Genomic DNA, 57085 nt, shown 5'->3' on the forward strand with positions numbered 1-57085 from the left:
GTTCACGTTATGTTCTACGCCGTTTCAGGCCACCTGTCACCACATGATGTGGTCCCGGACTCAAAGGGATAAGCCTTACAGAAATAAAATCCCTAGGCGGCGAAAGCCCGGATGATGAATTGGACACTTCGTCCGCACTAGACGAAGACGTAAGGGCTTTCAGCGAAAATATTTCTATCAAAAGTGAAAATGACCCTCAATAGAGCGCACCATTACTCTAATTAAAAACAGCACTACTTTTCTCCTAACATCGCTATTAGTGTATCCGCCGTTCGGTTCGCCACGCCGCGCACCGGATCGTCCTGCAAGTGGGCATAGACCTCCGTCGTGCGGGCCTGACGGTGCCCCAGCACCTTGCCGACCAGGAACAGGCTTTCCCCTTGCGCCACGGCGGCGGAGGCGAAGCTATGGCGCAGGTCGTGCAGCCGCACGTCCGCGAGGTCGGCTTTGACGCGCAGGCTCTCCCACACCTTTTGCAGCCCGACCAAGTGGCCCTCGGATTTCGATGAGGGCAGCACGTGCGGGTTGCCCGCCACGCGCGGCAATGTCCGCAACAGGGCAAGCGGCGCATCGGCCACCGGCACCACCTTCGCCCCGGTCTTGGACTCGGGCAGCCGCAGGCATCCGCGCTCGAAATCCACCCACTCCCAACGGAGGGTGAGGATTTCGCTCTTGCGGCACCCGGTCAGCAGCATGAGGCGAATGGCCGCGATGGCGAAGGGATTGGTGCCCGTCTGTTCGGCTTCCCGGAGGGCCGCCCCGAGCCGGTCCAGTTCCTCCATGCTGAGGAACGGCTCTTTCTTCTGGCCCTTGTACGCCTGCACCCCGCGCACGGGATTGTCCGGCCGCAGGTCGCGTTGAACCGCGAAGGTCAGAGCCGCCCCCAGGATGGCAAGGCAGCGGGCCGCCGTCCCCCGCCCACCTTCCACCACCGCACGGCCGCGCGTGCCGGTCTTGATGTCCGCCGCCGTCTTGCCCTCGGCAATGGCGCGCTGCATCCGCTCCACGTCCGTCCGGGTGAGGGTGTTGAGCCGCTTGGTCCCGATCAGCGGCTTGATATGCCGTTCGATGTTGCTGCGGTCGATCTTGAGCGTGGACGCCTTCTTGTGGTCGCACCCCTCGGCCATCCAGAGGTCGAGAAGCTGGGCCATGGTGAGGTCCTTGCGCGTCCGGGTTTTCTCCTCGGCCACGTCCAGGCCGCCCGCGACCGCGCCCAGCGTTTTCAGCGCCTCCTGACGAGCCTGATCCGGCGTGACCGGCCCGTGCCGACCGAGAGTGACACGCCGTGTGCGCCCGCCACGCCCGCCGACGCGGTATTGCACAAGGTAGGTCTTGGTCCCTTTCGGCGTGACCTTCAGCCCGAACCCGCGCAGTTCATCATCCCAGAAGTACGTGTCCGTTTCCCCGGGCTGGGCCGCGTCCACCGTGCGCTTGCTGAGCTTGACAGTGGGCATGGTTTATGTCTCCCCCCTTCGTTTCCAGTAAGCACATAGTAAGCACGCCGACAGGAAACGCAAGGATGGATGCGGACCCTTGCGGTTTGATGAATCGTTATTTTTCAAGGCATTGGGAACGCTGCGGACCCGTACGGAGCGCTATAAAACACTCATTTTCATCAATGGCATTGTAGAGGTCTGGGGTTCGATTCCCCTCGGCTCCACCAGTCAGAAAAACGGGGTCAGGCCGCCAGGGTCTGGCCCCGTTTTTTCGGTCGAGAGCCCGGCCCGGAGCCGGAGTCGCCGTCCTGCGCCCGCCCGGTCAGGCCGAGGGCAGGCGCAGGGTGAACGTCGTCCCCTGCCCCGCTACGCTCTCCACGGCGATGGTGCCGCCCTGGCGCTCGATCAGTTCCTTGCAGATGACCAGCCCCATGCCGGTCCCGGTCTCGCCGCCCGTGCCCTTCGAGGATTGGCGGCTGCCCAGGCCGAACAGCGTGGGCAGACGATCCGCCCGGATGCCGACGCCGGTGTCGCGAATCTCCAGCACCACGACGTCGCCGTCGGCGCGGGAGGCAAAGGCGATCTCGTCCCCGTCGCGGGTGAACTTGATGGCGTTGCTGACCAGGTTGCGCACCACGGTGTCCAGCATGCGCGGATCGCCATAGGCGCACAGGGTCTCCAGATCGTCGGCGCGCAGCGTCACGCCCTTGGCCTGGGCGGCCAGCCGGTAGCGCCCCAGATTGGTCTCCACCAGCCCCACCAGGTCCACCGCGCCCGGATCGAACTGCACCCTGTCGAGCTGGATGCGGGACCAGTCCAGCAGGTCCTCCAGCAGCTTGAAGGCCTCGGTGGCGGCGCGGTGCAGCAGGGCGCCGTATTCCTGCACCTTGGCGGGCGGCAGTGCTCCGCCCTGCACGGCCAGCAACTCCGAGAAGCCGAGCAACGGATTGAACGGACTTTTCAGGTCATGGGCCACGATGGAAAAGAACTTGTCCTTCTGGGCGTTCAGTTCCTCCAACCGGGCGCGCGCGTCCTCCAGGTTCTCGGCCAGGGTCACCAGTTCCTCGGCCTGCGTCTCCAGGCGCTGTTCCTTGTCCTCCAGATCCGCGATCCGGGCCTCAAGGTCCGCCGTGCGGCGTTCCAGCGCCTCTTCGGCCTGTTTCAGGGCGGTCACGTCGGTATGGGCCCCCAGCATGCGCCGGGGCGTGCCGTCAGGATCGCGCACCATCAGGCCGCGGCAGCGGACCCAGACGGTATGCCCCTCCCGATGACGGTAGCGGATGATCTGGTCGAATGGATGCGCGGGGTCGGCCTTGTGCTTCTCGAAATTGGCCTGTACGACGGCAAGGTCGTCCGGATGGATATTGCTCTGCCACCATGCGGTGGTGTGTGGCATTTCGTCATCGGCATAGCCGAACAACGATTTGAACCGCGGGCTCAACCACTCGTCATCGGGACTGTCCAGGTCCCAGTACCACATGCCGTCCAGCGAGCCGTTCTGCAGGAACTCGAACACGGCCGGATCCTTGCGCACCAGCGCATACAGCTCGTCCTTGAGCCGGTGCGATCCCTCCCGGGGGGGCGCGGACCCGTCATTGCGCGACCCGATATGCATCGGTGTGGTGATCCCGTCTGCTCCAGCGTCGGCCTTGTCGCGCGTGGGGCCCTCTCTCCCCTGGCGCCCCCCGGCGTCGTGGCCGACAGGGTGGGCGCGCTTCAAGAGTACGTCCGAAATGATGGGGGAACAAGAATCCACGCGCGACAAGCTCCCAGGGTTGCATCCTCTTCAACCCGGCGTTCCGTCATGGTGGCCCAGGAGGCCAGCGGCTCAACCATTCTGTTCGGCGCGGCGGGATCGTGTTGCCGGGCCGCCCCCGTCCGCAGCACCGGGCGGCGCGGCCCGGTGACGCCGACGCTCCCGCGCATCGGCGGGCATCCGCACAGGCGATGGGCGTCCCGTCGAGTCGCGGGACCGACTGCGGCCCGATGCGGCATCAGCTCACCTCGCGCAGCTCGACCGGCACGCGATTGACGGGCTGGGGCGGCGTTCCGGTGGGCGAGAACTTGTAGAGTTGCCCCTCCCAACGGCCGAAATCGAAGTTCTGCGGCTGATACCACTGGATCCGGTTCGCCGCGTAGACAGTCGCGTCGGTATGGATGGCCAGCGCCCCCATCAGGTACTGCCCGTCCTCCGCCGTGAACTCGTTGCCGGCCTCGGTGTTGGAGGCCGCGCAGGCATAGACGACGATGTTGGTGACCTTGCCCCTGATGGCCTCCCACGCCGAGACGTTGCCGTGCATCACGCCTTCCCGGCCCAACTGCAGGCCCTGACCGCCCACGTCCCCGGACATCCGAAGCCGCGTGCTCGACCCGGCGAACCCGTGGCACAGCACGAACAGGGAATGCAGCTTGCCATGCTCACCGTGCAGCGTGTTGACGGAATTGAAGAGCTGGCGAAGGGGTGTGGCCCCGTCCGTCGTGATGACGTTCAAGTCGTACCACCACTGAACGAAGGCGTTCGGCAGGGTTCCCGTCAGCCGTCTGTCCCGCGCGATGACATACTCGGCCATGGAGCACTCTCCTCGCATTTTTGATCCTGATCGGCGCTGAACCGGACCCGTCGGCGTCACCGCCTCCGCCGCGCCCCGGCTCCCTGCGCGGGGCGACGGCCGCACCGCGATCACCAGCGCGGTCCTGTCGGACCCGGAGCCTGACGCGGCGGGGCCTGGGCGAAATCACGCGACGACATCGCCAACCCCCGCGTGCCCTTGGCGACAAGGTTCTTTAGAGGATGCTACGTCAGTTGGTCAGACACCACAAGAAAGGGCTGGGTTACAACTTGCCGCCACCCCTCGATTTCATAGGGATGTCTTTTACGGGGGGTCCAGACCCAGCCGGGAAAGCCGTTCCTTTATGCGTTCAGGAATTGTATAGCCCTGGAGTCCTTCCTGAATAATGCGCGTCAGCGGCCCCGAAACGTTGAGATTCAACTGGAACGGATACCCGTCCAGAACCTGGGCATTCGCGCCTTCAAGGCGGAGACCCACCGACATCTCGTCCGCCGTGCTGCCCTCGACGGTCATGGACAGATCGGTGTAGCGGAAGTCCTCCAGCGCCCGCGCGGCCAGATCCACGCCCTGACTCGCGCCCCCGCCGGCGGGCAGCGCGGTGCCGCTGTACTGCACCACACCCGGTGCGATCGCCGCCAGCCGTCCGGTGTCGATCCGCACGTCTCCCGGCGTGATGACCATGGGCACCAGCCCGTCCACCGTCCCGGAGACGGAGAGATCGTCGATGGGCGTCATGGCGGCGAGTTCGCTCAGCTCGATCCCACGCACGGTCAGCGTCAGGGGAATGCGCTCGAACCCGGTCAGCGGGATGGTCGCGCTGTCGGTGGTGATGTCCCCGCCAGCGAAGCGCATCGTGGCCTCTTCCAGCACGAACGCGCCGGCCCCGTCGAGCCGGTAGCGCACCACCAGATCGGAGAAGGCGAGGCCCATGGTCAGGCCCGCCGCGACCAGTTCCTGGCTGGGGCTGCGCGGCGGAGCCAGGCCGGTCAGCCGGACCACGCCGTTCAGGTTCTGCAGCCCTGTGGCGCCGTAGGCGGCCTCCACCTCGGCCAGCCCGAAGGACAGGTCCGGCCGCACCGCGCCGCCGTCGCGCCACGACAGCGTGCCCTCGACCGCCAGCGAGCCGGCCGACGTGGACAGGTCGGTGAGCGAGCCATACAGGTGCCAGGGCTGGACGCCGTCGCGACCCAGGGTGATCGGCCGCCCGGTCAGACGCACCGTCCCGTCCTGCCCGTCGCGCCCGATCCAGCCCGTGGCCGTCACCACCCGGTCCCGCAGCGGAGCGCCCACCCGGGCATCCACGGCGAAGCGGGCGGGGTCGTCCGGGTCCGGCGCCAAGGTCGCCTCCAGCCGCAAGGGCCGCAGCGGATGGCCCGCGACCGGCGTGCCGGCGGATTCCCCCGGCAGGCGGGGCAGCCCCCCGGCCAGCGCAACGGTTGGTCCCGCGGGTCGCAAGGTCAGATCGACAGCCAGATCCGCCAGGGTCCAGGGGCCGGACCGCAGGGACCCGGCCGTGGCGGAGGCGGTCAACGGCGCCGCATCCGTCCAGGGCACGCGCCCAGACGCCGTGACCGACTCCAGGTCGGCGGTCACCGGCCCGGACAGCGAGACCGGCGCCAGCGCCACATCCAGGGTCAGGGCCGGCGCATCGGCCCCGGCAAGGTCCAGGTCGAGGGTCTGCGGCCGCCCCTCCGCCAGGGCCAGGACCACGTCGCTCGTCCCATCCAGCACGCCCGGCACCACCGGCGCCGTCAGGTCCAGCGCCCCGGTCTCCAGCCGCAACGCGACGGTCTCCAGGGAGAGAGTCGCGGTCCCGGCGGACTCCAGGCGGGCGGCGTCGGCCGTGACGGCGTCGTGATCCAGCGCGGTCGCTTCGGCCGTCAGGGCAAAGGGACCCGTCAGGGTGGCGTCGGCCACGGCGAGGCGGCGGCTCGTCAGGGTGGCGGACAGGTCCGCCAGCGTCGCCACAGGCACCAGGGCCGCCAGTCCGGTCCCGCGCAGGGAGACATCCGCCAGCGTGCCCGACAGGCTGTCCAGGGCAGGCGGCCCGTTCAGGGTGAGGTCCACCGTGGCCGCCACGGCGGCCCCCGCGCTGTCGGCCGTCACGCGGCCGCGCACGGTCGGCGCGGCGCCGTTCAACGGGACCGTCACCCGCACCGGCGCGCCGTCCGCTCCCGGGGCCAGCGTCAGGGACAGCGGGCCCTCGGCCAAGGCCCCGACCGCCGACGGCAGCCCGGACAGCAGCGCCGGGTCCAGGGCGGCGGCCCGGGCCTCAAGGCCGTCGGTCTCGACCCGGAGCCCCTCCGCGTTCCAGTCCACGGACAGCATGCCGTGCGCCGCCAGATCGCGGGCCAGCCCCGGGCGGTCCCGGGGCTCCACCTGAAGGGCCACGTCGCCCCGCATGTTCGGTCCGTTCATAGGGCGGCCCCGCACCGAGGCGGCGGCGTACACGCCGGCCCCCGAGGCGGTCAGGTCGGCGGTGACGCCCGGACTCGTGCCGTCGTTCCCCGCCTGCATGGACGCATCGCCCAGCACCCGCACCAGGCCCCAGGGGGTATCGAGAGCAAGGCGGATGTCCCGCGCCTCGACCGTCGAGACCGGCAGCGACGCCGGGTCGCCGCCCGCGTCGTCCGCGTCGTCCGCGTCGTCCGCACCGCCGCCCCCCCTGAGCATGGCGGTGAAGGGTCCGGCATCCAGGCCGGTTTCGGGGTCCCAGGCGGCGCGGGCATGCAGGCCCGTGACCGTGACCTCGTCCAGCGACAGGCCGTTCAGTCTGGCCATCACGTGATCGGCTCGCACCCGGCCACCCGCCAGGGACAGGCCGGAGACAACCACCCGGTCCGGATCCAGCACCTCCACCGAGACGCGGGCCGGCCCGACCCCCGCCCGCGCCAGCACATGGGGCGCCACGGCGTCGGCAAGCCGGATCCGCTGGTCCCACCCCAGCCACACCAGCCCGGCGACCAGCACCGGCAGAAGCAGGACGTCGCGCGCCACCATGCGCCATAGGGGCGGCCGCCGCCGAATCCGCGCGGGAGGACCCGCCTCGGCCGGCTCATCGGTCTGCTCGGTCTCCTGCGCCGTGGCGGTCATCGCCCTCCCCCGGGGGTTCATTCTGGGGCGCAGTCTAGCCCAGTCCGTGCCCCATGGCATCCGGCCCGCCCACTGCGCTACCATGGGCCGCGTCTTCAGGAGTCGCCCCCATGGCCTATCCGCCGCTCACCGATTCGGCCTTCGATGTCGCGTTCTGGATGCTCGACCGGGCGCTGGACGACAACGAGTACCTCAACCCCCGCAAGCTGCATCGCCTGCTGTATCTGGCCCAGGCCTATTTCGCCGTGGCCAACGCGGGGCACAAGCTGATGCCGGCCACGTTCGTCGCCGATCCGGACGGCCCGGTGGAGCCGACCCTGTTCCGCGCCTTCGCCTATAGCCGGCCGCGCGTGGACCTGCAGACCATCCCGGAGCGCGGCACGCAACTGCTCGATTCGATCTGGCGACGGTTCGGGGCCCATTCCACAGACCACCTGACCAAGGCGCTGAAGCGGCACCCCCCCTATGCCGACGCCTTCGCCGAAGGGCCCCGCGCCGAAATCGAGCTGGACGCCATGGTCGCCTTCTACGGCCGCAAGCAAACGGCGACACAGGGCATCGGCGCCCTGACCGACAGCGGCGCGCCGCACATCGAACAGGTCCTGCGCCCGCGCGTCATGCGCTCCCAGTCGGGCAAGCCGGTCAACGTGCATCAATGGCGGCCGCGCTCGCTGAAGGAGAACTGACCCGGTCCGGCAGTCGGATATGCGGTTTTTGCATCGCAGCAACGAATTTTCTTGCATCAAACGCATGGCTGAGGGCATAAGAACCCCACCACGCAAGTGGATCAGGGAGGACCGTCCGGCGGCGACAATGACCCTCAAGGGCCGCGCCGCGAAATATGCCGCCGCAGGGGGAGATCCCGTGCGGCGGCTTTTCGTTTGATGAGGGGCGGACGGGCGCGCCATGCGGCCAGCCTCGACGCGCGCCCCATCCGGCCGAAAGGCTCATGCGAACGGGAGGGTCCCCCCATGCCTGTCGCGCCCTGGTCCGTCGGACACGGCACGCCCGCGCGGGCGGCGTTGCTGACGCTGGGACTCGCCGTTGCCGCCTGTGCCCCCCAGCCGACCTATGGACCCCGCCCCGATGCGGGGCGCGGCGCCGGTCCCGCTGGCGTGATCCAGGACACCACCCGCGCCGCGATGGACAGCGGCTTGACCGCAGGCCCGACGGACAGCCGGCCCGGCCCCGCCGGCCCGGCCGCCGGCGCCTGCGGTCGGCTTCTGGCGACCCGGGACCATGTGGCGCGCTTGCGCGACCTGATCGCCGCCATCGAGGCCGACGGCGTCACGGAGTCGGAGCGGACGGACCTGATGCGGGCCTCCAGTCGTCTACACGGGGCCGAGTCCGATCTGGCCGAGGCCCGCCGGGATGTGGCCGGCGCCCGCTTCCGGCTGGAAGCCCTGACGGGCGGCCGCGTGCGCGCCGGCGATCTGCCGGCGTGCGAATGATCCGTCTCGGCAGTCGCCGGCCGGACCCATACCGCCCGACTGCGCCGGCGCCGCGCCGCGGCGGAGGCGATGAACCGGGCGGGTCCGGTTCATCGCCGATCAGGATCAGAGGCCATTGTTACGACCTGGGATCACCGTTCCGTGGCGGAGAGGACGGCGCCCGCCTCTCGCGATCCTGCAGGCGCTCCGCGCCTTCAGGATGACACCCATTTTTTTGTAGATATCGCCATCCTGATCGCCTTGCGGGTGCGACGGATCTCGTGAGACACCGCAAAACAATCACGTCATCCGAGTTCGGACCCCGGATTCAGATCAGGAACAGGTTGTCGAGCGCCCGGAACAGGTCGTCACCGAACGCCGGGCCCTTCTTGATGATGGGCACGCGCTTGGGCAGCAACGCCAGAAGCTCGTTGTCCGGATCCAGGCTGGTGATGAGCGCCACCGGCACGTTGCGGGTTTCCGGCATGGCGGTCAGGCCGATGGTCAGGTCGATCCCGCTCAGGCCCGGCATCATGGCCGAGATCATGACCATGTCCGGTTTGGTCCGCACGATCAGGCGCATGGCTTCGAACGTTGATCCGATCTGGGCCGTTCGGTAGCCGCACTGCTGCAACTCGCGTTCAACGAAGTGGGTCTGCGCGCCGGGCTCCATGACCAGCATGACTTCGATGTCGCGCACCTCGATCTCGGCCGGGGCGAACCCACGCTTGGCGGGCAGGCGGCGCACCAGCGGGGCCTGTTCCGTATCCACGGGCACCCGCCCCTCGCCGATGTCCAGGGCCAGATCCACGAAGCGCTGCAGATCATCGAGCAGCAGTCCGGTTGCGATGGCGCGCGTCTCGGCCAGATAGTCCTCAAGCCGGTGACCGACCGCCGACAGCGGGCTCAGGCCCAGCGTCTCCGCCTGGGCGTGCAGCGTCAGGCCGAGGCGCTGGCCCCGGCGGATCACATCGGGCAGGGTCGCCGGGTCCTTGCGCGCCTCATCGATGGCCAAGGTCAGTTCCCGCGCGGCATCGGCGAGTTCGTCCAGGAACTCGGTCTGCATTTCGGCGAAGACGCTCGCCGCCCCCGAGTCACCGCGTTTCGATGGCATGCCGACGGTCTCCCCTGTTGGGACCTCATCCTTCGCCGATGAGGATGGAGAAGGATACTGAACACTGGGTGTCCTGAGGCATCGGCCCCGGCCCACCCGACCCCGGCCCTGTCCCTCAGGCCGGCGCGGTCACACCCAGGCTTTCCAGGCCCTCGATCACTTGCGGGTCCGCCTTGATGGCGCCGGCCACGGCCTGGGCGTCGATGTTCTTTTCCACATAGGGCTTGTAGCGCATGTCCTCGCCCAGGATGTGGTTCATGAGCCATCCCTTGAGGAATCCCATCAGCGCGGGGGCATCCACGCTCGCCGGGTCCTGCTGGTAGCGGTCCAGCCACTCGCGGAGCTGTCCCTTCAGGTCCGTATGCCGCCCCGCGTGCTCGGCCGCGCCGGGGAAGTTGGCCGCCCGCAGAAGGGCCTCCTCGCGGCCGAAATGGTAGTCGGTGTAGTCCCACAGGCTGTTCAGCACGCTGCCGACCACCCATCCGCTCTCCGGGGCGCGGAACGCCTGCGGCAACTGGTTGACGAGGTCGGCCATGATGCGGTGATCGCGGTCGATCTCCGGGGCGCCCACCGTCCAGGCATCGGACCAGACCAGGGGCGCGTCCTCGGCATCGTCGGCGGCATCATCGTTGGCATCGTCGGAAGTGGCGTCCGTGGCGGCATCCGGGTCCGGCGCGGGCTCCAACGCAAGCCCCGCCACCTCCGATGCCACGGGCGGTTCGTCCGGGTCCAGGGCGATGATCTCTTCGGCTTCCTCAAGCGCTGCGTCAAGGACCTCCTCAAGCGCCGCCTCGGGAGCCGCCTCTAGGACCGCATCCGGCTGGCCCGGATCGTCGGTCTCGAACAGCAGATCCTCGGTCGCGTCGGCCGCATCGCAGGCCCCTCCCGAGGGGACCGCGTCTTCGGCCGTGTCGTGCGGCGGCGTGGCCGGCGGCTGGGTCGGATTGGCGTTGCCGCCGGTGCCGAAGGTCTCCGACACCAGCGCCTCGGATCGATCCAGCGCGCCCAGAAGGTCGTCGTCGCTCAGATCGAGTGAGCGGGCGCTGTCCTGGATGCTGGCCGTCAGATTGCGGACCGCCGTCAGAAGCAGGTCGTTGGTCTCTTCCAGGCGCTGGATGCGCGCATCCCGCTCGCGCAGGTCCTCCCGCATCGCCTGATAGCGTCCCTCGACGACCTCAAACAGTTCGTTTAGCTTCCGGAGGCGGTTGACGCGATCCGCCTGACGCCCGCTCAGGTCCGCCATGGCGCGTTCCGCATCCGCGATCACGCCTGTGGCGATGGACTTGTGATCCCGCTCGCTCATTCGCCCTCGACCTCCTGTCAGACCTCGCCCCCGCGGCGGATGGTGCACAGTACCATGTCCGAATTTCCCGCCGGAAGCCCTGATCCCGCAAGGGAGTGATGCATGGCGATCCACCCGTTGTGGTCCTGGTCACCGGCGGCGGAAAGCCCCACCCTCGCCCTGATCGCGCCTAGCGCCGCACGCTTGCCGCTGGCGGCGCGGCTGCGGCGCGCCGGCTGGGCCGTCCGGCCTGTCTCACCGGAATCCCTGACCGCGCCGCCCGCCTCGATCGCGCGCGCCATCGCCGACCACTTGGCCGCCGCGGCGCCGGATATCGTGGTCGGCCTGTGCCCGCCGTGGTGGCTGGGCGTCGCCGCGCAGACCCGCGCGGCCGGCCTGGAGGATCCTCCGGCCCGCTGGCTGCTGGCGCCGCCGCCCGAGTCGCGGGCGGAGAGACCGACGGACCATGCCGCGACCCTGGAGCGGGCCGCGCTCGACCGGCTCGCCCGGGCGGCCGCCGACGCGGTGGACGACCCGCCGACCGCGCCCCATGCGGTGGCTCTGTCCGTCGAGACCAACGGCCGTCTGGCGGCGTGGCGCGAGGCGGGACCACCGGCGCAGCATCCAGCCGCCCCCCCGGTCTCGCTGGGAGTCGTCATGGTGCATCGGGACCGCCCGGCCCTGCTCGCCCGCGCGCTCACCAGCCTGGAGGCCCAGACCCGCCCGCCCGATGCCCTCGTGGTGGTGGATGCCGCCAGCACCGACCCCGCGTCGGTTCAGGGGGCGCGGGCGGCCGTGGCGGCGGTGCGGACCGGCCCGGCGCGGCTGCTGGCGCTGGACACCGCAAGCCTGGGCGCGGCGCGCGCGGCAGGCGCCGACGGGCTCGAAACCGACTGGCTGCTGTTCATGGACGACGACAACCTCGTCCCACCCGAGGCCCTGGCCACCTTCGCCCGTGCCGCCGCGACCGGCGCGGCGGACCTGTGGACCTGCTGGGCGCGCCTGTTTCCGGACGAAGAGCCGCCGCCCAAGGGGCCGCCCGTCACCGCGCCCCTGTATGCCCCGCTGGGCCCGGTGCCGGGCCTGATGGACCGCACCAACGACATGGGCGACGCCCACCTTCTGATCCACCGCGCGGCCTTCACGCGGCTGGGCGGATTCGACCCGGACCCCAACACGGGGGCCGAGGACTGGGACCTGCTGGTGCGCGCCTGGACCGCCGGCCTTCGGCATCGGGTGATCCCGCGCGTGCTGCTGTGGAAACGGCAAAGCCCCGGGTCCATGTCGGCGACCATGGACCCGGCGCGGGCCCGCGCGCGCATCGTGGAACGCCTGCGGGCGGTGGGGGTGCCGCTGTGACCCCCGCCCGCGTCTGCCTGGTGACCACCGAGATCCTGGGTCTCACCCGCACCGGCGGCATCGGCACGGTGAACGCCGCCCTGGCGGATCTGCTGGTCGGGATGGGTCACGAGGTCACGGTGTTGTGCCTGAACGGCCGCCGCGCCATGGATGGCCCGTTCGACCGCTGGGTGGCGCACTATAGGGCGCGCGGCGTGGCCCTGGTTCCGCTGCCGCCCCCTGACGGACCCGGCCTGGACGGGCTGTGGGCCGAACCCTCGATGGCGCGGCGCTGGCAGGTGCTGCACTGGCTGGCGGCGCAGCGGTTCGACCTCGTCCACTTCACCGACTGGGGCGGCGAGGCCGCGCTGTGCGGCCGCGCCCGCGCCCAGGGCGTGGCGCTGCGGCGGACCCGTCTGGTGCTGGGCCTGCACGGCGGCGCGGCGTGGGCGATGGCCGGGAACGACGCCCTGCCGGACAGCCTCGCCCGGCTGGTGCAGATCGAGCTGGAATGGGCCGCGCCGGCCCTGATGGACGCGGTGTGGTCGCCCAGCGCCTTCATGCCGCGCTGGCTCGCGGATCAGGGTGCGGCGGCGCCGCAGGCCCGCCTGATGCCGCAGCCCATGCCCGACCCGGGTCCACCGCGCCCACCGGACGCGGAGACCGCGCCCGTGCGCGACCTGGTGCTGTTCGGCCGGCTGGAGGACCGCAAGGGGGTGGCCGTGCTGCTGGACGCCCTGGACCGGATGGCCGCGCGGGCCGCGCGGGATCCCGACGCGCCCCGCCCTGCGCGGGTCACCTGTCTCGGGCGCGCCGCCAGGGTCCTGGGTGAGCCGGCCCGACGGGTCATCGCGCGCCGGGCCGCCCGGTGGCCCTGGCCGGTCTCGGTGCTGGACACCCTGGACCGGGCCGCCGCCCTGGAGTATCTGCGCGGCCCGGGCCGAATGGCGCTGATCCTGGCCCCGGCGGAGAACTGCCCGCTGACCCTGCACGAGTGTCTGGCGTTGCGGGTGCCCGTGCTGGCCAGCGCCACCGGCGGCATCCCGGACCTGATCGCCCCGGAGGACCACGGCCGCGTCCTGGTCCCGTATGAGGCCGCCGCGCTCGCCGATCGGCTGGGCGCGGTGCTGGGGCGCCCGATGGCCCCGGCCCGCGCCGCCCGGGATCCCGCCGCGACGGCGGCGGTTTGGCGGACGTGGCATGAAGCGTTGCTGGCCGCCCCGGCCGAGCGGGCCGAGCCGGCCGTGCCGCCCTCTCCGATCGCGCCCCTGATCGCCCCGGACGACCGCCCGGCATCTGTCTGGAAAGCCACGCTCACCAGCGCCCCAGCGGGCGCGGTCTGCCTGCTGACGGACGCCGACCGGCTCGCCCCCGAGGCGCTCACCCTGCTGGGTGATGTGCTGGCGCGGACGGGTGCCGATCTGCTCGCGCCCGCCTGCGCGGCGGCGGACCGGACGCGCCCGTGCCTCGACTCGGTCCCCGCGAGCGCCCAGGCGGCCCCGCTGGTCGCCGGCCCCGGGCTCGTGCTCGGCCCCAGGGCGCGGGGCGTGGCGGCCCGCGCCTGGAACCCGGACACCGGCCTGTGGGGCCTCGTCGCCGTCTGTATGGCGGCGGACCTGCGCCACGAGGCGGTGCCCGCCGTCCTGCTGAGACGCGACAGCCCCTGGCGCGAGCCCCCGGCGGCGCGGGCCCGGGCGTCCACGCTCTGGGCGGCCGTTCTGCCCGCCCAACGGGTGGCGCTCACGGCCGCCCTGCTGGCGGGACTGCACGGCGAGCAGGATACGCCGGGCCCCCGGGCGGCGGATCCGGTCCGCCGGGCGGCCCGCCGCGACCGCAGGCGGGCGCGGGCCCTCTGGCGATCCTGGCCGTGGCGGATCACCCGCCCCCTGCGCGCCCCGCGCCGACGCTGGGCGGGCCTGCCGCCGGAGCCGGCCGAGCCGCCGCCGCTGATGGCGCCCGGCGCGGCCTCCGACGTCCTGTGGGGCGCGCTGCTGTCCCACTCCTGGGCGCTGGCCGGCTGGACCCGCCGACCGGCCCGTCGCGTGCGGCGGCTGCTGGCCCGGCTGCGCCGCCCGCGCCGCTGACGCGCCGAGCGGTTCCGGTTGACGCGGTGGCGGCGCTGGTGTGCCATCGTCTTTGAACCCAATGTCCGGGAGGACCCACCCTTGCGCGAATCCGCACCCCCGCCGCGCCGGCTGTCCCGCATTCTCGTGGTGGAGGACGAAGCCGCCCTGCGCGGTCTGCTGGAAGTGTCGATCCGGGACATCGGGGCGCGCGAGGTGCTGGCCTGCGGCAGTTGCGCCGAGGCCCTGGACAAGGCGCCGGTTTTCGCGCCGGACCTGGTGGTGGTGGACCTGCAACTTGTGGACGGCGACGGCATGACGCTGATCGCCGCGCTGCGCGCCACGCCCGAACTGGCGCGCACAGGGGCCGTGGTGCTGACGGCGCGGCCCGATCTGGCGACGAACCGGGCGGCCCAGACCCCCGGGGTCATCGGTGTGCTGCCGAAACCGTTCGATCCCATGTCCCTGACCGAGACTCTGGACGCCTTGTGGCGCGACGCGCGGGAGGACCACAATGATGGATGACGGCGATGGATGACGGCGACCCGGCGCTCCCGACGGCCCGCCCCACGGACCCCTTGCGCCAGGCGGTGGCGGCCTTTCCGCCCACGGCCGCCACCTTGATGAGCGACCTCACGGAAGGCCTGGACGCGGCGGCCCGCGCCACCGAGCCCGCTCCCCTGGACGACGCGCTGGGCCGGGTCGCCGCCGCGGCCCACAAGCTGGCCGGATCGGCCGGGTCGATGGGATACGAGAGCCTCGGCCGGATGGCGGCGGCCCTGGAACGGCTGACGGAGGGCGTGCGCGCGGACCCCACTCATCCGACCGACGCCGCCTGGGCGCAGGCCCGGAGTCTTGCGGGCGGCCTGGCCAAGGCGGTGGCGTCCCTGACCCCGGAGCAGTCCAGCCTGCTGGCCCCGCGTCCGGGACCGCCGACGCGCGACGGTCCGGCGCTGTCGGCGCCGTTCGGGGCGCTGCGGGTGGCGGTGATCGGACCTGGATCCGAGACCACCGGAGAGGGGCTCGCAGACCGGCTGGCCCTGTACGGCTGGACGGTGGTTCCTCTGTCCGGCGTCCAGGCCGCGATGGAAGAGGCGGCCGGCGCGCCCGCGCCGGACCTGGCCGTGGTCGATCTCGACGCCGCCCCCGACGCGGTGGACCGGATGGCCGCCCTCACCGGCCCCGACGGCGACTGGCCCGCCCTGCCCTGGCTGGCGACCTGCGCCCGGCCCGGCCCCGGGACATGGCGGGCCGTGGTCACCGCCGGCGGCCTCGGCCTGCTGGCCGCGCCGCTCACGGCCGACGCCCTGATCGCCCGCGTCGCCGCCCTGGAGGCGGCCCATGACGACGACATGTCACGGGTGCTGATCCTCGATCCCGATCCCGTGCTGGCCGATCTTCTGCGTCAGGCATTGGAGGATGTGGGCACGGCGCCCGACGTGGCCACGGAGCCGACCGCCGCGCTGCACGCGGTCGAGCGCGGGCACGACGAGGGCGGCGTGGATGTGTTGGTCATCATCGAGCGGACCGGACGCGAAGCGGGCCTTGATCTGGCCTGCGCGCTGGACGGACGCGGCGCGGACCTGCTTCCGGGCCTCGTGCTGGTGCTGCCGGACGGCGCACCCACGCCGGCGGGCGCGGCCCTGGCCGCCTGCGCGGATGCCGTGACGGCGTGGCCGCTGGACCTGGAGATGATCGCCGCCACCGTGCGCGCCCAGGCCGCGCGGGCGCGCGCCCGGCGCCGGACGGCGCGCACGGAGGGGGATGGACCCGTGCTGGTGCGCACCGCGCTTGACTTGGCCGTGTCCGACCTCATGCGGCGGGCCCGGGATCTTGACCTGCCGCTGGCGCTCGTGTGGATGCGTGCGGAGGGAGAGAGCCCGGCCGAAACCGAGGGGCTGCTCGCCCAGCTCATCCAGGCGGCGCTGCGACCGGGAGACCTGCTCGGTCGCGGACCCGACGGCGGGCTGGTGGCCGTGCCCCGGTTCCTCGACCGGGCGGGGACCGAAGCCCTGCTGCGGCCGGTGGCCGGGCGGCTGGCGGCCCTGGCGCCCGGAACGACGCTGTCGTGGGGTCTGGCGACCCTGGAGGCGGACGGCGACACGGACGCCCCCGCCCGCCTGATGGCGCGGGCGCGGGACGGGGCGAGCCCCGTCGCGTGAGGCGGCGCGGGATCGCCCGCGCGCCCTCATTCCTCGCACCTTGGGCCGAGGGGGGACGGTCTTCAAGCCACCACGCCGGGCCACGCCGGGCGGGAGTTGTACTCCCGCCCGGACCGTTCATCCCTGTCGCAACAATAACGGTCCGGACGGGGCTGCAAGCCCCGTCCGGCACGCTCCCGTCTGTCCGTGCAACGCGTGGAGATGGGTGAACGTGATCGCTGCCGGGGGGGAGGACTCGGACCCGAGCCATCCGAACCGAAGCCACCGATGCGGCAGGCGTCCAACCGGGCCGGAGACCCCGGTCGGATCGCCCGCGCGCCCTACTCCGCCGCCGTGCCCGCCGCGCCCGGCACGACGCCCTCGGGCGTGACCGGCACCGCCAGCTTGTTGAGCATCTCCTTCGGCACGACCTGCCAGAAGTGCCCCACCTCGCGGTCCCAGGTGACCAGCAGGCGCTGGGCGAAGCGCGACTGGGTCTCCTGGACGTGGGCCTCGATCAGGCGCTTCAGCGCCTCTTCGTAATGGTCCACCTGGATGCGCTGCCAGATCACATAGTCCGGGTTGATGCGCAGCGGCAGAACCTCCTGCGGGTCATAGACGAACGCCATGCCGCCCGACATGCCGGCGGCGAAGTTGGCGCCCACCTCGCCCAGGATCACGGCCACGCCGTTGGTCATGTACTCGCAGCCGTTGGAGCCGCAGCCCTCGACCACCACTTCCGCGCCCGAGTTGCGAACCGCGAAGCGGTCGCCGGCCTGCCCGGCGGCGAACAGCTGGCCGCCGGTCGCGCCATACAGCACGGTGTTACCGATGATGGTGTTCTCGTTCGAGTTCAGCGGACTGGACACCGCCGGCCGGACCACGATCATGCCGCCCGACAGGCCCTTGCCCACGTAGTCGTTGGCGTCGCCGAACACTTCCAGCTTGAGACCCTGGACCGCGAACGCGCCCAGCGACTGACCGGCGGAGCCCCGCAGGCGCACCGTGATGTGCCCCGGCTGCAGGCCGGTCATGCCGTACTTGGTGACGATCTTGTGCGACAGCTTGGTGCCCACGGCGCGGTGGGTGTTCCGCACCGTGTAGGTCAGCTGCATCTTCTCGCCGTCCTCCAGGGTGTTGCGGGCGTCCTGGATCATCTGCGCGTCCAGGGTTTCCGGCACCTCGTTGCGGGTCTCGACGGTGCAGTGCACCGGCAGGCCGCCGCTGTCCGGCGTGGACAGGATGGCGTTCAGGTCCAGGTCGTCCAGGTGCGGCGAGCCGCGGCCGACCTGATGCAGCAGGTCGGTCCGGCCGATAGCCTCGTTCAGCGAGCGCAGCCCCAGCGAGGCCAGGATCTCGCGCACTTCCTCGGCCATGAAGGTGAACAGGTTGACCACTTTTTCCGCCGTGCCGGTGAACTTGTCGCGCATCGCCTTGTCCTGGGTGCACACGCCCACGGGACAGGTGTTGGTGTGGCACTGGCGGACCATGATGCAGCCCATGGCGATCAGCGAGGTGGTGCCGACGCCGAACTCCTCCGCGCCCAGCATGGCCGCGATCACCACGTCCCGGCCGGACTTGATGCCGCCATCGGTGCGCAGCAGCACGCGGTGACGCAGCCGGTTCAGGGTCAGCACCTGATGCACTTCGGACAGGCCCATTTCCCAGGGCAGGCCGGCGTACTTGATGGAGGTCTGCGGGCTGGCGCCCGTGCCGCCGTTGTGGCCGGACACCAGGATGACGTCGGCGTTGGCCTTGGCCACGCCGGCGGCGATGGTGCCGATGCCGGTGCGGCTGACCAGCTTCACCGTGACCCGGGCGGACGGGTTGATCTGCTTCAGGTCGTAGATGAGCTGGGCCAGGTCCTCGATCGAATAGATATCGTGGTGCGGCGGCGGGCTGATGAGCGTGACGCCCTCCGTCGAGTGGCGCAGCTTGGCGATCTCGGCCGTCACCTTGAAGCCGGGCAACTGGCCGCCCTCGCCGGGCTTGGCGCCCTGGGCCACCTTGATCTCGATCTCGCGGCACTGGTTGAGGTACTCGGCCGTCACGCCGAAGCGACCCGAGGCCACCTGCTTGATGGCCGAGTTCTCGTTGTCGCCGTTGGCGCGCGGCTTGTAGCGGGCCGGATCCTCGCCGCCCTCGCCGCTGTCCGACTTGGCCCCGATGCGGTTCATGGCGATGTTGAGCGTCCCGTGCGCCTCCGGCGACAGCGCGCCCAGCGACATGGCGGGCGTGACGAAGCGGCGGCGGATGGCGTTGGTGCTCTCCACCTCGTCCACCGCGATCGCGCCGTCCACCTGCTTGAAGTCCAGCAGGTCGCGCAGGTTGATCGGCGGCAGGGCGCGCAGACCCGCCGTGTAGCGCTTGAAGATCTGGTAGCCCTCGGTGGCCACCGCTTCCTGCAGCACGTGAATCAGGCGGCCGTCGTACTGGTGCGGCTCGCCGCCCCGGCGGTAACGGTAGAACCCGCCCACCGGCAGCGAGATCACCGCCGGGTCGTAGGCGCGGGCGTGCTGCTCCAGCACCTTGCGCTGGATGCCGGGCAGACCGATGCCGGAAATGCGCGAGGTCATGCTGGTGAAGAACTCCGCCACCAGCGAGCGCGACAGGCCGACGGCCTCGAAGCAGTGACCGCCCCGGTAGCTGCTGATGACCGAGATGCCCATCTTGGACATGATCTTCAGCAGGCCGTCGTTCACGGCCTTCTTGTAGCGGGCCATGACCTCGTCGAGGCTGAACTCCCCGAACAGGCCGCGCCGATGACGGTCGGCGATGCTCTCCTGGGTCAGCCAGGGGTTCACGGTGGTGGCGCCGACGCCGATCAGGACCGCGAAATAGTGCGTCTCCAGGCACTCCGCCGCGCGCACGTTCACCGACGTGAAGGTGCGCAGGCGCTGGCGCACCAGATGCGTATGGACGGCGCCGGCGGCCAGGATCATGGGGATCGGCGCGCGGTCCGGGCCCATGGCGGTGTCGGTCAGGATGACATGGGTCCGCCCGCCGCGCACGGCGTCCTCGGCCTCGTGCTGGATGCGGTGCACCGCCTGCCGCAGGGCGTGTTCGCCGGCCTTCGGATCAAAGGTGCAGTCGATCTCGGCGGCCGTGTCGCCCATGTAGCGGCGCATGGCCCCGAACTCGGCGTTGGTCAGCACCGGGCTTTCGAGTTGCAGCAGCTCGCACTGCTCCGGGGCCTCGTCGAGGATGTTGCCCAGGTTGCCCAGCCGGGTGCGCAGGCTCATCACCCGCGTTTCGCGCAGCGGGTCGATGGGCGGATTGGTCACCTGGCTGAAGTTCTGCCGGAAGAACTGGTGCAGGCCCCGGTAGTTGTCGGACAGCACGGCCAGCGGCGTGTCGTCGCCCATGGAGCCCGTGGCTTCCTTGGCCTCGTCCACCATGGGCTGGAGGATGATCTCCATGTCCTCCATGGACTGCCCGAAGCCGACCTGGGCCCGGCGCAGGGCCTCGGCCGAGATCTCGGACGTCTCGGTGCGCTCGTTCTGGATCAGGCTGTCCAGCTTGGTGATGCGCTTGACCCAGTCCTCGTAGGGATGGCGCTTGGCAAGGATATCCTTGATCTCCTTGTCTTCGTAGAAGACCCCCTCGCGCAGGTCCACGGCGATCAGACCGCCGGGGCCGACGCGGCCCTTGCGCACGACCTCCGATTCGGCGACCCGGACCATGCCGGCCTCGGAGCCGACCACCAGCAGCCCGTCGCGGGTGACGCTGAAGCGCATGGGACGCAGGCCGTTGCGGTCCATGCCGGCGACCACCCAGCGGCCGTCGGTGGCGCAGATGGCGGCCGGACCGTCCCACGGCTCCATGACGCAGTTGCAGTAGGCGATCAGGTCCGCGTGCGGCTGCGGCAGCGTGGCGTCCTGATTGAGGCTTTCCGGAATCAGCATGGCCTTCGTCATGGGCGCATCGCGCCCGGTCCGGCACAGCAGTTCGAACACCGCGTCCAGACCGGCGCTGTCCGAGCCGCCGACCCGCACCAGGGGCTTCAGGTCCTCGATGGCCGCCCCGAGGGCGGGCGAGGCCATGCGGGTCTCGTGCGCCTTCATCCAGTTGACGTTGCCGGTCAGGGTGTTGATCTCGCCGTTGTGGGCGAGCATCCGGAACGGCTGCGCCAACCACCACGTGGGGAACGTGTTGGTCGAATAGCGCTGGTGATAGATGGCGAAGCTGGAGACGAAGCGCTCGTCCAGCAGGTCCGGGTAGAAGCTGGTGAGCTGCTCGGCCAGGAACAGGCCCTTGTAGATGATCGACCGGCAGGACAGCGAGCAGATATAGTAGTCCTGAACGCCGGCCGCCTGCACCCGCTTCTCGATGCGGCGGCGCACCACGTACAGATCCAGCTCGAAGCGGTCGTCATCCACGCCCTTGGTGTTGCAGATCATGATCTGCTCGATCTCGGGCCGGGTGGCGTTGGCCTTCTCGCCGATCACCGAGATGTCCACGGGCACCTGCCGCCAGCCGTAGATCGTGTAGCCGGCGGCCAGGATCTCGGTCTCGACGATGCAGCGGCACTCCTCCTGGGCGGCCAGATCGGTCTTCGGCAGGAAGACCATGCCCACGGCCAGGCGGCCCCGGGTCGGCTCGTGGCCCGTGGCGGCGATGTGCTCCTTGAAGAAGTCCTGCGGGATCTCGACGTGGATGCCCGCGCCGTCGCCGGTCTTGCCGTCGGCGTCCACCGCGCCGCGGTGGAACAGGACCTTCAGCGCCTCGATGCCGGCCACGACCACGTCCCGGCGCGGCGTGCCGTCGATGGCGGCCACCAGCCCGACCCCGCAGGCGTCGTGCTCCTGCGCCGGATCATAGGCATGGGCGGCGATCAGCCGGTCGGCATTGGCGCGCCAGTCGGCCACGAAGCGGGCACCGTCAGTGATGTGTGTCTCGGTCATGGCCGGACTCCTCTCGGATCGGACTCGGTCTGTCTCGTCGGATGGGGGGCGGGCCGGGCCGCCGTCAGGAGGCGAGCGCCATGCCGGCGCCCTGCGTGTCCTTGGCGGTGGCCTTGGCCTGGATGTAGTCGTGGATGCCCTCGGCGGCATCGCGGCCGTCGCGGACCGCCCAGACCACCAGCGACGCGCCGCGCACGATGTCGCCGGCCCCGAACACGCCCTCGGCCTGGGTCATCATGCTGTGCGAATCCACCTTCAGGGTGCCCCAGCGGGTCACCGGCAGGTCGGGCGCGCCGAACAGGGTGGGCAGGTCTTCCGGCTCGAAGCCGAGCGCGGAGATCACCATGTCCGCCGGCAGGCGCAACTGACTGCCCTCGATGGGTGTGGGCGTCTGGCGGCCGGTGGCGTCGGCCACGCCCAGGTGCATGCGCACGGCCTGGACCTCGCCGGCGCGGCCGTCGATGTCGATCACCGCTTCGGGCGCGGACAGCCAGACGAACTCAACGCCCTCTTCCATGGCGTTGGTCACCTCGCGCTGCGAGCCGGGCATGTTGGCGCGGTCGCGGCGGTAGAGGCACTTCACGGACGTCGCACCCTGACGGATGGCGGTGCGGACACAGTCCATGGCGGTATCGCCGCCGCCGACCACCACCACGTTCTTGCCCTTGGCGTCCAGCAGGCCGGAGTCGAAGTCCGGCACCGAATCGCCCAGGCTGAGGCGGTTGGAGGCCGTCAGGTATTGCAGCGCAGGCAGCACGCCGGGCAGCCCGGCGCCGGGCACCGTCAGGTCGCGGGCCTTGTAGACGCCGGTGGCGATCAGGATGGCGTCGTGCCGCTCGCGCAGCTCGGCCAGGGAGGCATCGCGCCCGACCTCGAAGTTCAGGCGGATTTCGACGCCCGCGTCCGCCAGCAGCTTGGCGCGTCGCTCCACGATGTGCTTTTCCAGCTTGAAGCCGGGAATGCCGTAGATCAGCAGGCCGCCCACGCGGTCATAGCGGTCGTACAGCGTGACCTGGTAGCCGTGCTTGCGCAGTTGCTCGGCCGCCGCCATGCCGCCCGGCCCGGCGCCGATGATGCCGACCGTCTCCGGCCGCTCGCGCGTCGGCTTGACGGGCTGCACCCAGCCCTGTTCCCAGGCGGTGTCGGTGATGTGCTTCTCGACGGCGCCGATGGTCACGGTGCCGTGCCTGGACTGCTCCAGCACGCAGGAGCCCTCGCACAGGCGGTCCTGGGGGCAGATGCGGCCGCAGATCTCGGGCATGTTGTTGGTGGCCGAGGAGACGGCATAGGCCTCCTCCATCCGGCCCTGGGCGGTCAGCAGCAGCCAGTCCGGAATGTTGTTCTGCAGCGGGCAGTGCACCTGACAGAACGGGATGCCGCACTGCTCGCAGCGCGAGGCCTGTTCGGCGCCGGGCTCCGGCTCGTAGCCGGTGTAGATCTCCTCGAAATCCTGCCGCCGCACCTCTGCCTCGCGCTTGATGGGCATGGCGCCGGGCAGGCGAGTGAACTGCATCATCTTCCGCCCCATGGCGGTCCTCCCTCAACCTCACGCGTTCCGGATTCGCCCGCATCTCCGCCCGGTCCCGGCCGTGGCCGCGCCTGGATCCGGGCGCCCCCTGGGCGACCCCTGGGCGCCGGTCCGCTGCGTCGCCACGGACGCGCGTCGGGGCGCGCACCGGCCCTCGCCGGCACGTCCCGGGATACGGGACTTCCTGATACGCCCCGTTCCGCCGGATCACAAGGGAAATCAACACATAGGTCAGTAATGCTGTCCTACAAATTGGCTGCGGGCTCGGCACCGCCGTCCGCGCCAAACGGGACAGCGCACGCTTGCCCCTGTTGGTAAACATGTGGCAACCATTTTGCGCCTGGGCTCTTCACAGGGCCGATGATATAACGGCGACACAATATCTCGTAGGGGGCACCGTGGGAACGCTGCAACTCGTTGTGCTGGCGCTGGTCCAGGGCATCACCGAGTTTCTGCCGATCAGCTCGTCCGGGCATCTGGCCCTGGTGCCGATGCTCACCGACTGGCCGGATCAGGGCATCAAGATCGACGTGGCGGTGCATGTGGGCACCCTGGGCGCCGTGATGCTGTATTTCTGGCGCGACGTGGGCCTGATGCTCTCGGGGCTCGGCAGCCTGCTGACCTTCCGGGGCGGCCCGGGGGCGCGCCTGATCCTGCACCTGATCGTGGCCACCATCCCCGTTGTCATCGCCGGTCTGCTGCTCAAGGAGACCATCGAAACCAGCCTGCGCAGCCTGGAGGTGATCGCCTGGGCCACGCTGGGCTTCGGCCTGCTGCTGTGGCTGGCCGACCGGGTCGGGCTGACGGTGCGGCGCATCGAGCACATGCGCGTCGCCGATGCCCTGTTCCTGGGCCTGATGCAGGCCGTGGCCCTGATCCCCGGCACCAGCCGATCGGGCATCACCATGACCGGCGCGCGCCTGCTGGGCTACGAGCGCCCGGAGGCCGCCCGGTTCTCCATGCTGATGTCGATTCCCACCATTCTCGCGGCCGGGATCCTGATCGGCCTCGACCTGTACCGCATGGACGACCGGGCCGTGACCAGCGAGGCCCTGACCGCCGCCGGACTCGCCCTGGTCTCGGCGCTGGTGGCCATCGCGGTGCTGATGGCGTGGCTGAAGCGGGCGGGATTCCTGCCCTTCGTGATCTATCGGGTGTTGCTTGGGCTTGGCCTGCTGGGCATCGTGTACGGGTTCATTCCGCTCTGATAGGAACGGATCGGAATGGGGACTCGTTGGCCGCTGGCACCAGACCGCCCGGCGAAAAACGCGAAGCGTTGCGCCGGGCGGCCGGCCCGACCGGGCCGGCGCCGCGAAGCGGCGGAGGCGATGAAGCGGACGAGTCCGGTTCATCGCCGATCCGTTCCAAAGCAACCCAAGGGATCCTGCCTCATGCTGTTCGCGCCCCTGCCCGCCCCCCGGGCCGGCCTGCACTATAAGCTGTCCGGCACCTTCGGCGCCCCCTGGCTGGTGTTCATCAATTCGCTGGCCACCGACATGCGCCTGTGGGACCCGGTGATCGAACGCATCGGCGGCCGCTTCCGCGTGCTGACCTACGACAAGCGCGGCCACGGCCTGTCGGACACGCCGCCCGGCCCCTGGTCCATCGCCGATCTGGCCGACGACCTGCTGGCCCTGGCCGACCACCTGCGCATCGAGCGATTCGCGCTGTGCGGCATCTCGGTCGGCGGGCTGATCGCGCAGGACATCGCCGCCCGCGCGCCGGAACGCCTGTCGGCCGTGGTGTTCTCCAACACCGGCATGAAGATCGGCACCGACACGGTCTGGAATGACCGCCTGGAGACCGCCCGCACCCAGGGCATGGGCGCGCTGGTCGGCCCCACCATGGAGCGCTGGTTCACCGAGCCGTTCCGCGCCGATCCGGCGCGGCTGACGCCCTGGCACCATATGGTGTCCCGCAGCCCGGTCGAGGGCTTCATCAACACGGGCGCGGCCATCCGGGACGCGGACTACACCGGCGCGGCGCCGTCCATCCGGGTGCCCAGTCTGGTGATCGCCGGCGACCAGGACGGCGGCACGCCCCCCGCGCTGGGTCAGGCGCTGGCCGAGGCGGTGCCGGATGCCCACCTGGAGGTCATGGAGGGCGTCGCCCACCTGCCCTGCGTGGAGGACCCGGACGCCTACGCCGTGTTGCTGAACACCTTCATCCCCGAGGTGGCGCGCCGCTGACGGCGGCGCGTCCCCGCCCCAGGGGTCTCCCGGATCACCGGGTGCAGCGCACGCCCTCGTCCTTCAGCAGGTCATTGATCGTGTTCTGAAGCGTCGTGCCACGCCCGCGCACCACATCGCCCATGCAGGTGATCCCGCCCGTGGACAGGCTGGAGCAGTCCACGCCGCGTTCCAGGCTGCTGTAGGCCCAGACCTGCCCGGCCATGCGGCGCAGCACCATTTCGAGCTGCACCGGCGTGCCGGTGGGCGTGGTGCACTCGAACATCACCATGGGCGGATTGCCGTCCACGCCGATCTCGCGGATGGGCGCCTGGTCCTGCGCGGCCGCCGGCTGACCGGCGGCGAGTCCGGCGGCGAGGACGAGGCCGGCCAGGCCCCAGCGGGCGGACGGGACGGGTCGGAAGGCGCGTTTCATGGTCCAGGCTCCTACACGGGATATTTCGGGGGAAAGCGGAGGGTGCCCTCTTTCTGGCCCCTCAAAGCGGCCGATTCAAGGCGAGGATGGGCCGGGGATAAGGAGATCCCGGACCGCGCGGATGCGCGTGCGGGTCTCGGAGTCCAACCGGCCGTCGAATCCCTCGGGGCGGAAACGCCGCTGAAACGCGATCGTTGCGGCCACGGGATCGCTCACGTCGTACCCGATGGCCGCCAGCATGGCGAGGGCCGCAGCCGCATCCGGCGCCGGGCCGTCCCCGCCCGCCGCCGCCGGCCAGACCCCGACCCCGGCGCGGGCCAGACGCGGCCAGTCGAACAGCTCGCCCGGGTCCTCCTTGCGCGTGGGCGCGACATCGGCATGCCCGACCACATCGCCCGGCCCCAGACCGTAGCGCGCCACGATGTCCCGGCACAGGGCCTCGACCGCGTCCATCTGCGGCGCGGGAAACGGGCGGTAGCCAAATTCGTGCCCCGGGTTGACGATCTCCACGCCGATGGAGCGGCCGTTGACGTCGCCCCGGCCCCGCCAACTGGACACGCCCGCGTGCCAGGCCCGGCGATCCTCCGGGACCAGCCGGAAGACGCGGCCGTCCTCTTCCACCAGATAATGGGCGCTGACCCGCGCGGCGGGGTCCCGCAGACGATCGAGCGCGGCCGCCCCCGTCGGCATCCCGGTGTAGTGCAGCACCAGCAGGTCCACGCCCCCGCCCGGCGGGCGGGCATCATGGTTGGGGGACCGCGCGTCGATGCAGGCGGGTCCGGTCATGGCGTGGTCCGCTTCCGGTTGGGCGCGGCCTCCGGCGCATCGCCCAGGTGAGCCTCGGGCTCGTCCGGCGGCGTCCCCACGGGCCGCCCCTTGCGCGCCGAGCGGATCTGGATGATCCCCACGCCGGTCAGGGTGATCGCGCCCCCCACCAGCTTCTGCCAGGTGGCCGCCTCGCCCAGCACCAGGATCCCGGCCGCGATGCCCAGGATCGGCGCCAGCAGACCCCAGGGCGCGACCACCGTCATGGGATGGCGCCGCAACAGGCTGTACCACAGCGAATGCGCGGCCAGCGACCCGCCCACGGCGATGTAGACGATCGCGCCCCAGACCTCCCACGAGAGCCCGCGCACCGTCTCAAGCTGATTGTCCTCGAACAGCCAGGACAGGACCAGAAGCTGCGGGATGGCCAGCAGGCTCAACCAACCCGTCACCGCCAGCGCGGGCAGGTCGCGGGTGGTCTTGACGATGGCGTTGCTGACCGCCCAGGACAGCGCGGCGAACAGCAGGATCAGGACCGGCACCACGGACACCATCTGAGGCTCGCCGGCGACCACGACCACGCCGGCGAAGGCCAGCACCAGGCCCAGGATCCGGCGCCAGCCGATCACCTCCTTGAAGATCAGCACGCCCAACAACACGCTGAACGGCGGGCCGGTCTGGATGATGACCGCCGCCGTGGCCGCGTCCACCATGCTCAGGCCGGTGAACATGGCCCCGAAGTGCAGCGTGCCGAAGGTCACCGACAGGATCAGCACACCCCGCAGCGCCTGCCCCCGGGGGCGCGGCATGAACGGCACCACGATGGCGGCCGCGATGGCGAACCGGATGGCCGTCAGGGTCAGCGGCGGCAGATTGTCGGCGCCCACCTTCGCGGCAATGAAGTTCATGCCCCACAGGCCCTGAACCAGAAGGGCCAGCAGGATGTCGGGAACGGGCATGGTCGGGGTCTCGCAGAGGGCGGAAACGAAACAGGGGGCGCCCGTCTGGCGCCCCCCGGTGGGTCCCACAATGCGCCGCGGGGCCGACTACTTCAAGCCGCGCCGCTGGCGGATGCGGTCATAGGCGTGGTTGATGGCGGCCATCTTCTCGTTGGCCTGGGCGATGAACTCCTCCGGCATCCCCTGGGACATGAGCACGTCCGGGTGATGTTCACGCGACAGCCGGCGCCAGGCGGCGCGAATGTCGTCGTCGCTGGCGTCGGGCGACACGCCCAGCACGGCGAACGGATCGGGCTCGTCGCTGCCGCTGCGCTCGTACTGCGCATGCAGGCGGTTCACGGACTCGGGCGGCAGCCGGAAAATGCGGGCGATGTCGTTGAGGAACGTGACCTCGGCCGGGTGCAGGGCCCCGTCCGCCCGCGCGATCTGGTACAACGAGCCGAGCAGTTCCTCCAGCACCTGGGGGCTGTCGGAGAACATCATGGCGATCTGGCGGGCGTAGATCTGATAGCCCTCGGCCGACTGCTTGGCCTGATCGAAGATCGCCCCGACCGCCTTCATGTCGTCTTGGGGAATCTGGAAGATGCGCTTGAAGGCGGCCACCTCGTCTTTCGAGACGTGACCGTCCGCCTTGGCCATCTTGGCGCCCAGCACGATCACGCCGACGGCGAACGCCTGCTGGCGCGCATCGGCCGTGGCCTTGCCCAGCCGCTCGCGCAGACCCGGGCGGTCGCTCTTGCCCGAGCCGCCGAGCCAGGACGGCCAGCCCTCCTTGTCCACGGCGTGACCGGCCGCCGCCCCCACCAGCGCGCCCAGGGGCCCCAGCACAAGGAACCCGCCCAGGCCACCGACCACCTTGCCCCAGATGCTCATGCGTCCGTCTCTTTCGTCTTGTTGACCGCCCGGGCGGCCCTCCCCGTCCGGAGATCGCCGCGCGCGGCATGTCCGATCACCATAGTATGCCGGATGCGTCGCGCAAAGGTTCCCCTGACCATTCGGGACGGCCGGGTCATCGCCGATCAGAATGACAAACGCCTGACCAGCGGGCGAATCAGCGCCGGCAGCATGTACAGCGGGAACTGGGCGACCGCGAACCACAGCGCCACCTCGGGATGGGCCCCCGCCGGCAGCGCCGCCAGAATCACGCCCATGTTGCGGCTGCTGGCGATGTAGCCCAGGCCCAGCGCCGCCGCCCGGCCGAAGGGCGCGAACACCAGCGCCGTGGCGGCCATCATCCCGCCGCAGAGCACGAAGCTCAGCCCGATCAGCCGCAGCACGCGCGCCGGGTCGGCCGCCAGCGGCGCGGTCACCGCGTCCATGACGGCCAGCGCGAAGGCGAACAGCACCAGCACCGCCACGCCGTCCAACCGCCGGGCATGGCGGGTGCGCCACGCCTCGGAGGTCACCCGGCGTCCCAGCAGGGCGAGCAGCAAACCGCCCGCCACGACCATCGCCATGCGCTGGCCCAGCATCGCGGCGTCCAGCGTGACCGGCAGGTGGAGCATCCCGGCCGCCACCCACGGCACGCTGAGCGGCACCAGCACGGTGGCGAGCAGGGTGACGCTCAGGCTCAGCGGCAGCGGCAGGCCCATCATCAGCGCGATGGCCGGCGCCGAGACGATGGGCGCCGACGCCGCCATCAGCACCATGCCGGTCTCGACGCCCGGCGCGGCCACGGGCCCGACGAGCGCCAGCGCCCCCGCCATCAGCGCGGGCGAGGCCACCAGCAGCCAGACCGCCGCCAGTCCGACCACCGCCGGCCGCCGGACCTGGGCCAGGATCTCGGCCCACCGCACCCGCATCAGCGCCAGGGCCAGCAGCACCATGACAAGCGGTCCCAGGGCCGGCCGCGCCAGCGCCGAGAGCTGTGGCAGCGACAGCCCAAACAGCGCGCCGCCGGCCAGGACGAGGGTGCCGTGCCGGCCGAGTCGATCAAGAAGCAGGGCGGGACTCATGAAGACGGACCCTTGCGTGCCGGGACGGGTCCGAAGCGGGGGCTCGCCAAGGGATCCCGGGTTTGCTATGATTCTGGAATAGGTCGAAGGGTGATCTTGTGGGCTTCCTTCGTCCCCGCTCGGGCAATTTCCTCGTTCGGTGTGCGTGCGGGCCGTGGCCCCCCACCGGGACCCCGTGCGCCGTCAGCGTGACGAGAGCACCCTGCCTGATCCTTTCACCGTCTCGCCACCGCCGGGGACGCAGCGCATGGCCGAAAATCCCGACGAGATGGTCGCTGACGCGCTCTTCTCGATCGTGGAGGGCTACACGCCGGGCGTCATGGCCGAGATCATCGCCCTCCACATGGCCTATTATCCCGCGGCCTGGGGTTTCGGGCGCTCCTTCGAGGGTCGCCTCGGCGCCGACATGGGGGCCTTCCTGCGCAGTTTTGCCCCCGAGACGGATCTGCTGCTGGCCGCCCGCGACGACGATGGCGCCCTCCAGGGCAGCGTGGTGCTCCAGGGCCCCCGCCACAACGGGGACGGCAGCGACGACGACGCCCATTTGCGCTGGTTCATCGTCGCCGATGGGCAGCCTGGCATGGGCCTGGGACGGGCGCTCTTGCGACGCGCGACCGGATTCGCCGACGCGATGGGGTATCCGATGTGCTACCTGACCACGTTCCCCGGCCTGAGCGCCGCGCGGCATCTTTACGAAAGCGCCGGCTTCCGGCTCGTGGCCACCTCCACCGTGGACCAGTGGGACGGCGGGGTGCAGGAACAGCGGTTCGAGCGCCTGAGGGGCGGCGAGCCCTGACCGGACCGAAGCGGCCAACGCCGCCGGCGATCACGCCTCGGCCGTCGGCGCGGCGCCCGCCCGGCTCAGGTCCATCTCGCGCACCTCGTGGCCCAGATCGGCCAGGAACCGGCGCAGATCGGCCGTGCGGATCGACGTGGTCGCGGTGTTGACCAGCGGATGATAGTTCGCCACCTCGGCGGCCATCATGTCCGCATCCAGGATCACCGAAACCCGCCGCTCCGTGTCGTTGATGAGCGCGAACGGGGTCACGGACCCGGGCTCGACCCCCAGAACCTCCATCAGCAGATCCGCCCGACCGAAGGACAGCCGCTTGCAGCCGATGTGCTTGTGCAACTGGTTGACCGCGATTTCCCGGTCGTGGGGGCAGACCACCAGCACCAGGGCGCCCTTGGCGTCCTTCATGAACAGGTTCTTGCAGTGCACACCCGGGATGGCGTCGTAGGTGGCGCTGGCCTCCTCGACCGTGAAGACGGGATGGTGCTCCACGGTGGTGGTCTCGATACCCAGCCGCTCCAGGCGGGCGAACAGGGGCGTGGTCGAGTCGGGCAGGGTCATGGCCTTTACTCCGCGCGCCACGGCATGATGGGCACCGTGGACATGGAGTGCTTCGGGCTGCCCTCGATCAGCTTGTCGCTGACCACCAGATAGATCAGCACGTTGTGCGTGGTGTCGTGGAACCGGCGCACGCGCAGCCGCTTGAACAGCACCGAGCGGCGCTCGGCGAACACCACCTCGCCGTCCTCCAGGTCTTCCTTGATGGTGATGGGCCCCACCTGACGGCAGGCGATGGCGCTGTTGGAGGGGTCCTCGGCCAGACCCACCGCGCCCGACAGCCCGCCGGTGACTGGCCGGGACAGGTGGCAGACCACGCCGTCCACCTTGGGGTCCTCCATGGCGTCCACACAGATCTTGTGGTTCGGCCCGACCAGCTTGAAGACGGTGTCGATGCAGCCGATCTCCTCGGCCGCGGCGGGCGCGGCCAGGACGACGGTCGTGGCGAGAAGCGCGGCGGAAAGACGGCGGATCATCCTGTCAGGTCCCCCCATTCGTGACGGCGTGTGCGTTACGGCTTGCTGGCGGTGATGTGATCCATGAACCGCGCGAACAGGTACTGGCTGTCCTGGGGCCCGGGTGAGGCCTCCGGGTGGTACTGCACCGAGAACACGGGCTTGCCCTCCACCGCCAGACCCTCGACGGTGCCGTCGAACAGCGAGGTGTGGGTCTCCATCACGCCCGTCGGCAGAGTCGAACGGTCCACGCCGAAGCCGTGGTTCTGGCTGGTGATCTCCACCTTGCCGGTGGTGTGGTCCTTGACCGGGTGGTTGGCGCCCCGGTGGCCGGTGTCCATCTTGTAGGTGCCCGCGCCCAGCGCCAGAGCCAGGATCTGATGGCCCAGGCAGATGCCGAACACGGGCTTGCCGGTCTCCACCAGTTTCTGCACCACGGGCACGGCATAGGCGCCCGTCGCGGCCGGGTCGCCCGGCCCGTTGGACAGGAAGATGCCGTCCGGCTGGTGGCGCATGATGGTGTCGAAGTCGGCCTGGGCGGGCACCACCGTCACCCGGCAGCCGTGCGACGCCAGCGAGCGCAGGATGTTGCGTTTTGCGCCGTAGTCGATGGCCACCACATGAAACCGCGGCTGCTCCAGGGTGCCGTAGCCATGGGCCAGCGACCAGCGGGTCTCGTCCCAACTGTAGGTCTGGGCGCAGGTCACCTCCTTGGCCAGATCCAGGCCCTTCAGGCTGGGCCACTGGGCGGCCTTGGCCTTCAGTGCGGCCAGGTCGAACAGGCCGTCCGGACGATGCGCCAGCACCCCGTTGGGGGCGCCGGCATCGCGGATGCGCCGGGTGAGCTGCCGGGTATCCACGCCGGCGATCCCGACCAGCCCGTGCGAGGTCAGCCAATCGGCCAAATGCCGGGAGGCGCGCCAGTTCGACGGCTCGGTGATGTCGGCGCGCAGCACGCATCCCCGGGCGGCCGGCGTCAGGGCCTCGATATCCTCGTCGTTGGTCCCCACATTGCCGATATGGGGAAACGTGAAGGTGATGATCTGCCCGGCGTAGGACGGGTCGGTCATGACCTCCTGATAGCCGGTCATGCCGGTGTTGAACACGACCTCGCCGCCGGCCTCGGCGACAGCGCCGATCCCTCGGCCCCACAGGACCGATCCGTCGGAGAGGACCAGGGCGGCGGTGGCACCGGCGGGCCCCTGCACGGGGCCGTCGTCTTGCGCGGAAGTGGAGGTCATGTCTGGGGCGGTCCGGCTGGAGGAGACGGGCGGGGCATCCCGGGCGTCCCGGCCGCCGCCCCGGTCCGTCGGGGCGGGCCGGGCGTGGGCCGCGCCGGCGCGGCCGGGCCGGCGCGGCCGGGCCGGTCGGCGTGAGCGGAGGTGCGGGGATGCCGCCGGGCGGTACTTAGGGGAATCGGCGCCGGCAAGTCAACCGGCGCTCCCGGCCGAGGCAGGGCAACGGGCTCAGGTGAACGGCATCGCTCTTCCAGGTCTTTGCAGGGGGTCGGAGACCTGCGCGCGAGATCCTTCAGCCGCTTCGCGGCTTCAGAATTGCATCTTTTAATTGTAGTGTGTCATCCCGAGTGAGCGAAGCGAGACGAGGGATCTCGAGAGGCCTGCTCCGGCCGAGCGGAACGGGCCGCCATGTTAACCTGAGCCCGTTGCCCTGCCGGCCGCGAGCGCCCCCTCGCCTGCACGGTTTGGAGGGGCCGGGGGCGACCCTCGGCTGTTGCCTCGGCGCCGGGACGGCATTATGGCTTGGCGCCTTCAAGCGGATGGGTATTCTGCGCTGCCCGTCCATGACCATGACGACTTGTCGAGAGGACGCGCCCGATGCTGCGCGATCGGTTGAACGAACACCTGAAGACCGCGATCCGAAACAAGGACCAGCGCGCCGTCTGTACCGTCAGACTGATCCTGGCCGCGATCAAGGACCGCGACATCTGCGCCCGGGGTCGCGGGGAGGAGGTCGGCGAGGCCGAGATCCTCACCCTGCTCCAGAGCATGATCAAGCAGCGCCGGGACAGCATCGCCATGTATGAGCAGGGCTGCCGCATGGACCTGGCCGAGCAGGAACAGGAGGAGGTGGAGATCATCCAGTCCTTCCTGCCCCACCAGATGACCAGCGGCGAGATCGAGTCGGCCGTCGATTCGGTCATTGGCGAGATCAAGGCTGCCGGCCTGAAGGACATGGGCCGGGTCATGGCGGCGCTGCGATCCCGGTATGCCGGGCAGATGGATTTCGGCCAGGCCAGCGCCACGGCCAAGAACCGGCTGGCCTGAGCCCGCAGGCCCGACGGCCCGGACCCCCGGGCCGTTGACGGCCGGCCCCGGCCAGCGCCGTTCCCCGTCCGCCCACGAGATCCGACCGGACCCCGCGCATGGCGCTGCCCAACCGCTTCATGGACGAGTTGAAGAGCCGCGTGCCCCTGGCCACGGTCATCGGCCGGCGCGTGCGGCTGATCCGCAACGGAAAGAACTACAAGGCCTGCTGCCCGTTCCACAACGAGAAGACGCCCAGCTTCCACGTCTACGAGGACCACTACCACTGCTTCGGCTGTGGCGCGCACGGCGATGCGATCTCGTTCGAGATGGCGACCGCTGGCCTGTCGTTCATGGAGGCGGTGGAAGCCCTCGCGGCCGAGGCGGGCCTTGAGGTCCCCCAGCCGGACCCGAAACAGCGCGAGCGCGAAGCCCGGGCAACCAGCCTTCAGGATGTGGTCGAGGCCGCCGGCGCTTTCTTCGAACAGCGGCTGCGCCTGCCGGAGGGGCGGGCCGGGCTGGACTACCTGACCCGGCGCGGCCTGGATCACGATACCCTCGCCCGCTTCCGCCTGGGCTACGCCCCGCCGGGCGGCGCCCTGCGCGCCCACCTGAAGCGCGAGGGCGTGGACGACGACGCCCTGGTGGAGGCCGGCCTGGCCGGGCGTCCGCAGGACGGCGGCGACCGCGCGCCCTACGACATGTTCCGGGACCGGGTGATCTTCCCGATCCGCGACCGCAAGGGGCGGGTGGTCTCGTTCGGCGGGCGCGTGCTGGGGGACGCCAAGCCCAAGTACCTGAACGGCCCCGATTCGCCCCTGTTCAGCAAGAGCCGCCTGCTCTACGGCCTGTACGAGGCGCGCGACGCCATCCGCGAGACCGGCGAAGTCATCGTGGCCGAAGGCTACATGGACGTCATCGCGCTGGCGGCCGGCGGGTTTCCCCAGGCCGTGGCGCCGCTGGGCACCGCGCTGACCGAAGAGCAGATCGAAATGCTGTGGGCGCTGGCGACGGAGCCGGTGCTGTGCTTCGACGGGGACGAGGCCGGCCAGCGCGCCGCCCGCCGGGCCCTGGACCGCGCCCTGCCGCGCCTGGTGCCGGGCCGCAGCCTTCGATTCGCCCTGCTGCCGCCCGGCCAGGACCCGGACGACCTGATCCGCGAGCGCGGCCCCGCCGCCATGCGCGCGGTGCTCGATGCGGCCATCCCCATGGCCGACATGTGCTGGCGGTCGATGCGCGCGCGCCACCGCCTCGACACGCCGGAGCGCCGGGCCGCGCTGGAACGCGAGATCGAAACGACGGTGCGCACCATCGACGACCGGGGCGTCGCCCAGCAGTACCGGGCGGCGCTGCGCGACCGATTCTGGGCCGAGGTCCGCGCGGCGCGAGGGCTTCAGGGGGGGCTTCAGGGGGGACTCCAGGGCGGGCGCCGCGGCACCGGCGGCGGCGGGCGCCCCGCCCCCGCCCGCACCCTGCCGCTGGCCGCCGGTCCGGCCGGCGCGCTTCCGGCGCGGCGGCTGCAGGAATGCGTCCTGTTGCGGAGCGTTCTCAATCACCTGGAGATCTACGAGCAGGTTGCGGAGCGCCTCGGCATGCTCCCCTTGGGCGCGCCGGATCTCGAAAACATGCGCGCCGACCTGCTTGTGGCCTGCGATGAGCGACTCCGGATGGAACAGCCGCTTGACAGGGATGACATCCTGAACCATCTCAGGACCTCCGGTCATGGGACCACCATCGATCACGTGCTGGGACCCTCTGTCGGCCTGCATGCGGCCTTTTCGCGCCGCGCCGCATCCTCCGGGGCGGCACTTGAAGGATGGGAGCATGTGTATGCGCAGCATTGCCGGACGGCGGTTCTCGATGACTGCCGCGCTGCGGAGGAACGGCTGGCTCAAGACATGACGGAAGAGGCGCTGGCCCGTCTGAAGGCGCTGCAGGCGGTGCGGGCCCGATTGTTCGACCTGCCCGATGGGGAGGTGGGTTGATCCGTCCCTGACGGTCGCCACGTGCAGGTGTGGTGATGGGCGATCAGGACTGAAGACCACCGATCCTGGCGGACACACAGGACCCCCGCATCATGGGGTGCAGGCGGCGGACCGGGCTGGGCGGGCGCGGATCCCCGGCAAGACAAGCGGAGCGGAGTGCGAATGGCTACCAAGGCGGCGACGACGGCAGAAGCACGGGAATCGTCCGAGGAAGGCGGTGAAGGCCCCCTGCTGGACACCCTGAACGCGGCCGTCAAGAAGATGGTTCAGCGCGGCAAGGAACGCGGCTACGTCACCTACGACGAACTGAACCAGGCGCTGCCGCCCGACGACGTGTCCTCGGAACAGATCGAAGACACCATGGCGATGCTCTCCGAGATGGGCGTCAACGTGGTCGAATCCGAGGAGTCCGAGACCGAGACCGCCGAATCGGCGGAACCGGCCGAGGCCGTGGCCACCGGCAACATCAACGAAGACGAGATGGGCCGCACCGACGACCCCGTGCGCATGTATCTGCGCGAAATGGGGTCGGTCGAACTGCTGTCGCGCGAAGGCGAAATCGCCATCGCCAAGCGGATCGAGGCCGGCCGCGAGATGATGATCGGCGGCATCTGCGAAAGCCCGCTGACCATCCGCGCCCTGCTGCGCTGGCATGACGATCTGGTTGCCGGCAAGATGCTGCTGCGCGAGATCATCGACCTGGAAACCACCTACGACGGCAATGGCACCGGGACCGGCGCGGCCGCCGCCGGCGCGACCGGCGCCGAGACCGACTCCGACACCGAGTCGGGCGACGCGACGCCCTCGGCCGGCACCAACCCGGCCAGCGCCAACCCGGCCAGCGCCAACCCGGCCAGCGCCAACGACGACGACCGCACGGACGCGGACGCCCCGCGCAAGGCGGACGGCGACGACGAGAGCGACAGCGAGTCCGACGGCGAGGACGGCAACGGCGGCGAAGAGAGCAGCATCTCCCTGTCCGCCATGGAAGAGCAGCTCAAGCCGAAGGTCATCGAGACCTTCGAAAAGATCGCCGCCACCTACACCAAGCTCAAGAAGGTCCAGGACCAGCGCCTCGCCGTGCTGCAGAAGGGCGACGACGTGCCGGCGGCGACCGAAAAGCGCTACGACAAGCTGCGGCACGAACTCATCGACCTGATGGAGGACGTGCACCTCAACAACGCCCGGATCGACCAGCTCGTGGAACAGCTCCAGGATCTCAACAAGCGCCTGATGACGCTGGAAGGCCGCCTGCTGCGGCTGGCCGAGCGCGCCAAGATCAAGCGCCCCGACTTCCTGGACGCCTACTACGGCCGCGAACTGGACCCGACCTGGCTGGAGGATCTGAGTGCCCGGCCCGGCAAGGGCTGGCGCGACTTCGGCGTGCGCTTCGAGCGCGACATCACCGACCTGCGCGGCGGCATCGCCCAGGTGGCCGAGGTCTCCGGCCTGCCCATCCCCGAGTTCCGCCGCGTCGTCCAGACCGTGCAGAAGGGCGAGCGCGAGGCCACCATGGCCAAGAAGGAGATGATCGAGGCCAACCTGCGCCTCGTGATCTCCATCGCCAAGAAGTACACCAACCGAGGCCTGCAGTTCCTGGACCTGATCCAGGAGGGCAACATCGGCCTGATGAAGGCCGTGGACAAGTTCGAGTACCGGCGCGGCTACAAGTTCTCCACCTACGCCACCTGGTGGATCCGGCAGGCCATCACGCGCTCGATCGCGGATCAGGCGCGGACCATCCGCATCCCGGTCCACATGATCGAGACCATCAACAAGCTGGTCCGCACCAGCCGCCAGATGCTGCACGAGATCGGCCGCGAGCCGACGCCGGAGGAACTGGCCGAAAAGCTCCAGATGCCGCTGGAGAAGGTGCGCAAGGTGCTGAAGATCGCCAAGGAGCCGATCAGCCTGGAGACGCCCATCGGCGACGAGGAAGACAGCCACCTCGGCGACTTCATCGAGGACAAGAACGCGGTCCAGCCGCTGGATGCCGCCATCAACGCCAACCTGCGCGAGACCTGCACCCGCGTGCTGGCCAGCCTGACCCCGCGCGAGGAACGCGTGCTGCGCATGCGCTTCGGCATCGGCATGAACACCGACCACACCCTGGAGGAAGTCGGCCAGCAGTTCAGCGTGACCCGCGAGCGCATCCGCCAGATCGAGGCCAAGGCGTTGCGCAAGCTGAAGCACCCCAGCCGGTCGCGCAAGCTGCGCAGCTTCCTGGACAGCTAGTCCCGAATCCGAATGAGCCTGCAGCGGCGTCGGGGGCGTCGGGGCTCCGATCCGGAGGACAGGGAGGTCATGGTTCGTGCCTCAGCACGAGATCCTTCGCCCCTTCGGGCACTCAGGATGACGCTTTCCTCAAGAAGTGAGTCGTCCTGAGGGAGCGGAGCGACCGAAGGATCTCGTGAAGCGGGTTTTTCCCCTCAGTGACATTTGAGCGGTCATACGAGCGGCGGGAGAGTGTGACTCCCCCGCCGAGCGGCCTCACCGCATCACCGCCTCACGGGCCGTTGGCTGCGGTTGTACTCGGCCTGCTCCGGCGTGAGCTGGAACCCCACGTAGATCGGGTAATCCTCGGCGCTGTCCGTGGGGTCCATGGGCACGGTGATGCTCAGTTCCTCGCCCACATAGCGCACGCGGTCGGCGTTCGCGGGGAACGCCAGCGCGCTTTCGAACACGCGCTTGCCGCGCTCGCTGGGATAGAACCGAGGCAGGGCGACGAAATAGCGGACGTTCTGGGTCCGCGCGGTGGCCGCCGGCCCAAGCGATGCCGTCATGTCCAGCACCAGTTCCACCGTGACCGATCCCTCGTCGTCGTCGTACTGGCACTCGCCCTGATACCCGGCGATCTCCGCTTCCAGCACCACATCGGTCAGGTCACGGCCCGGCCCCTCCCGGAACTGCGTCACCTCGGACGACGTGGCCTCCACCCGGACGGGCGGGCACGGGCGATCCTCGGTGCGTTGGAAGACGCCACTGGAACAGCCGGCCAGAACGGCCAGCGCCAGCGGCGCCAGCAGGACGAGACGACGCGGACGGACGACGGGCGCAACGGTCATGGGACGGGTATCCGGATCAACGGGAGGCAGGAAAGAGGGACGGGACGCCGCCTAGGACAGCGTGGTGTGCGTGCCGTCGCAATAGGGCGGGGTCGCGGTCTGCTTGCAGCCGCACAGGAAGACGGTGTCCTCGGCCTCCACGGTCACCTTGCGGGGGGCAAGCCCGGTCCCCTTGTGGCCGCCGTCGCAGAACGGCTGCTTGGCCGAACGGCCGCAGACGCACCAGAAATAGGTCTTGCCGGGGCTCAGAGTCACTTCGAACGGATGGGAGGGCGGCGTCGGCTCGGTCTCTGTCATTCTGCAGCGCTCCGCAAGGTCAGGGACGGTCTGGAGCCGGTGCGCGGGAGTGGCGCCCGGACGGCGGATCGGCTACAACGCGCACATCCACCGGCGCCCACCATACCCGCCAGGATCACCACCGTCTGCCCCGAAAATCGCCGCTGTACCTGCCCTCCGGAGGCTCCGCCCGACCCATGGCCGTCTATACCGAAGTGACCGACGACGCTCTCGACGCGTTCCTGGAGCAGTACGACGTCGGCCGGCCGCTGTCGTGCAAGGGCATCGCCGAGGGGGTCGAGAACTCCAACTATCTGGTGACGACGGAAACCGGGCCGCTGATCCTGACCCTGTACGAACGCCGCGTGCAGCCGGGGGACCTGCCGTTCTTCCTGGGGCTCATGGACCATCTGGCGGGGCGCGGCATCCCCTGCCCCACCCCGATCCGGGGGCGCGACGGCCGAAGCCTGCGCGATCTGGCCGGGCGTCCGGCCGCGCTGATCGAGTTCCTGCCGGGCATGTGGCCCCGCCGCATCACGCCGCACCACTGCGACCGGCTTGGAACCGCGCTCGCCCGGCTGCACGAGGCCGGCCTGGACTTCACCATGACCCGGCCCAACAGCCTGGGGCCGGCCGACTGGCGGCCCCTGTTCGAGCGCTGCGCCGACCACGCCGACGACGTGCACCCGGGTCTCGCGGCGGAGCTGGACGCGGCCCTGGCCGACCTGGAGGCCGGGTTCCCGAAAGACCTGCCGACCGGCGTGATCCACGCCGATCTGTTCCCCGACAACGTGTTCTTCCTGCGCGACGAGATTTCGGGGCTGATCGACTTCTATTTCGCCTGCACCGACGTGCTGGCCTATGATCTGGCCGTCTGCCTGAACGCCTGGTGCTTCGAGACCCGGGGCGAATTCAACGTCACCAAGGCGAAGCGCCTGCTGGACGGCTACCGCGCCGCCCGCCCGCTGGACGCGGCGGAGATGGCGGCCCTGCCTGTGCTGGCCCAGGGCGCGGCCATGCGCTTCCTGCTGACGCGCCTGTACGATTGGGTCAACACCCCCGAGGGCGCGTTGGTCAAGCCCAAGGACCCGCTGGAGTACCTGCACAAGCTGCGCTTCCTGCGCGGGGTGGACGGGCCGGCCGCGCTCGGGCTGGCGTGACGGCATGGCGGACGACGCACGCAAGGGCGAGGTGACCCTGGTCACCGACGGCGCCTGCTCCGGCAATCCCGGCCCGGGCGGCTGGGGCGCGCTGCTGCGCTTCGGCGCGCACGAGCGCGAACTGTCTGGCGGCGAGCCACTGACCACCAACAACCGCATGGAACTGATGGCCGTGATCGTCGGGCTGGAAACGCTCAAGCGGCCCTGCCCGGTGAAGATCGTCACCGATAGCCAGTACGTGATGAAGGGCATCACGGAATGGCTGGCGGGCTGGAAGCGCAAGGGCTGGATGACGGCGGCCAAGAAACCCGTCAAGAACGAGGACCTGTGGCGCCGCCTGGATGCCGCGCTGGCGCCCCACACCGTCCGCTGGGAGTGGGTGCGCGGCCACGCCGGCCACCCCGAGAACGAACGCGCCGACGCCCTCGCCCGCGCGGCGGCGAAGGCGGTCCGCCCCGGTCAGAGGACCGACGCCCCGGAGGACTGATCCCCATGTCCACGCTCACCGTCGCCGCGACCCAGATGGCCTGCTCCGACGACCATGCCGCCAACCTGGATCGCGCCGAGGCCCTGGTGCGCGCGGCCGCCGCGCGGGGCGCCCGGCTGATCCTGCTCCAGGAGCTGTTCGAGACCCCCTACTTCTGCAAGGACCAGGTCGCGGACTGGTTTGCTGTGGCCCGCCCGCGCGACGGCAACCCGGTCATCGCCCGCTTCGCCGCGCTGGCCCGCGAGCTGGGCGTGGTCCTGCCCCTCTCCTTCTTCGAACGCGCCAACAGCACCTACTTCAACAGCCTGGTGATGATCGACGCCGACGGCGCGGTGTTGGAGACCTACCGCAAGAGCCACATTCCCCAGGGACCGGGCTACGAGGAAAAGTACTACTTCAGCCCCGGCGACACCGGGTTCCGGGTCTAGGACACCGCCGCCGGGCGCATCGGCGCCGCCATCTGCTGGGATCAGTGGTTCCCCGAGGCCGCGCGCACCTGCGCCCTGATGGGCGCGGCGGTGATGCTCTACCCCACCGCCATCGGCAGCGAGCCGACCGCGCCGGACCTGGACACGCAGGGCCACTGGCGCCGGGCCATGCAGGGGCACGCGGCGAGCAACATCCTGCCGGTGGTGGCCTCCAACCGCATCGGGCGGGAACAGGGCCGGACCTGCGCGCTCACGTTCTATGGCGGGTCGTTCATCACCGACCACACCGGCGCCCTGCTGGCGGAGGCCGACCGGGAAAGCGAAACGGTCCTGACGGCCACGCTGGATCTGGAGGCGAACCGCCTGTTCCGCGCCGGCTGGGGCCTGCTGCGCGACCGCCGCCCCGACCTTTACGGCCCGCTCCTGACGCTGGACGGGGGCCGTCAGGCGGATCGGCGCGGATCGCCGTAGAAGTCCAGGTACCACGCCACGAACCGGGCCACGCCCTCTTCGATCGGCGTACCGGGCGCATAGCCGGTGGCCGCCGTCAGGTCCGACACATCGGCCAGCGTGCCGGTCACGTCGCCGGGCTGCATGGGCATCATGTGCTTGTGGGCCTGCACGCCCAACGCCCGCTCCAGAACCGAAATGAAGGTCATCAGTTCCACCGGCCGGCCGTTGCCGATGTTGTGCACGGCGAACGGCGCGATCGGGCTGGTGGCCGGGTCCAGCGCCTGCGGCGCCTGGGGCGTACCGGCGGCCTCCGGCCGGGGCGTCGGCGGATGCGCGGCCGCCGCCAGGATGCCCGCCACGATGTCGTCGATATAGGTGAAGTCGCGGGCCATCTTGCCGTTGTTGAACACCTTGATGGGCTCGCCCGCCAGCATGGCCCGGGTGAACAGAATCGGCGCCATGTCCGGCCGGCCCCATGGCCCGTACACGGTGAAGAACCGCAGGCCCGTCATCGGCACCCCGAACAGGTGCGCGTAGGAATGGGCCATCGCCTCGTTCGCCTTCTTGGTTGCGGCGTACAGGGTCAGCGGGTGATCCGCGCCGTGGTGCGGACTGAACGGCTGGACCGTGTTGGCGCCGTAGACCGAGCTGGTGGAGGCGAACACCAGATGCTCGGGCGGATGGGCCCGCACCGCCTCCAGGATCGAGAAGAAGCCGACCAGATTGCTGTCCAGATAGGCGCGCGGGTTCTCCAGGCTGTAGCGCACCCCCGCCTGCGCGGCGAGGTGGATCACCAGGCGCGGCCGATGCGTCGCCATCAGGTCCAGAACGCCAGCCGACTCCGCCAAGTCCATGCGCACTTCGGTGAAGCCCGGCCGGTCGCGCAGCCGCTCCGCCCGGGCCTGCTTCAGACGGATGTCGTAGTACGTATTGAAGTTGTCCAGACCGACCACGGTCTCGCCGTGGTCCAGCACGGCGCTGGCCACGTGAAACCCGATAAATCCGGCCGTGCCGGTCACCAGTACCGTCATGAACGCACACCCTCGCCCAGTCTCATCCTTACGGCCCCTCATCCCAACGGCCGTTCACCCCAACGGCGGACAAGAGTGGCTCATCCACCGAGCGGCGCCGGCCCGCTCCCCCATCCGGCGACACCGTAGCGCCTCCGTGCCCGGTCCACCATGTCCAATCGGTCGGAGCGCCGGCCCTCGCGGGCCCCTCTGGGCGGAGCGGCCGCCCGCCCCCATGTAAACGGGGCCCCCAGATCACGCGGGAGATGTCCGCCCCATGACCGTGCTGACCGACATTGTCCTCTCGCCCCTGGTCCCGGCGGCGCTGTTGTGGATCCTGTCCGGCCTCCTGGTGGCGCTGACCGCCGTGTCCCTGTGGCGGCGGGCGCGCGGCGCCTGGGTGCGGGTGATCCCGGCCGTGGTGCTGCTGGTCGCCCTCGCCAACCCGCAGTGGATGGTGGAACGGCGCGAGGCCCTGAACGATGTCGCCGTGATCGCGGTGGACGAGAGCTTCTCCAACGGTCTGGGCGAGCGCCCAGCCCGGACGACCGAAGCGCTGGACCGCCTGCGCGAGACGCTGGACACCCTGCCCCGCCTTGATGTGCGCGTGGTGCCGGTCGCCGATGCCGCCGCCGACCAGGGCACCCGCCTGATGGGGGCCGTCGAGCGGGCGCTGGCGGATGTCCCGCCCGGGCGTCGCGCCGGGGTCATCGCGCTCACCGATGGGCGGGTGCACGATGCCGACGCCCTGTCGGCGGCCAGCCTGGACGCGCCGCTGCACGTCCTGCTGACCGGGGCCCCGTCCGAGCGGGACCGCCGCCTGATCGTGGAGGCGGCCCCCGGGTACGGGCTCGTCGGCCGCGCGGTGGACGCGACGGTGCGCCTGGACGACCCCGCCTTGCCCGACGGCACGCCGGTGCCGGTCACGGTCTCGCGCGACGGCCAGCCGGAAGGCATGCTCACCCTGCCCGCGAACCGATCGGAGACGGTCTCGCTGCCGCTGGAACACGCCGCCGACAACGTGGTGGAACTGCGCGCCGACGCGGCCGAGGGCGAGTTGACCGCCGTCAACAACAGCGCGGCCATCTCGGTCAACGGGGTGCGGGATCGGCTCAGGGTGCTGCTGATCTCCGGCGAGCCCCACGCCGGCGAACGGGTCTGGCGCAACCTGCTGAAGGCGGACCCGAACGTGGACCTGATCCACTTCACCATCCTGCGCCCGCCCCACAAGGACGACGCCACGCCCCTGCGCGAACTGGCGCTGATCGCCTTCCCCATCCGCGAGCTGTTCGAGGAGCAGCTTGAGAACTTCGACCTGATCGTCTTCGACCGCTACAGCCGGCGCGGGCTGGTGCCGCTGGGCTATCTGTCCAACGTGACGGACTATGTGCAGGGTGGCGGCGCACTGCTGCTGGCGGCCGGGCCGGAATTGAACGACGTCATCAGCCTGTACGACAGCGCCCTGGCCGAGGTGCTGCCGATCACCCTGAGCCGCACCACCATCGAGGACCCGTTCGTGCCGCGCCCCACCGAGGACGGCCGCCGGCACCCCGTCACCGCCGCCCTGCCCGGCCTGGAAGACGGACCGGACGGCCTGCCGGGCTGGGGCCGCTGGGCGCGCCTGATCGACGCCCGCCCCACCGGCGGCCGCACGCTGCTGTCCGACGCCAGCAACCGGCCGGTGCTGCTGCTGGCGCGCAGCGGCGAGGGCCGCGTGGGCCTGCTGCTGAGCGATTCCGCCTGGCTGTGGGCCAAGGGGGTGGAGGGCGGCGGCCCGCAGGCTGAACTGCTGCGCCGGGTCTCGCACTGGCTGATGAAGGAACCGGAGCTGGAGGAGGACGCCCTGCGCGCCCGCATGGTCGGCGACTCGCTTGAGATCACCCGGCGCGGCATGGACCCGGCGGCCATGCCCGAGAGCGTGACGGTGACGGGGCCGCGCGGCACGGAAACCACCCTGCCCCTGAGCGACCAGGGCGACGGGCGCGCGCTCGCCACCCTGCCCATCGACGCGCCGGGGGTCTACACGATCTCCGACGGCGACCGCACCACGGTCGCGGTGGCCGGCACGCCGAACCCGCGCGAGACCGCCGCCGTCACCGCCACCGCCGACCCGTTGCGCCCGCTGGTCGAGGCCAGCGGCGGCGGGGTCCACTGGCTGGCCTCGGACGGGCTGCCGGCCGTGCGCCGCGTCGTGGAGGGTCAGAGCACCGCCGGCCCCGGCTGGATCGGCCTGCGCGACAACCGCGCCTTCACCGTGGCGGGTGTGGACCAGACCAGCCTGATGCCGGTGTGGCTGGCCGTGCTGACCATCCTCGGCGGTCTCGGCTGGGCCTGGTGGCGCGAGGGACGCTGAGTCGGTCGCAGCACCGGCCTCACACCGCCCACAGGTCCAGCGGCGCGGAGCGCCCCCGCACGGTCCGTTCACCCAGCGCACGGAACCCCTCAAGCGCGGGCTCACCCATGGGGGCGACGGCCCGGGCCGCCGCCAGAAGGTCCCCGGAGACCAGGACCGCGCAGCCCTCGGTCTTGGTCATGCCCTCCAGGCGGCTGGCGATGGCCACCGTCTCCCCAGACAGGGTGAAGGCGAACTGCCGCTGCCCGCCCAGTTCGCCCATCAGAACGCGCCCGCAGTGCACCCCGACGCCGATGCGGATCGGGAGATGCCCCTCGGCCTCGCGCAATGCACTCCAGGCCCCCACCGACTCCGCCAGGCAGCGCGCCGCCCGCAGCGCGTTCAGGGCGAACGCGGGTGTGGGCTCGGGCGGGCCGAAGCTGGCCATGGCGCCGTCGCCCTGGAAGCGGTCCAGCACCCCGTCGTGATCGAACACGCAGCGCTCGACCACCGACAGGAAGGCGCGCAGCAGGTCCATGGCCTCGCGCGGGTCCAGGCCGTCACAGATGCGCGTGCTCTCGCGCATGTCCACGAACAGCACGGCGGCGTCGATCATGCGATCCCCGGCGAAGGGCGCATCGCGGTTGGCGAGTGACTCCACCATGGCCGGCGAGACATAGCGGGACAGGTTATGGCGCTGGCGCTCCATCAAGCGGCGGCGGCGCTGCTCACCCACCCGGCGCCACAATGCGCAGGGCACGAAGACCGTCGCCACCGCACCCACCGGAAAGGCCACGTTCAACCACATGCCGAGCGCCGTCAGCGCCCACAGCGCCGCCCCGCCCCAGGCCAGGGCGAGCCCCACCGCCACCCCCGCCGCGATACCGTAGGGCAGCAACAGGGCGGCGGTTCCGGCCAGCACGCCCCCGGCCAGGATCGCCGCCGCATCGGCGAGCGTGGCGCCTTCGCCGCGCGTGAGCATGCGTCCGCTCACGATGTTGTCGATCATGGTCGCCACATGCTCGGCGGCGGTCAGGTTCTCGGCGAACGGTGCGGGAAAGCGCGCCCCGAACCCGACCGCGCCGGCCCCGATCAGGACCAGCCGGTTGCGCACCGACTCGGCCGGCCCCCGCCCCTCGATCACGTCGATCAGGGACACCGTCGGGATGACGCCGGGCGGGCCATAGTGGTTCACGGCGATGCGTCCGGCCCGGTCCAGGGGGATCTGGAGCGGCCCGATCCGGACCCAGCGCCCCAGGGACACGGCAAGGTCCTCCGGAGCCACCCGCAGCGCCACCCGCGCGGCCTGCACCGCGAGCGAGGGATAGGCCGTGCCGTCCACGGTCACGACGGGATCGTGGTGGCGCAGCGCCCCGTCCGCATCCAGGATCAGCAGGGCATGCCCGGCCGCGTCGGCAGCCTGGAGAAGCGCCGGGCTCGGCGGCCGGACGGCATCGGCCCCCGGTCCGGCGCCCGCCGATCCATCCCGCAACACGACCCGATAGCCGTGAGCGTGCAGGCCGGGCACCGGCGGGGCGGCCACCGGGGCCCCCTGGGCGGAGACCACCACGCCGAAGGGCACGGCAACCGGCGACAGGGCAGCGTTCATCGCCTCCGCCAGTGACCGCGTGCCGCCATCGCCGCCCAGAACGCCCCGGATCAGGGCGGCATCGCTGGGCGCCAGCCGCGCGGCCAGGCCCTGCAGCACGCGGGCGGCCTCGGCCGGGACGCCCTCGGTGCGCCCCTCCAGCAGCAGGTTCAGGACCACCGCCCTTGCGCCCAGCCCGTCCAGCGCCGCCACGGCCCGCGCCAGATCGGTCCGCGCCACGGTGCCGCCGCCGAGGGCCGCCAACGTGCGGTCGTCCACCATCGCCAGCGCCACCGCGCCGCTGGCCGGCACCGGGCCGCGCAGGCGGAACCGGACGTCCAGGGTGACGGCCTCGACCTCGGCGGGCAGGCGCGCGTCCCGGGCGGTGACGTAAAGGCCCAGCATGGCGGCCGTCAGGGCCGCGACCATCAGGCCGGGCAGAAGGCGCCGGCTCAGGCCCCGGCTCAGGCCCCGGCTCAGGCCCCGGCTCAGGGCAGGGTCGTCCGGTCGTCGAAGGCCCGCACGCGCGGCGCGCCCCAGGTCGCCGGCGGTGTGGGCAGGGCGCCCCGGGCCACGTCGGTGCCCTCGCCCGGTCCGAGCTCGACCGTCGCACCCGCCGCCGCCGGGGCCCGCGCGGTCACCCCGACCCGGCCACTGAGCGTGACCACGGCGGTATTGAGCGCCGAAGCCTCCACGATGAATTCGGTGTTGCGGGCGGAGGCCACGGCCGTGCGGCTCTGCACCTCGAAGCGGTCCCAGGGGTCTCCCGGCTCCAGGCTGGCGCGGAAAATCCCCGCCAGCATGTCGAAGACACCGCGATCCTCGGCCCCCCGGGCATAGTCGGCGACGGTCACCCGGCTGCCGGGGCCGGCGGTCAGCGTGCCGCCGCCCTGCAGGGCGATGACCACCTTGCCGGCCTCGCCGGTCACCACCTGATCGCCGACCAGCACCGGATCGTCCGGCGCCAGCCGTGCGGAAACCCCGCCACGGATCACGGCGACGGCCCCGGAGGTGGCCTCCACCCGGCCGGCGGCGGCGTCCTCCTGCGCCCCAGCCGACCCGGGCGCGCCGGCCACCAGGGCAAGCGCGAGGCTCAGAACGGCCAGCAGGCCCGTGGGCCGCGCGGCGATGACACGAAACATGGCCGGTCTCCCCCTCCCCGATCCGCCGGCGCGCGGTCCGCGGATCGGACCGCCAAGCCATTGCGAAGACGAAGCGAAAGCGTAGCGGCGGCCGGGTCGGCAATCAACGCCGAGGCATGCGGCCCCCAGGGCAATCGGGTGAAAGGACGCGTGATCGCAAGGACGTGGCCTACGAGGTCTCGCATTTCGCCAAACGCGCCTTCACCCGATTGCATGGATGCGGCCCCTTGGCCGGGCCCTCCCGGGGGCCTATCTTCCCGACATGAGCACCAGCGCCGCCCCCCTCCTGCTTCCCGTCTACGAGCGTCAGCCCGCCGGCCCTCGCGCGGCGTTCCGGCTTGCCTCGGACTACGTGCCGGCGGGCGACCAGCCCACCGCCATCACCGAGTTGAGCGGCGGCCTGACCCAGGGCGAGCGCGATCAGGTGCTGTTGGGCGTGACCGGCTCCGGCAAGACCTTCACCATGGCCAAGGTGATCGAGGCGGCGGGCCGCCCCGCCCTGGTCATGGCCCCGAACAAGACGCTGGCCGCGCAGTTGTATGGCGAGATGAAGCAGTTCTTCCCCGAGAATGCGGTGGAATACTTCGTCTCGTATTACGACTATTACCAGCCCGAGGCCTACGTCCCGAGGACGGACACCTATATCGAAAAAGACTCCAGCATCAACGAACAGATCGACCGCATGCGCCACGCCGCCACCCGGGCGCTGCTGGAGCGCCGCGACGTCATCATCGTGGCCTCGGTCTCGTGCATCTACGGTATCGGCGCGGTCGAGTCGTATTCGCGCATGGTCATCGGCCTGCGCAAGGGCCAGGAGATCGACCGCGACGCCCTGCTGAAGGGGCTGGTCGAGCTGCAGTACACCCGCAACGACATCGCCTTTACGCGCGGCACCTTCCGCGCCCGGGGCGACGTCATCGAGATCTTCCCGGCGCACTACGAGGACCGGGCGTGGCGGCTGTCGCTGTTCGGCGAGGAAATCGAGGACATCGCCGAGTTCGACCCGCTGACCGGCGCGCGCACGGGCGGTCTGGGGGAGATCACGGTCTATCCCGCCAGCCACTATGTGACGCCGCGCCCGGCGCTGTCGCAGGCGGTCAAGTCCATCAAGGCGGAACTGAAGGAGCAACTGGCGGCGCTGCACGAGGCCGGCAAGCTGCTGGAAGCCCAGCGCCTGGAACAGCGCACCACCTTTGATCTGGAGATGATCGAGACCACCGGGCACTGCAAGAGCATCGAGAATTACTCCCGCCACCTGACCGGCCGCCCGGCCGGCGCGCCGCCGCCCACCCTGTTCGAGTACCTGCCCGAGGACGCGCTGCTGTTCGTGGACGAAAGCCACGTCACGGTTCCGCAGGTCGGCGGCATGTTCAAGGGCGACTTCCAGCGCAAGAGCACGCTCGCGGAATACGGCTTCCGGCTGCCGTCGTGCATCGACAACCGGCCGCTGAAGTTCGAGGAATGGAACGCCATGCGGCCGCCCTCGGTCTACGTCTCGGCCACCCCGGGACCGTGGGAACTGGAGCGCACCGGTGGCGTGTTCGCCGAACAGGTCATCCGCCCGACCGGCCTGATCGACCCCGTGTGCATCGTCCGCCCGGTCGAGCATCAGGTGGACGACCTGCTGTCCGAGGTGCGCCAGTGCGCCGCCAAGGGGCAGCGCGTCCTTGTGACCACGCTGACCAAGCGCATGGCCGAGGACCTGACGGAATACCTTGCCGAGCAGGGCATCCGGGTGCGCTACATGCACTCGGACGTGGATACCCTGGAGCGAATCGAGATCATCCGCGATCTGCGAATCGGGGCCTTCGACGTGCTGGTGGGCATCAACCTGCTGCGCGAGGGCCTGGACATCCCGGAATGCGCCCTGGTCGCCATCCTGGACGCGGACAAGGAGGGCTTCCTGCGCTCCAAGACCTCGCTGGTGCAGACCATCGGGCGCGCCGCCCGCAACGTGGACGGCCGCGTGCTGCTTTACGCCGACAGGATCACCGACAGCCTGCGCTACGCCATCGACGAGACCAACCGGCGGCGCGAGAAGCAGCAGGCCTACAACGCCGAACACGGCATCACGCCGGCCAGCGTGCGGGCGCGCATCTCCGACGTGCTGGAGAGTGTCCACGAAAAGGACTACGTGACCGTGCAGGCCGGCATGGCCGAGGACCAGCAGCTCATCGGCCACAATCTGCGGTCCTATCTCGCGGACCTGGACAAGAAGATGCGGGCCGCCGCCGCCGACCTGGAGTTCGAGGAGGCCGCGCGCCTGCGCGACGAGATCCAGCGCCTGGAGGCCATGGAACTGGGCGTGGCCGGCGCGGACGAGGGCCAGGGCGCGAATCCGCTGCTCGCCTCGGTCAGACGGGCGGAAGCCGAGAAGACGCGGGCCGGCGGCGACGGCGGCAAGCCGAAGAAGCGCCGCACCAAGGGCCCCGTCAAGACCGGCCGGCCGGCGCGGTAACGCTCTTTCGCGCACCCTGGCCGAACGTCATATGACCTTTCACCGAATTGCGACAAATTCCAACAAACTATAGCGTTCTTGGTGTGGGCAGCCGGCTGGGGGGCAGTCGGGGGATGACTCGCCCATCAATGAGTTGGAAGGTCTTTGGTCTCCGGCTCACGCATGCATGATGGTACCCTGAACGGGCCTGTCGTCTCCGGACGGCAGGCTCGTTTTTTTTGTGTCGGGGCGACCGGCGCGATCCGACAGCCGCACCCCATCCGACCCGGGAGACCCGCCATGCCCCGCCGCATCCTCATCACCGGCGCGTCCAGCGGCCTGGGGGCCGCGCTGGCCGAGACCTACGCCGCGCCGGGCGTCTCCCTGGTGCTGTCGGCGCGCAACCTTGGGCGCCTGGAGCAGGTGGCCGCCCGCTGCCGCACGGCGGGGGCCACGGTGGAGGCGAACCGGCTCGACGTCACCGACCGCGAGGCGACGGCCGCCTGGGTCAAGGCGGCCGATGCCGCCGCGCCCGTGGATCTGCTGATCGCCAATGCCGGGATCTCGGCCGGCACCGGCGGCGGCGAGGAACCGGAGGAGCAGACCCGCGACATCTTCGCGGTCAACCTGGCCGGCGTGCTCAACACCGTGCAGCCGCTGCTGCCCGCCCTGCGCACGCGCGGTCGGGGCCAGATCGCGTTGATGGCCTCGTTGGCTGGATACCGGGGCTTTCCGGGCGCGCCCGCCTACTGCGCCAGCAAGGCGGCCGTGAAGGTGTGGGGCGAGTCGCTGCGCGGCTGGCTGGCCGGGGACGGCGTGAAGGTCTCGGTCATCTGCCCCGGTTACGTCCGCACGCCCATGACCGCCGTGAACCGCTTCCCCATGCCCTTCCTGATGGACGCGGACAAGGCCGCCCGCGTCATCAAGCGGGGTCTGGCACGCAACCGGGGCCGCATCGCCTTTCCCTGGCCGCTCGCCGTCGCGGCCTGGCTGGCCGGCGCGCTGCCCGACGCCCTGACCGACCGCCTGACCCGACGCCTGCCGCGCAAAGGCGGGTAGCGCCCCTGACCGAGTCGTCCCCTGGACGTCCGCCCACACGCGTGGACGATATAGAAAGGTAAAGACAAGACGCAAACACGACCCCTGGTTGGCGCATCACTTCGAAAGACGTCCGGACTCTTGCCCGCATCAGACCCCGTCCGGGGGCATAAAACAGAGCCCCTCCATTACCCCTATCCACTTTGTGGATATGCTCCACTATACTGCCCGACGGCGGCCGCGCGCCGCCACGACACGGGGGGACACGGGGGGAAACGGGGGGAAACGGGGATGTCCCAGCAGCCAGTGAAGGTTGAAACCCAGGGGATCAGCGCAGACTGGACGCGGGCCGACGGGTCCTATGACGCCGTCCATCGCGGCCTGATGGACCATGCGGGTCTGGTCGGGCTGTTTCAGCGGATCCATGCGCTTGAGGTCCCGGAAGAGGACCGCTTCAACGATTTCTGCCCGCCACACGTGATGGCCAGCGGACCGGCGGGGTCGGTCAGCTTCGTCATGGACGGGGGCGCGATCTTCTGCGACGAGACCGAGTGCGAGGTCACCCCGGCCGAGGCCGCCGCGCTGGCGACCGGCCGGGAGTCCATCACCGATGTCGCCCGGCGCCACGCCGGCGAAAGCGGCACGGCCTTCGTGCAGGGGCCCGACCGCGCCCGCGCCGAGGCCGAGGGCCGTCGCCCCGCCCCGCCCCGTCCGCCCATCGGCCTCGCCCGCAAGCTGCTGGGATATACGGTCGCGGGCGGGTTCCTGCTGGTCGGCCTCGGGACCCTGGGTGCGGGCCTGGAAGCCGGCACCGGCGACGATCTGTACGCCGCCCTGTTCATGGGCGGCCTGCTGGTTGTGGTCGGACTGCTGATCGCCTGGGCCGTCCGCAAGGCTGCCACCCATGGACGCGCCCGCCCGGCCGGGCAAACGCGAGGCGGCGGCTGGTCCGGGACGAGACGGCATGACGACCGCGATGACGATTGGGACCGGGATCGCGACCGGCGCGACGACCGGGGTGGCGACAATGACACCGACAGCGGGAGCGGCGGAGATGATGGCGGGGGCGGCGATGACTGACCGGCGCGCTGGCCTTCCGGCCGCCCTGCTGGGCCTTGGCCTGCTCTGGTCCGCCGCGGCGGCGGCCCAGACGGGCATGCCGGACGGCCGGATGAGCGAGGACCGCATGCTGGACCTGATCTTCGGTGTGCCGGAGATCGCGGCCTGGGCGGACGCGGTGCGCGCCAACGGCAACCGGGTGGTGATCGACACCGAACAGACGGCCGACCCGGACTGTCCCGATCTCGCCTGCCTGACCTGTTTCCGGCTGATGGAGGACCTGCCCACCCACCGCAGCTTTTTCGCCGTGGTCTGCGCCAACCCCGACACCGGCGACCTGCTGCGCTGGGACGACCCCGGGTCGGCCCCCCGGCCGTTGGCGTCGCCTGCCGGTCCGGCCCTTGAGGACACCGTCGTGCTGCCTGCCGGTCCGGCCCTTCAGGACACCGTTGTGCTGCCTGCCCGGGACCTGCTGACCCGCATGCCCGACCGCATGACGGGCTGGTTCCACTGGGATGGGGCCGCCCGCCCCATCGTCATGGCCGTCACCTGGACGGGGCGAAGCGTGGCCCCGGACGGCATGGTGGCGTTCCGGGGGCGGGCCGACTACGTGGAGCCGACCGGCCGCCGCACCCGCGCGGATGTGCGGATGCGGGTGGACGGCACCGTCGGTGCGGTCGTGATGTGGGAGGAAAGCGGAGCCGACCAGCCCGACTTCGAAACCGACGGCCGGTTCGTCGGCACCATGGACCCGGGCTCGCTGACCATCGACGGCCATTGGCGGCACCCGACCATGGACAGCCGCGCCCGCTTCCGGCTGGAGCCGGCGGGCGGCTGACCGCGCACGGACCCGCGCAACCTTCTTGCGTCCCGGGGCCGGGGGTGGGATGGTCCCGCCCGCCATGTTCCTGCTGTTCGATTACACCGGAACCGATGTCTTCGATCCGCTCGTCCTGCTGCTCGCGGCGATGCTGATCGACGCCTATCTGGGCGAGTTCGGTCCGCTCTTCCGCATCATCCCGCATCCCGTGGTCGTCATGGGCCACTGGATCGGCGTGGCCGACGCCCGGCTGAACCGCCCGTCACGCAGCCCCCGCGACCGGCGCATGCGCGGGGTCGTGACTGCGCTCGCCTTGACCGGGATATCGGCCGGGATCGGGGTCGCCGTGCAATGGTTCGCCACCGCCGCCCCGGCCGGCTGGGTGGTGGAAATGGGCCTGGTGGCGGTGCTGCTGGCCCAGAAGAGCCTGCACGACCACGTCCGGGACGTGGCGGTGGCGCTGGAGACGCACGGCCTCGACGCCGGACGGCGCGCCATCCGTCATCTGGTGGGGCGCGACCCGGAGACCCTGGACGAGGGCGGCATCGGCCGCGCCGCCGTCGAGTCGCTGGCGGAGAACTTCTCGGACGGAGTCATTGCGCCGGTGTTCTGGTACGTGGTGTTCGGCCTGCCCGGCCTGATGGCCTACAAGATGATCAACACCCTGGATTCCATGATCGGCCACCGGACGGAACGCCACCAGCACTTCGGCTGGGCCTCGGCCCGGCTGGACGACGCGTGGAACTGGGCGCCCGCGCGCGTTTCGGCGCTGCTGATCGTGGCGGCGTCCGCCACCCTGCGCTTCACCCGGTGGCGCGAGGCCGTGCGCATCCTGCGTCGCGACGCCCGCCGTCACCGCTCACCGAATGCAGGATGGCCGGAGGCCGCCACCGCCGGCGCCCTCGGCCTCGCCCTGTCCGGCCCGCGCCGCTACCACGGTCGCGAAACCAGCGAACCCTGGGTGGGCGACGGCCGCGCCCGCGTGACTCCGAAGGACATCCGCCGCGCCCTGCGCCTGTACGTGCGGGCCTGTTTCGCGGGGGGGCTGGTGGTGGCGGGCGTGCTGGTGCTGAAGGTCGCGCTGGCCGGTGCGGGTTGACGTTGAGACGTCGGCACCATCCGGGTATGGTGCCGCGCCCCTGTTCCCGCCTTTTTCCGGACACCCGCCCCCATGATCGAACCCGACGCCTCCCGCCTCGACCCCGCTCTTCAGGCCGACATCGAGGCCCTGCGCGGCCAGACCGCCGAGACCAGACGGGCCACGGTCGCCGACATGGAGGCCATCCTTCATCAGCCGTTCCCGGTGCTGGATCACGGCTTCGTGCGCGTGGTGGACTACATGGGCGACGACGGCGCCGTGGTGCAGGCGGCGCGCGTCTCCTACGGGCGCGGCACCCGCCGGGTGCACGAGGATCGCGGCCTGATCCGCTACCTCATGCGGCACCGCCACACCACGCCGTTCGAGATGTGCGAGATCAAGTTCCACGTGAAGCTGCCGATCTTCGTGGCCCGGCAGTGGATCCGGCACCGCACCGCCAACGTCAACGAATACTCGGCGCGCTATTCGGTGCTGGACCGGGAGTTCTACATTCCCGCCCCCGAGCATCTGGCCGCCCAGTCCAGCGACAACCGCCAGGGCCGGGGCGCCGTGTTGTCCGGCAGCGAGGCGGCCGACGTGCTCGACATCCTGCGCGGCGACGCCATGCGCTGTTACGCCAGCTACGAACGCATGCTGGCCGAGGACGACGACGACCGCCAGGGCCTGGCCCGCGAACTGGCGCGCATGAACCTGACGCTCAACACCTATACGCAGTGGTACTGGAAGGTTGACCTGCACAACCTGATGCACTTCCTGTCCCTGCGCGCGGACCACCATGCGCAGTACGAGATCCGCGTCTATGCCGAGATCATGCTGGACCTGATGGCCCGCTGGGTGCCGATCATCCACGAGGCGTTCCAGGATTACCGCATGGGCGGGCTGCACCTGTCGCGAGGCGCCTTGGGCGTGGTGCGCCGCTGCCTGGACGGGGAGCGCGTCACCCAGGCCGACAGCGGCCTGTCGCCGCGCGAGTGGCGGGAACTGTGGGCCGCGCTGGAGCGCCCCGCGCCGGATGCGGCCGACTGATCCGGATTGGTGGAAGCGTCCGACTCTCGCCGGCCTTTTTTTGCGTCATCCTGAGCCGCTGACAGCGGCCAAGGATCTCGGCAAGACGGGTGACTGCGGGCCAGGGGATGCACGCCCCGGCCCGAGATCCTTCGGTCGCTCCGCTCCCTCAGGACGACACCCCCTCCCCCTCGCCGCGCCCCCCGCTCAGCGCGGGCGGCGCTGGAAGTCCAGGAAGATCGGCCGGCGCCCGTCCTCCAGCGCCTTGGTCTCGTAGCGGGTGCGGATGTGGTCGGCGGGCGGCTGGCGCCAGTCGTCGGCCCGCCGGGCCGTCCAGGCGAAGGCCGCATGGCTGCAGGCGTGCCGCAGCGTCCAGCGGATGTAGCCCATGTCGTCGCTGGCCACCCGCAACAGCCCGCCGTCCACCAGCAACCGCGCGAACACATCCAGCCGCCGGGGCGCGATCATGCGCCGCTTGGCGTGCCGGCTCTTGGGCCAGGGGTCGGGGAACAGCACGAAGATGCGGTCCAGGCAGGCATCCGGCAGGTGCGCCAGCAGGGGCCGGATATCCTCCGGATAGACGCGCACGTTGGACAGGCCGGCCTCGTCCACGGCCGCGACCAGCTTGGCCACCCCGTATTCGAACACCTCACCCCCGATGAACCCCACGTCAGGATGCGCCGCCGCCTGCCCGGCCAGATGCTCGCCGCCACCGAAGCCGATCTCCAGCCAGACCGCCCGCACGGGGGCCGGGAACAGCGCCTGCGGGTCCAGGGTCTGGCCGTCCTCGGGCATGGCGATGGCGAGGTCCGGCAGGCGGCTGTCCAGCACCGCGCGACGTCCGGCGCGCAGGGGTTTGCCCTTGCGGCGGCCATAGAAGCGGACGTCCTCGGTGCGGACGGAGGGTGCGGAAGCGGAAGCGCCGGCGCCGGTGTCGTCGGCGCCGGTCGGGTCAGGACCAGTCATCTCGGATGTCACGCAAGAGAGCGGGGGAAGCGGCGCACTGACGCGCCGCCCGGCGTCATTCCGCCGCGGTGGCGAGGGGCGCCTCTTCAAGCCGCACGATCACGTCCACGCTCTTGATCCGGGTGCCGTCCGGCGCGTTCGGGACGGCGGTCACCATGATGTCGTCGCCCGGAATGTCCGTCAGCCGCCCGGAGGCGTCATTGAAGAAGTGATGATGCGCGCTGGTGTTGGTGTCGAAGTAGGACCGGCCCGCCTCCACCACGATCTCGCGCAGCAGGCCCACGTCCGTGAACTGGTGCAGCGTGTTGTAGACGGTCGCCAGGGACACGCGCACACCCGAGGCGATCACCTCCGAGTGCAGCATTTCCGCCGTGACGTGCCGGTCCCCGTTGTCGAACAGGAGACGGGCCAGCGCCAGACGCTGCCGGGTGGGACGCAGACCAGCGGCGCGCAGGCGGTCCATGGCGGAAAGGTCATGTCTCATGGCTCAGTTCCCGTTCTGCTCCAGGTTGGGCCCCAGTCGCGTCCCGGCCCGCTCCGACGGCCGCCCCCCTCAAGGCGGCGTCGGCGAGGGTCAGTCTCCCGTCAGGATCCGATCCACCAGCTCGCGCACCGTGGGCACACGACCATTGGCGAAAAACGGATCGCTGGCGAACCGATAGGCGTTGTGGCCCGCGAACATCAAATTATTCTCGATATCACCATCATGTGCAATGGACTGCAACGTTTTCTGAATGCAGAAGGATCGCGGATCGGCCCGGCGGCCGGTGGATCCGCTCTCGCTCTGCGCCCAGTTGGAGAACGAGCAGGCCGACAGGCACCCCATGCACTCCACCTGATCGCGCAGGATCTCCCGCGCCCGCTCCGGCGTCACATAGATGAGGGTATTGTCCGGGGTCCGCAGGGCCTCGGTGTGGCCCTCGGCCATCCAGCTTCGGACCTTCTCCAGGTCGCCCTGGGGGATGAACACTTGCCGCCCGCGCGCGCCCACGGCCAGCGCGGCGTCGTGGGTCTCGTCGGGCTCGGTGGTGTAGGGCACCTGGCGCTCGCTGCGGCCCGAAAGTTCATCCAGGAAGTCGTTGCGGACCGCCGAGGAATAGAACCCGGTCGGGCTGAAGCGATGCAACAGCACGTCGCCCTTGGCCAGACGCAGCAGTCGCTGTTTCCACGAGTCCGGGATCGGGCTTTCCTTGGTCAGCAGCGGCCGGGTGCCGAACTGGAAGGCGATCGGCCCCAGTTCGGGATTGTCGATCCAGTCCGCCCACTCGCGCAGATACCAGACCCCGCCGGCCATGAAGATCGGCACCTCCGGCGAGCCGGCCTCGCGCATGGTCTTGCGCAGCGCGGCGACGCGGGGATAGGGGGATTCCGGCGCGCGCGGATTCTCGGTGTTGGACAGGCCGTTGTGACCGCCCGCCAGCCACGGGTCCTCGTAGACCACGCCGCCCATCCACTCCGCCGACTTGCGGTAGGACCGGCGCCA

At 70.7% G+C, this 57085-nt stretch carries 45 protein-coding genes and 1 pseudogene (1 of these 46 cut by a window edge); 22 read left to right on the plus strand and 24 right to left on the minus strand.

Going from position 1 to position 57085, the window contains the following annotated elements:
- Nucleotides 1-233 precede the first annotated feature (233 nt).
- The 4 genes from GHC57_RS05435 to GHC57_RS05450 all read right to left on the minus strand — a co-directional run bounded on the left by GHC57_RS05435 (nt 234) and on the right by GHC57_RS05450 (nt 7099).
- Entirely contained in the window at nt 234-1454 is a 1221-nt protein-coding gene (locus tag GHC57_RS05435; RefSeq protein WP_153341988.1) for a tyrosine-type recombinase/integrase, read from the minus strand.
- Nucleotides 1455-1758: 304 nt separating this feature from the next.
- Nucleotides 1759-3051, minus strand: a complete 1293-nt coding sequence (locus tag GHC57_RS05440) for a sensor histidine kinase (RefSeq protein WP_153341990.1) — start codon at nt 3049-3051, stop codon at nt 1759-1761.
- Nucleotides 3052-3430: 379 nt separating this feature from the next.
- Nucleotides 3431-4006: a hypothetical protein gene (locus tag GHC57_RS05445; RefSeq protein ID WP_153341992.1), complete on the minus strand. Its 576-nt coding sequence runs from the start codon at nt 4004-4006 to the stop codon at nt 3431-3433.
- Nucleotides 4007-4309: 303 nt separating this feature from the next.
- Nucleotides 4310-7099, minus strand: a complete 2790-nt coding sequence (locus tag GHC57_RS05450; RefSeq protein ID WP_153341994.1) for an intermembrane phospholipid transport protein YdbH family protein — start codon at nt 7097-7099, stop codon at nt 4310-4312.
- Between the two features lie 110 nt (nt 7100-7209).
- Here GHC57_RS05450 and GHC57_RS05455 point away from each other — a divergent pair, with 110 nt between their 5' ends.
- Both GHC57_RS05455 and GHC57_RS05460 read left to right on the plus strand, forming a co-directional pair.
- Complete coding sequence (locus GHC57_RS05455) at nt 7210-7785, plus strand: Panacea domain-containing protein (RefSeq protein WP_153341996.1); 576 nt, start codon at nt 7210-7212, stop codon at nt 7783-7785.
- Nucleotides 7786-8070: 285 nt separating this feature from the next.
- Nucleotides 8071-8550 carry a hypothetical protein gene (locus GHC57_RS05460; protein ID WP_153341999.1) on the plus strand — a complete coding sequence of 160 codons (480 nt, stop codon included), beginning with the start codon at nt 8071-8073 and terminating at the stop codon, nt 8548-8550.
- 307 nt (nt 8551-8857) lie between these two features.
- Here the strand turns inward: GHC57_RS05460 and GHC57_RS05465 are convergent, their stop codons facing one another.
- Together GHC57_RS05465 and GHC57_RS05470 are read right to left on the minus strand one after the other, a co-directional pair.
- A complete protein-coding gene (locus GHC57_RS05465; RefSeq protein WP_153342001.1) occupies nt 8858-9643 on the minus strand; it encodes a response regulator in 786 nt (261 codons plus the stop codon).
- A gap of 115 nt (nt 9644-9758) precedes the next feature.
- The gene (locus GHC57_RS05470; RefSeq protein WP_153342003.1) at nt 9759-10946 is read right to left on the minus strand and encodes a bacteriohemerythrin; all 1188 of its coding nucleotides are present in this window, start codon (nt 10944-10946) and stop codon (nt 9759-9761) included.
- A gap of 102 nt (nt 10947-11048) precedes the next feature.
- On the opposite strand from GHC57_RS05470, the gene GHC57_RS05475 reads away from it, so the two are divergent.
- The 4 genes from GHC57_RS05475 to GHC57_RS05490 all read left to right on the plus strand — a co-directional run bounded on the left by GHC57_RS05475 (nt 11049) and on the right by GHC57_RS05490 (nt 16488).
- Nucleotides 11049-12284: a glycosyltransferase family 2 protein gene (locus tag GHC57_RS05475; RefSeq protein WP_153342005.1), complete on the plus strand. Its 1236-nt coding sequence runs from the start codon at nt 11049-11051 to the stop codon at nt 12282-12284.
- Nucleotides 12281-14347, plus strand: a complete 2067-nt coding sequence (locus GHC57_RS05480) for a glycosyltransferase (protein WP_170294698.1) — start codon at nt 12281-12283, stop codon at nt 14345-14347. The genes GHC57_RS05475 and GHC57_RS05480 overlap by 4 nt, the downstream gene beginning before the upstream one ends.
- A gap of 81 nt (nt 14348-14428) precedes the next feature.
- A complete protein-coding gene (locus tag GHC57_RS05485; RefSeq protein WP_170294699.1) occupies nt 14429-14851 on the plus strand; it encodes a response regulator in 423 nt (140 codons plus the stop codon).
- The gene (locus GHC57_RS05490; protein WP_153342011.1) at nt 14848-16488 is read left to right on the plus strand and encodes an Hpt domain-containing protein; all 1641 of its coding nucleotides are present in this window, start codon (nt 14848-14850) and stop codon (nt 16486-16488) included. Before GHC57_RS05485 ends, GHC57_RS05490 begins: the two co-directional genes overlap by 4 nt.
- A gap of 320 nt (nt 16489-16808) precedes the next feature.
- On the opposite strand, the gene gltB is transcribed toward GHC57_RS05490, so the two are convergent.
- Both gltB and GHC57_RS05500 read right to left on the minus strand, forming a co-directional pair.
- On the minus strand, nt 16809-21371 hold the full coding sequence (gene gltB / locus GHC57_RS05495; protein ID WP_153342013.1) for a glutamate synthase large subunit: 4563 nt from the start codon (nt 21369-21371) through the stop codon (nt 16809-16811).
- Between the two features lie 64 nt (nt 21372-21435).
- On the minus strand, nt 21436-22899 hold the full coding sequence (locus tag GHC57_RS05500) for an NAD(P)-dependent oxidoreductase (RefSeq protein ID WP_153342015.1): 1464 nt from the start codon (nt 22897-22899) through the stop codon (nt 21436-21438).
- A gap of 398 nt (nt 22900-23297) precedes the next feature.
- On the opposite strand from GHC57_RS05500, the gene GHC57_RS05505 reads away from it, so the two are divergent.
- A complete protein-coding gene (locus GHC57_RS05505) occupies nt 23298-24107 on the plus strand; it encodes an undecaprenyl-diphosphate phosphatase (protein WP_170294700.1) in 810 nt (269 codons plus the stop codon).
- 183 nt (nt 24108-24290) lie between these two features.
- Nucleotides 24291-25088 (plus strand): 3-oxoadipate enol-lactonase, encoded by a 798-nt coding sequence (pcaD, locus tag GHC57_RS05510; protein ID WP_170294701.1) that lies wholly within the window; start codon nt 24291-24293, stop codon nt 25086-25088.
- A 34-nt stretch (nt 25089-25122) separates the two neighbouring features.
- On the opposite strand, the gene GHC57_RS05515 is transcribed toward pcaD, so the two are convergent.
- The 5 genes from GHC57_RS05515 to GHC57_RS05535 all read right to left on the minus strand — a co-directional run bounded on the left by GHC57_RS05515 (nt 25123) and on the right by GHC57_RS05535 (nt 29182).
- Nucleotides 25123-25503: a hypothetical protein gene (locus tag GHC57_RS05515; RefSeq protein ID WP_153342019.1), complete on the minus strand. Its 381-nt coding sequence runs from the start codon at nt 25501-25503 to the stop codon at nt 25123-25125.
- Between the two features lie 75 nt (nt 25504-25578).
- Nucleotides 25579-26289: an N-acetylmuramoyl-L-alanine amidase gene (locus GHC57_RS05520; RefSeq protein ID WP_153342021.1), complete on the minus strand. Its 711-nt coding sequence runs from the start codon at nt 26287-26289 to the stop codon at nt 25579-25581.
- A complete protein-coding gene (locus GHC57_RS05525; RefSeq protein ID WP_153342023.1) occupies nt 26286-27227 on the minus strand; it encodes a DMT family transporter in 942 nt (313 codons plus the stop codon). Before GHC57_RS05525 ends, GHC57_RS05520 begins: the two co-directional genes overlap by 4 nt.
- An 87-nt stretch (nt 27228-27314) precedes the next feature.
- Nucleotides 27315-28100, minus strand: a complete 786-nt coding sequence (locus GHC57_RS05530) for a TerB family tellurite resistance protein (protein WP_153342025.1) — start codon at nt 28098-28100, stop codon at nt 27315-27317.
- Between the two features lie 146 nt (nt 28101-28246).
- Nucleotides 28247-29182, minus strand: a complete 936-nt coding sequence (locus GHC57_RS05535; RefSeq protein WP_153342027.1) for a hypothetical protein — start codon at nt 29180-29182, stop codon at nt 28247-28249.
- A gap of 247 nt (nt 29183-29429) precedes the next feature.
- Here GHC57_RS05535 and GHC57_RS05540 point away from each other — a divergent pair, with 247 nt between their 5' ends.
- Nucleotides 29430-29978: a GNAT family N-acetyltransferase gene (locus tag GHC57_RS05540; RefSeq protein ID WP_211369124.1), complete on the plus strand. Its 549-nt coding sequence runs from the start codon at nt 29430-29432 to the stop codon at nt 29976-29978.
- Between the two features lie 30 nt (nt 29979-30008).
- Here the strand turns inward: GHC57_RS05540 and GHC57_RS05545 are convergent, their stop codons facing one another.
- Genes GHC57_RS05545 through carA form a run of 3 tightly spaced genes read right to left on the minus strand, consistent with a single transcriptional unit; the run spans nt 30009 to nt 32229 of the window.
- The gene (locus GHC57_RS05545; RefSeq protein WP_343031117.1) at nt 30009-30536 is read right to left on the minus strand and encodes a prolyl-tRNA synthetase associated domain-containing protein; all 528 of its coding nucleotides are present in this window, start codon (nt 30534-30536) and stop codon (nt 30009-30011) included.
- Nucleotides 30537-30541: 5 nt separating this feature from the next.
- Nucleotides 30542-31009 carry a CreA family protein gene (locus GHC57_RS05550; protein ID WP_153342029.1) on the minus strand — a complete coding sequence of 156 codons (468 nt, stop codon included), beginning with the start codon at nt 31007-31009 and terminating at the stop codon, nt 30542-30544.
- 35 nt (nt 31010-31044) lie between these two features.
- Nucleotides 31045-32229, minus strand: coding sequence for a glutamine-hydrolyzing carbamoyl-phosphate synthase small subunit (gene carA, locus GHC57_RS05555; RefSeq protein WP_153342031.1), 1185 nt, complete (start codon nt 32227-32229; stop codon nt 31045-31047).
- A gap of 594 nt (nt 32230-32823) precedes the next feature.
- Between carA and GHC57_RS05560 the strand changes: the two genes are divergently transcribed.
- The 3 genes from GHC57_RS05560 to rpoD all read left to right on the plus strand — a co-directional run bounded on the left by GHC57_RS05560 (nt 32824) and on the right by rpoD (nt 37472).
- A complete protein-coding gene (locus GHC57_RS05560) occupies nt 32824-33273 on the plus strand; it encodes a GatB/YqeY domain-containing protein (protein WP_153342033.1) in 450 nt (149 codons plus the stop codon).
- Nucleotides 33274-33371: 98 nt separating this feature from the next.
- Nucleotides 33372-35237, plus strand: coding sequence for a DNA primase (dnaG, locus tag GHC57_RS05565; protein ID WP_153342035.1), 1866 nt, complete (start codon nt 33372-33374; stop codon nt 35235-35237).
- 162 nt (nt 35238-35399) lie between these two features.
- Nucleotides 35400-37472 carry an RNA polymerase sigma factor RpoD gene (gene rpoD, locus GHC57_RS05570; protein WP_153342037.1) on the plus strand — a complete coding sequence of 691 codons (2073 nt, stop codon included), beginning with the start codon at nt 35400-35402 and terminating at the stop codon, nt 37470-37472.
- 263 nt (nt 37473-37735) lie between these two features.
- Here the strand turns inward: rpoD and GHC57_RS05575 are convergent, their stop codons facing one another.
- Entirely contained in the window at nt 37736-38302 is a 567-nt protein-coding gene (locus GHC57_RS05575; RefSeq protein ID WP_153342039.1) for a hypothetical protein, read from the minus strand.
- Between the two features lie 51 nt (nt 38303-38353).
- Complete coding sequence (locus tag GHC57_RS05580; protein ID WP_153342041.1) at nt 38354-38599, minus strand: CDGSH iron-sulfur domain-containing protein; 246 nt, start codon at nt 38597-38599, stop codon at nt 38354-38356.
- A gap of 176 nt (nt 38600-38775) precedes the next feature.
- On the opposite strand from GHC57_RS05580, the gene GHC57_RS05585 reads away from it, so the two are divergent.
- The 3 genes and pseudogenes from GHC57_RS05585 to aguB all read left to right on the plus strand — a co-directional run bounded on the left by GHC57_RS05585 (nt 38776) and on the right by aguB (nt 41124).
- Nucleotides 38776-39738 (plus strand): homoserine kinase, encoded by a 963-nt coding sequence (locus GHC57_RS05585; protein ID WP_153342043.1) that lies wholly within the window; start codon nt 38776-38778, stop codon nt 39736-39738.
- A 4-nt stretch (nt 39739-39742) separates the two neighbouring features.
- Nucleotides 39743-40225, plus strand: coding sequence for a ribonuclease HI (gene rnhA, locus GHC57_RS05590; RefSeq protein WP_153342045.1), 483 nt, complete (start codon nt 39743-39745; stop codon nt 40223-40225).
- 5 nt (nt 40226-40230) lie between these two features.
- Nucleotides 40231-41124 (plus strand): annotated as a pseudogene (gene aguB, locus GHC57_RS05595) (N-carbamoylputrescine amidase).
- Here the strand turns inward: aguB and GHC57_RS05600 are convergent.
- Nucleotides 41097-42137 carry an NAD-dependent epimerase gene (locus tag GHC57_RS05600; RefSeq protein WP_153342047.1) on the minus strand — a complete coding sequence of 347 codons (1041 nt, stop codon included), beginning with the start codon at nt 42135-42137 and terminating at the stop codon, nt 41097-41099. The pseudogene aguB and the gene GHC57_RS05600 sit on opposite strands and share 28 nt — an antisense overlap.
- A 256-nt stretch (nt 42138-42393) precedes the next feature.
- On the opposite strand from GHC57_RS05600, the gene GHC57_RS05605 reads away from it, so the two are divergent.
- Entirely contained in the window at nt 42394-44469 is a 2076-nt protein-coding gene (locus GHC57_RS05605) for a hypothetical protein (RefSeq protein ID WP_153342049.1), read from the plus strand.
- A gap of 19 nt (nt 44470-44488) precedes the next feature.
- Here GHC57_RS05605 and GHC57_RS05610 read toward each other — a convergent pair whose 3' ends face one another.
- Both GHC57_RS05610 and GHC57_RS05615 read right to left on the minus strand, forming a co-directional pair.
- Entirely contained in the window at nt 44489-46465 is a 1977-nt protein-coding gene (locus GHC57_RS05610; RefSeq protein ID WP_153342051.1) for a CHASE2 domain-containing protein, read from the minus strand.
- A gap of 59 nt (nt 46466-46524) precedes the next feature.
- A complete protein-coding gene (locus tag GHC57_RS05615; protein ID WP_153342053.1) occupies nt 46525-47178 on the minus strand; it encodes a FecR family protein in 654 nt (217 codons plus the stop codon).
- 262 nt (nt 47179-47440) lie between these two features.
- Here GHC57_RS05615 and uvrB point away from each other — a divergent pair, with 262 nt between their 5' ends.
- The 6 genes from uvrB to thyX all read left to right on the plus strand — a co-directional run bounded on the left by uvrB (nt 47441) and on the right by thyX (nt 54657).
- Nucleotides 47441-49636, plus strand: coding sequence for an excinuclease ABC subunit UvrB (gene uvrB / locus GHC57_RS05620; protein ID WP_153342055.1), 2196 nt, complete (start codon nt 47441-47443; stop codon nt 49634-49636).
- 279 nt (nt 49637-49915) lie between these two features.
- On the plus strand, nt 49916-50674 hold the full coding sequence (locus GHC57_RS05625; protein WP_153342057.1) for an SDR family NAD(P)-dependent oxidoreductase: 759 nt from the start codon (nt 49916-49918) through the stop codon (nt 50672-50674).
- 270 nt (nt 50675-50944) lie between these two features.
- On the plus strand, nt 50945-51733 hold the full coding sequence (locus GHC57_RS05630) for a hypothetical protein (protein ID WP_153342059.1): 789 nt from the start codon (nt 50945-50947) through the stop codon (nt 51731-51733).
- Nucleotides 51726-52550, plus strand: a complete 825-nt coding sequence (locus GHC57_RS05635) for a hypothetical protein (protein WP_153342061.1) — start codon at nt 51726-51728, stop codon at nt 52548-52550. The genes GHC57_RS05630 and GHC57_RS05635 overlap by 8 nt, the downstream gene beginning before the upstream one ends.
- A 49-nt stretch (nt 52551-52599) precedes the next feature.
- The gene (gene cbiB / locus GHC57_RS05640) at nt 52600-53631 is read left to right on the plus strand and encodes an adenosylcobinamide-phosphate synthase CbiB (RefSeq protein WP_246152152.1); all 1032 of its coding nucleotides are present in this window, start codon (nt 52600-52602) and stop codon (nt 53629-53631) included.
- A 72-nt stretch (nt 53632-53703) separates the two neighbouring features.
- A complete protein-coding gene (gene thyX / locus GHC57_RS05645; RefSeq protein ID WP_153342063.1) occupies nt 53704-54657 on the plus strand; it encodes an FAD-dependent thymidylate synthase in 954 nt (317 codons plus the stop codon).
- Between the two features lie 186 nt (nt 54658-54843).
- Here thyX and trmB read toward each other — a convergent pair whose 3' ends face one another.
- From trmB to GHC57_RS05660, 3 genes are all read right to left on the minus strand, one after another.
- The gene (trmB, locus tag GHC57_RS05650; RefSeq protein ID WP_153342065.1) at nt 54844-55602 is read right to left on the minus strand and encodes a tRNA (guanosine(46)-N7)-methyltransferase TrmB; all 759 of its coding nucleotides are present in this window, start codon (nt 55600-55602) and stop codon (nt 54844-54846) included.
- A 55-nt stretch (nt 55603-55657) separates the two neighbouring features.
- The gene (gene irrA, locus GHC57_RS05655) at nt 55658-56086 is read right to left on the minus strand and encodes an iron response transcriptional regulator IrrA (protein WP_153342067.1); all 429 of its coding nucleotides are present in this window, start codon (nt 56084-56086) and stop codon (nt 55658-55660) included.
- 90 nt (nt 56087-56176) lie between these two features.
- Nucleotides 56177-57085: the 3' portion of an NAD(P)H-dependent flavin oxidoreductase gene (locus tag GHC57_RS05660; RefSeq protein ID WP_153342069.1), read on the minus strand. The gene runs 468 nt beyond the window's last position; 909 of the gene's 1377 nt are visible here — the last part of the coding sequence; its start codon lies beyond the right edge, outside the window; the stop codon is at nt 56177-56179.

Origin of the sequence: Roseospira navarrensis (genome assembly GCF_009601025.1) — a bacterium.
Lineage (GTDB): Bacteria > Pseudomonadota > Alphaproteobacteria > Rhodospirillales > Rhodospirillaceae > Rhodospira > Rhodospira navarrensis.

What these genes read in the sequence shown, in the direction of transcription:
- trmB (WP_153342065.1), bottom strand. Translation starts at nt 55,602, where the DNA reads ATGACTGGTCCTGACCCGACCGGCGCCGACGACACCGGCGCCGGCGCT.
- GHC57_RS05535 (WP_153342027.1), bottom strand. Translation starts at nt 29,182, where the DNA reads ATGAGTCCCGCCCTGCTTCTTGATCGACTCGGCCGGCACGGCACCCTC.
- GHC57_RS05605 (WP_153342049.1), top strand. Translation starts at nt 42,394, where the DNA reads ATGACCGTGCTGACCGACATTGTCCTCTCGCCCCTGGTCCCGGCGGCG.
- pcaD (WP_170294701.1), top strand. Translation starts at nt 24,291, where the DNA reads ATGCTGTTCGCGCCCCTGCCCGCCCCCCGGGCCGGCCTGCACTATAAG.
- irrA (WP_153342067.1), bottom strand. Translation starts at nt 56,086, where the DNA reads ATGAGACATGACCTTTCCGCCATGGACCGCCTGCGCGCCGCTGGTCTG.
- GHC57_RS05515 (WP_153342019.1), bottom strand. Translation starts at nt 25,503, where the DNA reads ATGAAACGCGCCTTCCGACCCGTCCCGTCCGCCCGCTGGGGCCTGGCC.
- GHC57_RS05475 (WP_153342005.1), top strand. Translation starts at nt 11,049, where the DNA reads ATGGCGATCCACCCGTTGTGGTCCTGGTCACCGGCGGCGGAAAGCCCC.
- GHC57_RS05630 (WP_153342059.1), top strand. Translation starts at nt 50,945, where the DNA reads ATGTCCCAGCAGCCAGTGAAGGTTGAAACCCAGGGGATCAGCGCAGAC.
- GHC57_RS05445 (WP_153341992.1), bottom strand. Translation starts at nt 4,006, where the DNA reads ATGGCCGAGTATGTCATCGCGCGGGACAGACGGCTGACGGGAACCCTG.
- GHC57_RS05580 (WP_153342041.1), bottom strand. Translation starts at nt 38,599, where the DNA reads ATGACAGAGACCGAGCCGACGCCGCCCTCCCATCCGTTCGAAGTGACT.
- GHC57_RS05530 (WP_153342025.1), bottom strand. Translation starts at nt 28,100, where the DNA reads ATGAGCATCTGGGGCAAGGTGGTCGGTGGCCTGGGCGGGTTCCTTGTG.
- carA (WP_153342031.1), bottom strand. Translation starts at nt 32,229, where the DNA reads ATGACCTCCACTTCCGCGCAAGACGACGGCCCCGTGCAGGGGCCCGCC.
- gltB (WP_153342013.1), bottom strand. Translation starts at nt 21,371, where the DNA reads ATGACCGAGACACACATCACTGACGGTGCCCGCTTCGTGGCCGACTGG.
- dnaG (WP_153342035.1), top strand. Translation starts at nt 33,372, where the DNA reads ATGGCGCTGCCCAACCGCTTCATGGACGAGTTGAAGAGCCGCGTGCCC.
- GHC57_RS05560 (WP_153342033.1), top strand. Translation starts at nt 32,824, where the DNA reads ATGCTGCGCGATCGGTTGAACGAACACCTGAAGACCGCGATCCGAAAC.
- GHC57_RS05435 (WP_153341988.1), bottom strand. Translation starts at nt 1,454, where the DNA reads ATGCCCACTGTCAAGCTCAGCAAGCGCACGGTGGACGCGGCCCAGCCC.
- GHC57_RS05625 (WP_153342057.1), top strand. Translation starts at nt 49,916, where the DNA reads ATGCCCCGCCGCATCCTCATCACCGGCGCGTCCAGCGGCCTGGGGGCC.
- GHC57_RS05440 (WP_153341990.1), bottom strand. Translation starts at nt 3,051, where the DNA reads ATGCATATCGGGTCGCGCAATGACGGGTCCGCGCCCCCCCGGGAGGGA.
- uvrB (WP_153342055.1), top strand. Translation starts at nt 47,441, where the DNA reads ATGAGCACCAGCGCCGCCCCCCTCCTGCTTCCCGTCTACGAGCGTCAG.
- GHC57_RS05465 (WP_153342001.1), bottom strand. Translation starts at nt 9,643, where the DNA reads ATGCCATCGAAACGCGGTGACTCGGGGGCGGCGAGCGTCTTCGCCGAA.
- GHC57_RS05455 (WP_153341996.1), top strand. Translation starts at nt 7,210, where the DNA reads ATGGCCTATCCGCCGCTCACCGATTCGGCCTTCGATGTCGCGTTCTGG.
- GHC57_RS05635 (WP_153342061.1), top strand. Translation starts at nt 51,726, where the DNA reads ATGACTGACCGGCGCGCTGGCCTTCCGGCCGCCCTGCTGGGCCTTGGC.
- GHC57_RS05520 (WP_153342021.1), bottom strand. Translation starts at nt 26,289, where the DNA reads ATGACCGGACCCGCCTGCATCGACGCGCGGTCCCCCAACCATGATGCC.
- GHC57_RS05550 (WP_153342029.1), bottom strand. Translation starts at nt 31,009, where the DNA reads ATGATCCGCCGTCTTTCCGCCGCGCTTCTCGCCACGACCGTCGTCCTG.
- GHC57_RS05490 (WP_153342011.1), top strand. Translation starts at nt 14,848, where the DNA reads ATGACGGCGATGGATGACGGCGACCCGGCGCTCCCGACGGCCCGCCCC.
- GHC57_RS05545 (WP_343031117.1), bottom strand. Translation starts at nt 30,536, where the DNA reads ATGACCCTGCCCGACTCGACCACGCCCCTGTTCGCCCGCCTGGAGCGG.
- GHC57_RS05470 (WP_153342003.1), bottom strand. Translation starts at nt 10,946, where the DNA reads ATGAGCGAGCGGGATCACAAGTCCATCGCCACAGGCGTGATCGCGGAT.
- GHC57_RS05500 (WP_153342015.1), bottom strand. Translation starts at nt 22,899, where the DNA reads ATGGGGCGGAAGATGATGCAGTTCACTCGCCTGCCCGGCGCCATGCCC.
- GHC57_RS05575 (WP_153342039.1), bottom strand. Translation starts at nt 38,302, where the DNA reads ATGACCGTTGCGCCCGTCGTCCGTCCGCGTCGTCTCGTCCTGCTGGCG.
- thyX (WP_153342063.1), top strand. Translation starts at nt 53,704, where the DNA reads ATGATCGAACCCGACGCCTCCCGCCTCGACCCCGCTCTTCAGGCCGAC.
- GHC57_RS05585 (WP_153342043.1), top strand. Translation starts at nt 38,776, where the DNA reads ATGGCCGTCTATACCGAAGTGACCGACGACGCTCTCGACGCGTTCCTG.
- GHC57_RS05450 (WP_153341994.1), bottom strand. Translation starts at nt 7,099, where the DNA reads ATGACCGCCACGGCGCAGGAGACCGAGCAGACCGATGAGCCGGCCGAG.
- cbiB (WP_246152152.1), top strand. Translation starts at nt 52,600, where the DNA reads ATGGTCCCGCCCGCCATGTTCCTGCTGTTCGATTACACCGGAACCGAT.
- GHC57_RS05610 (WP_153342051.1), bottom strand. Translation starts at nt 46,465, where the DNA reads ATGGTCGCGGCCCTGACGGCCGCCATGCTGGGCCTTTACGTCACCGCC.
- GHC57_RS05600 (WP_153342047.1), bottom strand. Translation starts at nt 42,137, where the DNA reads ATGACGGTACTGGTGACCGGCACGGCCGGATTTATCGGGTTTCACGTG.
- rpoD (WP_153342037.1), top strand. Translation starts at nt 35,400, where the DNA reads ATGGCTACCAAGGCGGCGACGACGGCAGAAGCACGGGAATCGTCCGAG.
- GHC57_RS05525 (WP_153342023.1), bottom strand. Translation starts at nt 27,227, where the DNA reads ATGCCCGTTCCCGACATCCTGCTGGCCCTTCTGGTTCAGGGCCTGTGG.
- GHC57_RS05540 (WP_211369124.1), top strand. Translation starts at nt 29,430, where the DNA reads ATGGCCGAAAATCCCGACGAGATGGTCGCTGACGCGCTCTTCTCGATC.
- GHC57_RS05460 (WP_153341999.1), top strand. Translation starts at nt 8,071, where the DNA reads ATGCCTGTCGCGCCCTGGTCCGTCGGACACGGCACGCCCGCGCGGGCG.
- GHC57_RS05615 (WP_153342053.1), bottom strand. Translation starts at nt 47,178, where the DNA reads ATGTTTCGTGTCATCGCCGCGCGGCCCACGGGCCTGCTGGCCGTTCTG.
- rnhA (WP_153342045.1), top strand. Translation starts at nt 39,743, where the DNA reads ATGGCGGACGACGCACGCAAGGGCGAGGTGACCCTGGTCACCGACGGC.